The organism is Achromobacter sp. RW408 (assembly GCF_003184165.1).
In the GTDB taxonomy this organism is placed as follows: Bacteria; Pseudomonadota; Gammaproteobacteria; order Burkholderiales; family Burkholderiaceae_B; genus Achromobacter; species Achromobacter xylosoxidans.
Genome location: NZ_QHHO01000040.1, coordinates 173,434 through 228,714, shown reverse-complemented (window position 1 = coordinate 228,714; position 55,281 = coordinate 173,434). Strand labels below are relative to the sequence as shown.

51 protein-coding genes are annotated in these 55,281 nt (G+C 67.5%); 20 read left to right on the top strand and 31 right to left on the bottom strand.

Annotated features, from left to right (window positions below):
• Positions 1 to 1,161 (top strand): alpha-hydroxy acid oxidase (locus tag DK459_RS08640; protein ID WP_110134673.1); only part of this gene is annotated, 1,161 nt, incomplete at its 5' end.
• Between the two features lie 113 nt (positions 1,162 to 1,274).
• Complete coding sequence (locus DK459_RS08635; RefSeq protein ID WP_024068783.1) at positions 1,275 to 2,441, top strand: metallophosphoesterase; 1,167 nt, start codon at positions 1,275 to 1,277, stop codon at positions 2,439 to 2,441.
• Positions 2,442 to 2,498: 57 nt separating this feature from the next.
• Here DK459_RS08635 and DK459_RS08630 read toward each other — a convergent pair whose 3' ends face one another.
• On the bottom strand, positions 2,499 to 2,954 hold the full coding sequence (locus DK459_RS08630) for an Lrp/AsnC family transcriptional regulator (RefSeq protein WP_006386078.1): 456 nt from the start codon (positions 2,952 to 2,954) through the stop codon (positions 2,499 to 2,501).
• Between the two features lie 92 nt (positions 2,955 to 3,046).
• Between DK459_RS08630 and DK459_RS08625 the strand changes: the two genes are divergently transcribed.
• Positions 3,047 to 4,258 carry an MFS transporter gene (locus DK459_RS08625; protein WP_024068782.1) on the top strand — a complete coding sequence of 404 codons (1,212 nt, stop codon included), beginning with the start codon at positions 3,047 to 3,049 and terminating at the stop codon, positions 4,256 to 4,258.
• A 9-nt stretch (positions 4,259 to 4,267) separates the two neighbouring features.
• Here the strand turns inward: DK459_RS08625 and DK459_RS08620 are convergent, their stop codons facing one another.
• Complete coding sequence (locus DK459_RS08620; protein ID WP_006386470.1) at positions 4,268 to 5,239, bottom strand: GGDEF domain-containing protein; 972 nt, start codon at positions 5,237 to 5,239, stop codon at positions 4,268 to 4,270.
• Between the two features lie 133 nt (positions 5,240 to 5,372).
• The gene (locus DK459_RS08615) at positions 5,373 to 6,194 is read right to left on the bottom strand and encodes a MetQ/NlpA family ABC transporter substrate-binding protein (RefSeq protein ID WP_006386469.1); all 822 of its coding nucleotides are present in this window, start codon (positions 6,192 to 6,194) and stop codon (positions 5,373 to 5,375) included.
• On the opposite strand from DK459_RS08615, the gene DK459_RS30595 reads away from it, so the two are divergent.
• A complete protein-coding gene (locus DK459_RS30595) occupies positions 6,193 to 6,345 on the top strand; it encodes a hypothetical protein (RefSeq protein WP_153228619.1) in 153 nt (50 codons plus the stop codon). The genes DK459_RS08615 and DK459_RS30595 overlap by 2 nt on opposite strands.
• 2 nt (positions 6,346 to 6,347) lie before the next feature.
• The gene (rocF, locus tag DK459_RS08610; protein ID WP_054443422.1) at positions 6,348 to 7,286 is read left to right on the top strand and encodes an arginase; all 939 of its coding nucleotides are present in this window, start codon (positions 6,348 to 6,350) and stop codon (positions 7,284 to 7,286) included.
• Positions 7,287 to 7,290: 4 nt separating this feature from the next.
• Here the strand turns inward: rocF and DK459_RS08605 are convergent, their stop codons facing one another.
• Entirely contained in the window at positions 7,291 to 8,031 is a 741-nt protein-coding gene (locus tag DK459_RS08605; protein ID WP_054517373.1) for an IclR family transcriptional regulator, read from the bottom strand.
• 185 nt (positions 8,032 to 8,216) lie between these two features.
• Between DK459_RS08605 and DK459_RS08600 the strand changes: the two genes are divergently transcribed.
• The 4 genes from DK459_RS08600 to DK459_RS08585 all read left to right on the top strand — a co-directional run bounded on the left by DK459_RS08600 (position 8,217) and on the right by DK459_RS08585 (position 12,055).
• Positions 8,217 to 9,452 (top strand): ABC transporter substrate-binding protein, encoded by a 1,236-nt coding sequence (locus DK459_RS08600; RefSeq protein WP_054443423.1) that lies wholly within the window; start codon positions 8,217 to 8,219, stop codon positions 9,450 to 9,452.
• Between the two features lie 25 nt (positions 9,453 to 9,477).
• Positions 9,478 to 10,539 (top strand): alcohol dehydrogenase, encoded by a 1,062-nt coding sequence (locus DK459_RS08595; RefSeq protein WP_006386465.1) that lies wholly within the window; start codon positions 9,478 to 9,480, stop codon positions 10,537 to 10,539.
• 152 nt (positions 10,540 to 10,691) lie between these two features.
• Entirely contained in the window at positions 10,692 to 11,069 is a 378-nt protein-coding gene (locus tag DK459_RS08590) for a DUF423 domain-containing protein (protein WP_006386464.1), read from the top strand.
• A gap of 77 nt (positions 11,070 to 11,146) precedes the next feature.
• Positions 11,147 to 12,055: a DMT family transporter gene (locus DK459_RS08585; protein WP_006386463.1), complete on the top strand. Its 909-nt coding sequence runs from the start codon at positions 11,147 to 11,149 to the stop codon at positions 12,053 to 12,055.
• A gap of 51 nt (positions 12,056 to 12,106) precedes the next feature.
• Here DK459_RS08585 and DK459_RS08580 read toward each other — a convergent pair whose 3' ends face one another.
• A complete protein-coding gene (locus tag DK459_RS08580; RefSeq protein ID WP_026383493.1) occupies positions 12,107 to 12,745 on the bottom strand; it encodes a glutathione S-transferase family protein in 639 nt (212 codons plus the stop codon).
• An 8-nt stretch (positions 12,746 to 12,753) separates the two neighbouring features.
• Complete coding sequence (locus DK459_RS08575; RefSeq protein WP_050807734.1) at positions 12,754 to 13,926, bottom strand: PQQ-dependent sugar dehydrogenase; 1,173 nt, start codon at positions 13,924 to 13,926, stop codon at positions 12,754 to 12,756.
• A 119-nt stretch (positions 13,927 to 14,045) separates the two neighbouring features.
• On the opposite strand from DK459_RS08575, the gene DK459_RS08570 reads away from it, so the two are divergent.
• Complete coding sequence (locus DK459_RS08570; protein WP_006386460.1) at positions 14,046 to 14,660, top strand: glutathione S-transferase family protein; 615 nt, start codon at positions 14,046 to 14,048, stop codon at positions 14,658 to 14,660.
• Between the two features lie 90 nt (positions 14,661 to 14,750).
• Here DK459_RS08570 and DK459_RS08565 read toward each other — a convergent pair whose 3' ends face one another.
• Positions 14,751 to 15,704, bottom strand: a complete 954-nt coding sequence (locus DK459_RS08565) for a LysR family transcriptional regulator (protein WP_054438470.1) — start codon at positions 15,702 to 15,704, stop codon at positions 14,751 to 14,753.
• A gap of 119 nt (positions 15,705 to 15,823) precedes the next feature.
• On the opposite strand from DK459_RS08565, the gene DK459_RS08560 reads away from it, so the two are divergent.
• The 4 genes from DK459_RS08560 to DK459_RS08545 all read left to right on the top strand — a co-directional run bounded on the left by DK459_RS08560 (position 15,824) and on the right by DK459_RS08545 (position 19,590).
• On the top strand, positions 15,824 to 16,804 hold the full coding sequence (locus DK459_RS08560) for a tripartite tricarboxylate transporter substrate binding protein (protein ID WP_024068776.1): 981 nt from the start codon (positions 15,824 to 15,826) through the stop codon (positions 16,802 to 16,804).
• An 8-nt stretch (positions 16,805 to 16,812) separates the two neighbouring features.
• Positions 16,813 to 18,309 carry an amidohydrolase family protein gene (locus DK459_RS08555; protein WP_054470162.1) on the top strand — a complete coding sequence of 499 codons (1,497 nt, stop codon included), beginning with the start codon at positions 16,813 to 16,815 and terminating at the stop codon, positions 18,307 to 18,309.
• A complete protein-coding gene (locus tag DK459_RS08550) occupies positions 18,302 to 19,045 on the top strand; it encodes an aspartate/glutamate racemase family protein (RefSeq protein ID WP_024068774.1) in 744 nt (247 codons plus the stop codon). Before DK459_RS08555 ends, DK459_RS08550 begins: the two co-directional genes overlap by 8 nt.
• Positions 19,046 to 19,140: 95 nt before the next feature.
• Complete coding sequence (locus DK459_RS08545) at positions 19,141 to 19,590, top strand: lysozyme inhibitor LprI family protein (RefSeq protein WP_233256782.1); 450 nt, start codon at positions 19,141 to 19,143, stop codon at positions 19,588 to 19,590.
• A gap of 572 nt (positions 19,591 to 20,162) precedes the next feature.
• Here the strand turns inward: DK459_RS08545 and DK459_RS08540 are convergent.
• From DK459_RS08540 to DK459_RS08520, 5 genes are all read right to left on the bottom strand, one after another.
• Complete coding sequence (locus DK459_RS08540) at positions 20,163 to 20,864, bottom strand: ABC transporter ATP-binding protein (protein ID WP_006386454.1); 702 nt, start codon at positions 20,862 to 20,864, stop codon at positions 20,163 to 20,165.
• Positions 20,865 to 21,632 (bottom strand): high-affinity branched-chain amino acid ABC transporter ATP-binding protein LivG, encoded by a 768-nt coding sequence (gene livG / locus DK459_RS08535; protein WP_006386453.1) that lies wholly within the window; start codon positions 21,630 to 21,632, stop codon positions 20,865 to 20,867. It abuts the gene before it with no gap.
• Positions 21,629 to 22,864 (bottom strand): high-affinity branched-chain amino acid ABC transporter permease LivM, encoded by a 1,236-nt coding sequence (locus DK459_RS08530; protein ID WP_006386452.1) that lies wholly within the window; start codon positions 22,862 to 22,864, stop codon positions 21,629 to 21,631. The genes livG and DK459_RS08530 overlap by 4 nt, the downstream gene beginning before the upstream one ends.
• Positions 22,864 to 23,790 carry a high-affinity branched-chain amino acid ABC transporter permease LivH gene (gene livH, locus DK459_RS08525; RefSeq protein WP_020927547.1) on the bottom strand — a complete coding sequence of 309 codons (927 nt, stop codon included), beginning with the start codon at positions 23,788 to 23,790 and terminating at the stop codon, positions 22,864 to 22,866. Before livH ends, DK459_RS08530 begins: the two co-directional genes overlap by 1 nt.
• A 190-nt stretch (positions 23,791 to 23,980) precedes the next feature.
• Positions 23,981 to 25,096: a branched-chain amino acid ABC transporter substrate-binding protein gene (locus DK459_RS08520; protein WP_006386450.1), complete on the bottom strand. Its 1,116-nt coding sequence runs from the start codon at positions 25,094 to 25,096 to the stop codon at positions 23,981 to 23,983.
• A gap of 52 nt (positions 25,097 to 25,148) precedes the next feature.
• Here DK459_RS08520 and DK459_RS30370 point away from each other — a divergent pair, with 52 nt between their 5' ends.
• Complete coding sequence (locus DK459_RS30370) at positions 25,149 to 25,391, top strand: hypothetical protein (protein ID WP_146221883.1); 243 nt, start codon at positions 25,149 to 25,151, stop codon at positions 25,389 to 25,391.
• Positions 25,392 to 25,491: 100 nt separating this feature from the next.
• On the opposite strand, the gene DK459_RS08515 is transcribed toward DK459_RS30370, so the two are convergent.
• Positions 25,492 to 26,016, bottom strand: coding sequence for a queuosine precursor transporter (locus DK459_RS08515; protein ID WP_047993491.1), 525 nt, complete (start codon positions 26,014 to 26,016; stop codon positions 25,492 to 25,494).
• A 26-nt stretch (positions 26,017 to 26,042) separates the two neighbouring features.
• Entirely contained in the window at positions 26,043 to 26,876 is an 834-nt protein-coding gene (proC, locus tag DK459_RS08510) for a pyrroline-5-carboxylate reductase (RefSeq protein ID WP_006386448.1), read from the bottom strand.
• A 194-nt stretch (positions 26,877 to 27,070) separates the two neighbouring features.
• On the opposite strand from proC, the gene ugpB reads away from it, so the two are divergent.
• From ugpB to DK459_RS08490, 4 genes are all read left to right on the top strand, one after another.
• A complete protein-coding gene (ugpB, locus tag DK459_RS08505; RefSeq protein ID WP_006386447.1) occupies positions 27,071 to 28,384 on the top strand; it encodes a sn-glycerol-3-phosphate ABC transporter substrate-binding protein UgpB in 1,314 nt (437 codons plus the stop codon).
• A 234-nt stretch (positions 28,385 to 28,618) separates the two neighbouring features.
• Positions 28,619 to 29,500, top strand: coding sequence for a sn-glycerol-3-phosphate ABC transporter permease UgpA (gene ugpA / locus DK459_RS08500; RefSeq protein WP_006386446.1), 882 nt, complete (start codon positions 28,619 to 28,621; stop codon positions 29,498 to 29,500).
• A gap of 18 nt (positions 29,501 to 29,518) precedes the next feature.
• The gene (ugpE, locus tag DK459_RS08495) at positions 29,519 to 30,370 is read left to right on the top strand and encodes a sn-glycerol-3-phosphate ABC transporter permease UgpE (protein ID WP_006386445.1); all 852 of its coding nucleotides are present in this window, start codon (positions 29,519 to 29,521) and stop codon (positions 30,368 to 30,370) included.
• Between the two features lie 62 nt (positions 30,371 to 30,432).
• A complete protein-coding gene (locus DK459_RS08490) occupies positions 30,433 to 31,521 on the top strand; it encodes a sn-glycerol-3-phosphate import ATP-binding protein UgpC (protein ID WP_020927546.1) in 1,089 nt (362 codons plus the stop codon).
• Positions 31,522 to 31,600: 79 nt separating this feature from the next.
• Here DK459_RS08490 and DK459_RS08485 read toward each other — a convergent pair whose 3' ends face one another.
• The 5 genes from DK459_RS08485 to DK459_RS08465 all read right to left on the bottom strand — a co-directional run bounded on the left by DK459_RS08485 (position 31,601) and on the right by DK459_RS08465 (position 37,147).
• The gene (locus DK459_RS08485) at positions 31,601 to 32,485 is read right to left on the bottom strand and encodes a MipA/OmpV family protein (protein ID WP_024068771.1); all 885 of its coding nucleotides are present in this window, start codon (positions 32,483 to 32,485) and stop codon (positions 31,601 to 31,603) included.
• A gap of 83 nt (positions 32,486 to 32,568) precedes the next feature.
• Complete coding sequence (locus tag DK459_RS08480; protein WP_024068770.1) at positions 32,569 to 33,672, bottom strand: serine hydrolase; 1,104 nt, start codon at positions 33,670 to 33,672, stop codon at positions 32,569 to 32,571.
• A gap of 148 nt (positions 33,673 to 33,820) precedes the next feature.
• On the bottom strand, positions 33,821 to 35,113 hold the full coding sequence (locus DK459_RS08475) for an ATP-binding protein (protein ID WP_054470155.1): 1,293 nt from the start codon (positions 35,111 to 35,113) through the stop codon (positions 33,821 to 33,823).
• Positions 35,106 to 35,807, bottom strand: a complete 702-nt coding sequence (locus DK459_RS08470) for a response regulator (RefSeq protein WP_006386440.1) — start codon at positions 35,805 to 35,807, stop codon at positions 35,106 to 35,108. The genes DK459_RS08475 and DK459_RS08470 overlap by 8 nt, the downstream gene beginning before the upstream one ends.
• Before the next feature lie 212 nt (positions 35,808 to 36,019).
• Positions 36,020 to 37,147, bottom strand: a complete 1,128-nt coding sequence (locus DK459_RS08465) for a branched-chain amino acid ABC transporter substrate-binding protein (protein WP_006386439.1) — start codon at positions 37,145 to 37,147, stop codon at positions 36,020 to 36,022.
• 293 nt (positions 37,148 to 37,440) lie between these two features.
• On the opposite strand from DK459_RS08465, the gene DK459_RS08460 reads away from it, so the two are divergent.
• Positions 37,441 to 38,046, top strand: a complete 606-nt coding sequence (locus tag DK459_RS08460) for an alpha/beta hydrolase (RefSeq protein WP_045953516.1) — start codon at positions 37,441 to 37,443, stop codon at positions 38,044 to 38,046.
• A 68-nt stretch (positions 38,047 to 38,114) separates the two neighbouring features.
• Here the strand turns inward: DK459_RS08460 and DK459_RS08455 are convergent, their stop codons facing one another.
• The 12 genes from DK459_RS08455 to DK459_RS08400 form a co-directional block, all read right to left on the bottom strand.
• A complete protein-coding gene (locus DK459_RS08455) occupies positions 38,115 to 39,359 on the bottom strand; it encodes a polysaccharide lyase family 1 protein (protein WP_054447608.1) in 1,245 nt (414 codons plus the stop codon).
• A 26-nt stretch (positions 39,360 to 39,385) separates the two neighbouring features.
• Positions 39,386 to 41,368 carry a Vi polysaccharide transport protein VexE gene (locus DK459_RS08450; protein ID WP_109421471.1) on the bottom strand — a complete coding sequence of 661 codons (1,983 nt, stop codon included), beginning with the start codon at positions 41,366 to 41,368 and terminating at the stop codon, positions 39,386 to 39,388.
• Positions 41,361 to 42,392, bottom strand: coding sequence for a sugar ABC transporter (locus tag DK459_RS08445; RefSeq protein ID WP_006386435.1), 1,032 nt, complete (start codon positions 42,390 to 42,392; stop codon positions 41,361 to 41,363). Before DK459_RS08445 ends, DK459_RS08450 begins: the two co-directional genes overlap by 8 nt.
• Positions 42,393 to 42,513: 121 nt before the next feature.
• On the bottom strand, positions 42,514 to 43,227 hold the full coding sequence (locus DK459_RS08440; protein ID WP_006386434.1) for an ATPase: 714 nt from the start codon (positions 43,225 to 43,227) through the stop codon (positions 42,514 to 42,516).
• Positions 43,228 to 43,236: 9 nt separating this feature from the next.
• Positions 43,237 to 44,577, bottom strand: coding sequence for an ABC transporter permease (locus DK459_RS08435; RefSeq protein WP_054499497.1), 1,341 nt, complete (start codon positions 44,575 to 44,577; stop codon positions 43,237 to 43,239).
• 7 nt (positions 44,578 to 44,584) lie between these two features.
• A complete protein-coding gene (locus tag DK459_RS08430) occupies positions 44,585 to 45,745 on the bottom strand; it encodes a polysaccharide biosynthesis/export family protein (RefSeq protein WP_026383511.1) in 1,161 nt (386 codons plus the stop codon).
• Positions 45,746 to 45,802: 57 nt separating this feature from the next.
• Positions 45,803 to 47,863, bottom strand: a complete 2,061-nt coding sequence (locus DK459_RS08425; protein WP_006386431.1) for a glycosyltransferase — start codon at positions 47,861 to 47,863, stop codon at positions 45,803 to 45,805.
• Positions 47,860 to 50,340 (bottom strand): hypothetical protein, encoded by a 2,481-nt coding sequence (locus DK459_RS08420; protein WP_070541339.1) that lies wholly within the window; start codon positions 50,338 to 50,340, stop codon positions 47,860 to 47,862. The genes DK459_RS08425 and DK459_RS08420 overlap by 4 nt, the downstream gene beginning before the upstream one ends.
• Positions 50,341 to 50,383: 43 nt before the next feature.
• Positions 50,384 to 51,643, bottom strand: a complete 1,260-nt coding sequence (locus DK459_RS08415; protein WP_006386429.1) for a nucleotide sugar dehydrogenase — start codon at positions 51,641 to 51,643, stop codon at positions 50,384 to 50,386.
• A 799-nt stretch (positions 51,644 to 52,442) separates the two neighbouring features.
• Entirely contained in the window at positions 52,443 to 52,943 is a 501-nt protein-coding gene (locus tag DK459_RS08410) for a Dps family protein (protein ID WP_006386428.1), read from the bottom strand.
• Positions 52,944 to 53,060: 117 nt separating this feature from the next.
• A complete protein-coding gene (locus tag DK459_RS08405; RefSeq protein ID WP_006386427.1) occupies positions 53,061 to 54,011 on the bottom strand; it encodes a LysR substrate-binding domain-containing protein in 951 nt (316 codons plus the stop codon).
• 88 nt (positions 54,012 to 54,099) lie between these two features.
• Positions 54,100 to 55,281 (bottom strand): ATP-dependent DNA helicase RecG (locus DK459_RS08400; RefSeq protein ID WP_146221887.1); only part of this gene is annotated, 1,182 nt, incomplete at its 5' end.

Sequence of the window (55,281 nt, the reverse complement as noted above, 5' to 3'; positions counted from 1 at the left end):
CCCCGTCCCGCCCGCGCCCTGGCGCGCATGCTGTCCCTGGACGATTTCGAGGCCGCCGCGCGCCGGCGACGTAGCCGAATATCGGGCGTGGCAGGCGCCGGCGCCGCCGAGGACAACCAGTCGCTGCAAGCCAATCGCGACGCCTTCGGCCGCTACGCGTTCCAGCCGCGGGTGCTGGTCGACGTGTCGGGCCGCAGCCAGCACACGGAACTGTTCGGCCAGCGCTACGAATCGCCATTCGGCATCGCGCCCATGGGCATCAGCGCACTGTCGGCCTATCGCGGCGATATCGTGCTGGCGCGCGCCGCCCGCGAACAGGGCATTCCCGCCATTCTCAGCGGCACCGCGCTGATCCCCCTGGAAGAAGTCATCGAGCAGGCGCCCGGCACCTGGTTCCAGGCCTACCTGCCCGGCGATCCCGCGCGCATCGACGCGCTGGTGGCGCGCGCGGCCCGCGCCGGCTATGAAACGCTGGTGCTGACGGTGGACATCCCCGTCTCCGCCAACCGCGAGAACAACGTGCGCACCGGATTCTCGACGCCCCTCAAGCCCAGCCTGCGACTGGCCTGGGACGGCCTGACCCGGCCGCGCTGGCTGGCCGGCACCTTCCTGCGCACGCTGCTGGCTCACGGCATGCCGCATTTCGAGAATTCGTTCGCCACTCGCGGCGCGCCCATCGTATCGGCGTCGGTGCTGCGCGACTTCAGCGCGCGCGACCATCTCAGCTGGGAACACGTGGCGCGCATCCGCCGCCAATGGCCAGGCACCCTCATCATCAAGGGCATCCTGCATCCCCAGGACGCGCGGCTGGCGCGCGAACACGGCGCGGACGGCATCATCGTCTCGAACCACGGCGGCCGCCAGCTCGACGGCGCGATCTCGCCGCTGCGCGCCCTGCCCGGCGTGGTGGCCGAGGCAGGCGCCATGCCGGTGATGATGGACAGCGGCGTGCGCCGCGGCGGCGACGTGCTCAAGGCGCTGGCCCTGGGCGCGCGCTTCGTGTTCGTCGGCCGCCCCTTCAACTATGCCGCCGCGGTCGGCGGCCAGGCCGGCGTGGCCCACGCCATCGGCCTGCTGCGCGCCGAAGTGGACCGCAACATGGCCATGCTCGGCATCAATCACCTGGAAGAGATGAACGCCGGCCTGCTGGCGCCGGCATGAACCGGGAGGCCGGGCGCGGCCGCGGCGCGCCGGCCCGCGGGCGCACGGCATAGAATGGCGGTTCCCCCGCTATCGCCGGGCGGGCCTGCGCGCCCGCCCTCGCCCCGCCGCCCGTGTCCCTACGCCAATCCTCGTTTTTCCTGCGCTTCCTGACCCTGGGCGCGCTGGCCCACGTCTATGTGGGCGCCCGCCTCATCCCCGATGCCGGTTTCGACGGCCCCGGCGCCGCCGCCGCCATCCTGCTGCTGATCCTGTCGTGCGTGCTGATTCCGTTGGGGATGCTGGGCCGTTCCTCGGTGCATCCGCCCTGGGGCGACCGCATCGCCTGGGTGGGCCTGATCGCCATGGGCCTGTTTTCGTCGCTGTTCGTGCTGACGGTGCTGCGCGACGCCGCATTGCTGGTGACATGGCTGGCCGGCCTGGCCATCAGCGCGGACCTGCCCTGGCCCGCGCTGCGGCGCGCCAGCGCGCTGGCGGTGGCGGCGCTGGCGCTGGCCGCCACGCTGCTGGGCTTCTACAACGCCCGCCGGCGGGCGCGCGTGGTGACGGTGGATGTGCCCGTCCGCGGCCTGCCGGCCGACCTGGACGGATTCACCATTGCCCAGATCAGCGATATCCACGTCGGCCCGACCATCAAGCGACGCTATGTGCAGGCCATCGTCGACGCCGTCAACGAACTGGCGCCGGACATGATCGCGATCACCGGCGACGTGGTGGATGGCAGTGTCGAGCAACTGGCGGCCCAGGCCAGCCCGCTGGGCCAGTTGCGCGCGCCCTTCGGCGCCTACCTGGTGACCGGCAACCATGAATATTATTCAGGCGCCGCGCCCTGGGTGGCGGAGTTCCGCCGCCTGGGCCTGCGGGTGCTGATGAACGAGCATGCCGTGATCCACCCGGCCGGCCTGCCGGTGGTGGTGGCCGGGGTCACCGACTACAACGCGGGCGCATTCGACCCGCAGCAGCGCAGCAATCCGGCCGCCGCCCTGGCCGGCGCGCCGCCCGACGCCCAGGCCAGGATCCTGCTGGCGCACCAGCCGCGCAGCGCGGCCGCCGCCGCGCCGCTGGGCTACACCTTGCAGCTGTCGGGCCACACGCACGGCGGCCAGTTCTTTCCGTGGGGCTTTTTCGTGCGGTTCCAGCAGCCCTACACGGCCGGCCTGCACCGGCTCGGCGGGATGTGGATCTACATCAGCCGCGGCACCGGCTACTGGGGCCCGCCCAAGCGCCTGGGCGCGCCTTCCGAGATCACCCGCCTGCGGCTGCGGCCGGCCACGCCTTGACGGCACGTCTGCGGCGCTCCCGCGCCCGGCCGGCGCCGACGCCAGGCGGGCCGCGCCTCAGGCATCCTCCGGCAACGGCCCGCGCTCCAGATAGCTGGTGAGCGCGATATCGCTGGTGGTGTTGGTGATGCCCTCGATCTGGTGGATGCGCGCCAGCAGTGCCTCGAGCGCCTGGGTGTCGCGCACCCTCACCTTGAGCAGCATGGCGCTCTTGCCGGTAATGGTGTGGATCTCCTCGACTTCGGTCAGCTCCGCCAGGCCCAGCACCTGCTGGGTGATGCTCCAGTTGTTGGTGTCGACGTGGATGAATGCCAACAGCGGACGGCCGATGCGCGCGCCATCCAGCTTGGCGGCGATGCCCTTGATCAGGCCGTCACGCTTGAGGCGCTTGACCCGTTCGTGTACGGCGGGCGCCGACAGGTTCAGCAATTTGCCCAATTCGGCGTAGCTCGGCGAGGCGTCATCCGCCAGCAGCGTTAATAGTTTTCGGTCGCGGTCGTCGAGATCTGGCATTGGAATCTGGTTCTGCCTAACGGCATTCGAACTTTTACGGGATAAGGGAATATCGGTATTAACCCTTATTTTATTCCAATAAAATCCTCGCAATGCAGAACCGCAACACCGCTCGCGAGCCCGCGCGCCGCCAGCCGCTTCCCCCCGCCATTCCCGCCTTGATGTTCGCCGTCAGCGTAGTCGGCTCCAATGGCCTGGCCCTCAGTCCGATCCTTGCCGATGTGGCGCGCTCGTTCGCCAGCACGCCGCTCACCGTCAGCACGGCGATTTCGGCCTATGGCGCGGCCACCGCCGCCAGCGCCTTTCTACTGGCGGCCCGGATCGACCGCTGGGGCATCCGCCGCTCGCTGCTGATCGCGATGGCCGTGCTGATCGGCGCCCTGCTGCTGTCGGCCGGCGCGCCGCACTGGATCGTCCTGACCCTGGCCCAGGCAGTGGCCGGCGCCGCCGCCGGCGTGATCCTGCCCGCCGCCTATGGTTCGGCGTCGCTGGTGGCCGCCGCCGGACAGGAAACGCGGGCGTTGGGCCGCGTGATCTCGGGCTGGTCGGTGTCGCTGGTGGCCGGCGTGCCGCTGTCGGCGCTGATCTCCGACGCCATCGGCTGGCGCGCCACCTACGGCGTGCTGGCCCTTTGCGCGGCGGTGGCCCTGGCCGGCCTGCGCAAGCTGCCCGAACGCCGCGGCGCCCATGCCGCGCCGCCGCGCCTGTCGCGCCTGCTGGCGCCGCTGTCCTGCCGCGACGTGCCAGTGCTGCTGCTGGGCTGCCTGGCATTCTCGTCCGCATTCTATGGCGTCTATGCCTTCCTGGCCGACCACGTGCGGACCCTGTTGGCCTTGTCCGCGGGCCAGGTCGGCTTCATTGCGTTCGCCTATGGCGCCGGCTTCCTGCTGGCCGGCCTGGCCGGCGCGCCCCTGATCGAACGGCTTGGCCCGCGCCGCGCATTGCCATTGGCGCTGGCCGCCCTCAGCGCGGTCTATCTGGCGTTGTTGCCCGCGGCGCATGCGCTGGCCGCGGTATTGGCCCTGGCCGTGCTGTGGGGCGCCGCTTCGCAACTGAGCCTGAACCTGCTGGTGCTGCTGTTGTCGCGCGCCCGCCCGGAGGAACGCGGCGCGGTGCTGGGTCTCAATACCTGCACGACTTATCTGGGCGCCAGCGTCGGCACGGCCGTGGCCGGCACGCTCTATACCCACGCGGGTTTCGAAAGCCTGGGGCTGGTCGCCGCGGCCGCCTTGGCCCTGGCCGCGATCGGCCTGCACTGGCGCCTGAACGGCCGCCGCACGCGTGAAGGCCGCGTCACCGCCTGACGCCCGGCCTCAGGAAGGCAGCACCACCGCGCAATCACGTCCGGCGCGCTTGGCCTGGTAGAGCGCCAGATCGGCGCGCCGCAACACATCCGACATGCTGGCGTCGGTTTCCAGGAAACCGGTCACGCCGCCGCTGGCCGACAGCACCAGCGCCTGGCCATCGATATTGGCGGGATGCTGGCGCAGGCTGAGGCGCAATCGATCGCAGACCGCCAGCGCCACGTCCTTGTCGGCGTCGGCCAGCAACACCACGAATTCCTCGCCGCCCAGGCGGCCCACCGAATCGCCTTCGCGCAGGCAGGCCCGCAACTGGTCGCAGAAATGGCGCAGGGCCGCGTCGCCGCCCAGATGGCCATAGCGATCATTGACCTGCTTGAAATAATCCAGGTCCAGCATCAGCGCCGTATGGCGGGCGCCGCGCTTGGCGGCCTCCAGCATCGCTTTCATGCGCTGCAGGATTTCCGCGCGGCTCCAGCAACCGGTCAGGCCATCGACCTTGGCCAGGCGTGCCAGGGCGGCCTCGTTGCGACGGCTCTCGGTCATGTCCATGCCGATGTTGATCACGCTGCCGTCCGGCAGTCGCACATTGGACCACAGCACCGACAGGCGCTCGCCGTCGCGCGCCAGCGGGTGCCATTCACGGAACGAACGATGCGCCGCGAATCCGACGCTGTCGAGCACGCGCGCGCGGATGTCCGGGTCGGGATAGAACAGCGCCAGCGGCTCGGCGTGGCGGTTGATTTCCTCACGGGTCCAACCGAAGCGGCGTTCGCAGGCCTCGTTCCACAAGCTGCATTTGCCATGTTCGTCGAAGGCGTTGATCAACACCGGGGCCTCGTGGAACAGGGCCTCGTATTGCGCCACCACCTGGCGCAGGCGCGCCAGTTCCTGGTCGCGCGGGTCCCCGGCGTTGCCGCTGTCGGTCTCGGCGACGCGCGGCTGCGGCACAGTCAGGGCGTCATTCGAGGAAACGAGTCGCATGGGTTCGCTGGCAGGAAGAATCGTCGCGGCCCGGCGGCATTCGCCTGGGGCGTGAGAAGGCGCGGCCAGTATACGTGCTGGCCGCCGCCGTGACTGCCAAGAAACGTCAATTCGCCGTCATGCCCGGCGGCGTCTACCAGGGAAAGGCGATCAGGTCGCCATACAGGCTGCGCAGCCTGGCCTTGACCGCCTCCGAGTTCTGGTAGATGGCAATGAATTTCAGCAGCCGCGGGTCCTGCGCGTGATCGGGCCGGACGACCCAGCGGATCGCGTAGCGGCGCACATTGGCCGGATCGGTGTTGTCGAAGGCCAGGCCATCCTTCTCGTCCAGCCCGGCCTGCTTGGCGAAGGTGGTGTAGGTGACCGACGCGGTCACGTCGTCGAAGACGCGCGCCGATTGCGAACCTTCGATCTGCACGAATTTCAGGCGCTTGGGGTTGTCGGTCACGTCTTCGATCGTGGCCCGATGCGCCACGCCCGGCTTGAGCTTGATCAGCCCGATCGACTCCAGCAACAGCAAGGCGCGGCCGGTGTTGACCGGATCGTTGGGGACCGCGACCGTGGCGCCGTCCGGCAGGGGCTGCCCCTTCTTGAGCTTCTTCGAAAACAGGCCGATGGTGGTGGAATAGCCATAGGCGATGGGAACGAGGCCGGCGCCGCGCCGCGCGTTGAACAGTTGCAGGAACGGTTCATGCTGGAAGAAGTTGGCGTCGATCGAACCGTCGGCCACGGCGATATTGGGCAGCACCCAGTCGCTGAACTCCACCAGTTCGACTTCCAGCCCCGCCTTGCGCGCCTCGGCGACCGCCAGTTCGGTGGCGCCGTTGGCCACGGACGGAATCAGGCCGATGCGCAGCGGCTTGTCGGCGGCCAGCGCCGGGGCGGCGCAGGCCAGCCCCAGGGCGGCCGCGGCGGCGCCACGCGCCAGGATGAGGAACAGGGAGTGCAATGACATGGAATCGTCCGGAAAGAAATCGCTCGACCCGGGTATTGTGCCGCAGCGCCGCCGCGACGCGGCCAAAGGCCTTGGTCGCGCAATGGCGATGGCGTCGCGCCACGGCGCTACACTCGATGCCAGCATTGAAACCCCGCATGACGGAGCCTGATCTTGCAAAACACCGCCACCCTGCCCACCCAAGTCACCCTGATCGGTGCCCCGACCGACATCGGCGCGGGCGCGCGCGGCGCCTCGATGGGCCCCGAAGCGCTGCGCGTGGCCGGCATCGGCCCCGTCATCGAGGCGCAGGGCTTCCAGGTCACCGATCGCGGCAATCTCTACGGCCCGGCCAATCCGTGGCAACCGCCCGTCGACGGCTATCGTCACCTGGACGAAGTGACCGCCTGGAACCAGGCCGTGCACGATGCCATGTACCACGCCCTGACGCAGGGCGCGTTGCCCATTCTGCTGGGCGGCGACCATTGCCTGGGCATCGGCTCGATCAGCGCGGTGGCGCGCCATTGCCGCGCCGTGGGCAAGAAATTGCGCGTGCTGTGGCTGGACGCGCACACCGACTTCAACACCAACGCCCTGACGCCGACCGGCAACATCCACGGCATGCCGGTGGCCTGCCTGTGCGGCCATGGCCCGGCCCAGATCACCGGCATGTCGGGCCAGACGCCCGACATCGATCCGTCGTGGGTGCGCCAGATCGGCATCCGCAGCGTCGACGAGGGTGAAAAACGCCTGGTGCACCAGGCTGGCCTGGAGGTGTTCGACATGCGCTACCTGGACGAAATGGGCATGCGCGCAACGATGGAAGCGGCGTTGGCCGGGCTGGATGAAGACACCCATCTGCACGTGAGCTTCGACGTCGACTTCCTCGACCCCGAGATCGCGCCCGGCGTCGGCACCACCGTGATGGGCGGACCAACCTACCGCGAAGCGCAACTGTGCATGGAAATGATCGCCGACACCGGGCTGATGCGCTCGCTGGATGTGGTCGAACTGAACCCCGCCTTCGACGTGCGCAACAAGACCGCCGACCTGGCGGTGGACCTGATCGAAAGCCTGTTCGGCAAGTCGACGCTGGTGCGCCGCGGCGCCTGACGCTTCAGGTCTCGCCGTCGCGGCGCACCGCCTCGGCCGCCGCCGCCAGGCTTTGCACGTGGGCCTCGCGGCGCGCCCGTACCCGCGGCGTGGGCCCCGCCAGGCACAGCGCGTACCATTCCCCGGCCCGCTCCAGCGCCACCGCCAGGCCGGTCAGGTCCGCCACGCTTTCGCCGGCATTCTCGGCCCAGCCCTGGGCCTCGGCCCGGGCCACGTCCGCCAGCAGCGCGGCCCGCGTGGTGCGGGTGTGATCCGTGTAGCGGCGGAAATCCGCCGCCGCCAGCACCGCCTCTCGCTCGCCCGGCGCCAGGCGCGCCAGGATCGCCTTGGCCACCGCGCTCGTGTGCAGCGGCCGCCGTTCGCCGGGCCGGGTGGCGTAATGCACCGGCTGCGCCGATTCGGCCACCTCCAGGAACAACACCCCGCCGTCCTGGATCTTGCCCAGCATCACCGTCTCGTCGGTCCGGTCGCGCAGCGCCGCCAATTGCGGCCGCACCCGCTCCAGCCAGGGGTCGCCCGCCTGGATCAGGCCGCACAACGCCTGTAGCCGCGGCGTCGGGTAGTAACCGCCGCGCCGCCGCACCTCGTAAAGATAGCCGCGCCCCACCAGCGTGCGCACCAGGGCCAGGCAGCTGGACATCGGCGCGCCCAGCCCTTGCGCCAGTTCGGTCAGCGGCAGCGGGCGGCGCGCCTGCGCATACAGCTCGATCAGTTCCAGCGTCCGGACGACCAGTTTGACTTCCATGGCGATGGCCCCGCGATGATGTGTTGACTTTTCATATATGGGAAAATAAATTCTTGCACAGGAATTTTTATTCACCAATAAGAATAAATTTTCAGCCGGATGGAGAACCGGCGCCCCGGCCCAGCATTCGCGTCACCCAAGAAAACCGATATTCGGCTCGCCCGACGGGCCGTGGAGACAAACCGATGCGTATCAATCCCTTGTGCGCGGCCGTGGCCGCCACGCTGGCCGCCTGTGCCATGCATGTTCCGGCCGTCCAGGCCCAAGCCGCCGCCGGCGCCGACATCGTGCGCCTGGGCGTTTCCAACGACCGCTCCGGCATCTATTCGGACCTGGGCGGGCTGGGCTCCGAAGTGGCCGTGCGCATGGCCGTGGAGGACTTCGGCGGCAAGGTCGCCGGCAAGACGGTCGAGGTGGTCGGCGCCGACAACCAGAACAAGGCCGACGTGGCCTCGGCCCTGGTGCGGCGCTGGTTCGATACCCAGGGGCTGGTGGCGGTGGTCGATGGCGGCGCCAGCTCCGCCGGCCTGGCGGCCCAGGGCGTGGCGCGCGAGAAAGGCGGCACCGCGCTCATCAGCGGCGGCTTCGCCGGCGATTTCAGCGGCAAGCAATGCAGCCCGCTCAGCACCCAGTGGGCGCCCGACACCTACGCACTGGCCAATGCGGTGGTCAAGAGCGTGGTCGAAAGCGGCGGCAAGTCCTGGTACTTCATCACCACCGATTACGTCTTCGGCAAGTCGCTGGAGGCCAACGCCAGCCGCTTCGTGCAAGGCGCCGGCGGCAAGGTGCTGGACAGCACGCGGCACCCGCTGGGCGCCATGGACTTCGCCTCGTTCCTGGTGCAGGCGCAGGCCTCCAAGGCCGACGTGGTCGGCCTGGCCAGCGCCGGCGGCGACCTGGTCAACCTGATCAAGCAGGCCCAGGAGTTCGGCCTGACGGGCGGCAAGCAGCGTTTGCTGACCTTCCTGACCTTCATCAACGACGTGCAGGCCATGGGCCTGCCGGTGGCGCAGGGCCTGACCTTTCCCACCGGCTTCTACTGGGACGCCGACGACGACACGCGCGCCTGGACCCGCCGCTGGCAGCAGAAGATGGGCGTGACGCGTCCGCCTTCGATCGTGCAGGCCCTGAGCTACGTCGCCACCACGCATTACCTGCAGGCCGCGCAGGCCGCGGGCAGCTTCGAAGGCGCCGTTGTCAACCGGAAGATGCGCGAGTTGCCCATCACCACCAAACTGATCAAGAATGCCCGCATACGCCCCGAAGATGGGCGAGTCATCATGGACCTGTATCTGGTGGAAGTGAAAAAACCCGCGGAATCCAAGTACCCCGGCGACTTCTACCGCATCCTGTCCACGGTGCCCGGCGAGAAGGTATTCGTCTCGCTGGCCGACAGCGAGTGCCCCTTGATCAAGAAATAAAGCCAATTCCCCGAGGAGACATCCCATGAAGTGCTATTGCGTCGTCAACTTCCGCGAACCGCTGCAGCAGATGGACCAGGCCACGCCCGCGCCGCAAGGATCGCAGGTGCTGCTGAAGGTGCGCGCCGCGGGCGTCTGCCACAGCGATATCCACTTGTGGGAAGGCGGCTATGACCTCGGCCAGGGCCGCACGCTGTCGCTCAAGGACCGCGGCGTATCGCTGCCGCTGACGATGGGCCACGAGACCGTGGGCAGCGTGGTGGCGGCCGGTCCCGACGCGCGGGGCGTGGAATCCGGCCGCAACTACCTGGTCTATCCATGGATCGGCTGCGGCGCCTGCCCGACCTGCCTGTCGGGCCAGGAGAACCACTGCACCGCGCCGGCCTGCCTGGGCGTGCATCGCGCCGGCGGCTACGCCGACCACATCCTGGTGCCGCACCCGCGCTACCTGATCGACATCGGCGACCTGGACCCGGCCCGCATCGCGCCCTACGCCTGCTCCGGCCTGACCACCTATTCGGCGCTCCGGAAGATCGGCGAGGCCGTCTACCGCGAGCATCCGGTGGTCATCTTCGGCGCCGGCGGCCTGGGCCTGATGAGCCTGACGCTGATCAAGGCGCTCGGCGGCAAGGGCGGCATCGTGGTCGATATCGACCCGGCCAAGCGCCAGGCCGCGCTGGAGGCCGGCGCGCTGGCCGCCATCGACGGCGCCGCGCCGGACGCCGCGCAGCAGATCATCAAGGCGGCGGGCGGCAAGCCGCTGCAGGCCGCCATCGACCTGGTCGGCGCGCCGTCCACCACCGCCCTCGCCTTCGACTTCCTGACCAAGGGCGGCAAGCTCATCATCGTCGGCCTCTTTGGCGGCGCCTCGTCCTGGCCGATCGCGCTGATTCCCATGAAGGCCATGTCCATCATCGGCAGCTACGTCGGCAACCTGGCCGAACTGCGCGAGCTGATGGACCTGGTGCGCGCCGGCAAGGTGCCGCCGATGCCGGTGCACCGCTATCCGCTGGACGAGGCCGACAGCGTGCTGGCGTCGCTGCGCGCCGGCAAGGTGCTGGGCCGCGCGGTATTGACGGTGGATTGAAGTTGGCTTGAAGTTGGCTTGAAGTTGGCTTGAAGTTGGCTTGAAGTTGGATTGAAGGCGGCGCCCCTCGCCAGGGCCCGCCCGGACGGTCGCGGCGAATGGGCCTATCATGTCATCTGCACACCCGCCCATCTTCCAGCAAAGGACCTCGCATGACCGACCGCCAGCTCACCATCCTCGCGGCCATCAATCTGCTGATCGCCGTCGGCGCCGGTGCCTTCGGCGCGCACGGCCTCAAGCGCCTGGTGACGCCCGAGCTGCTGTCGGTCTGGCAGACCGGCGTCATGTACCATCTGGTGCATGGCCTGGGCCTGTTCATCATCGCGCTGCTGGGGGCGCGCTACGGTTCGCCGTTGCTGTCGGCCGCCGGCCTGGTGATGTTCATCGGCATCGTGCTGTTTTCAGGTAGCCTGTACGTCCTGACCCTGACCGGCACCCATTGGCTGGGCGCCATCACGCCCGTGGGCGGCGCCGCGTTCCTGGCCGCCTGGGCCATGGTGGCGCTGGCCGCCTACCGCGCCCAGGGCTGAATCCACGCCGGGCCGGCGCCCGGCAACCCCGCATTACCCCTTCTGGCGGCCTCGGCCGCCTTTTCCGCTGAACCCCGATGTCGTCCCCTACCGTTTTTCCCGCCGCGCGTGACCACTCCGCCTTCGCAGGCATCGCCTGTGTCGCCGGCGGCATTTTCTTCCTGACGCTCAGCGATGCCAACGCCAAATGGCTGGGCACCACCTACAACCCCCTGCAGATCCTGTTCCTGCGCGCGCTGATCGCGCTGCCGTTCGTGACCGCGCTGGCCATCTGGCTGGGCGGGCGCCGGGTGCTGCGCACCGACCATCCCGGACTGCACCTGACGCGCGGCGCCATCAACGTCGTGTCGGCCTGTTGCTTCTACCTGGGGCTGCGCGCGCTGCCGCTGGCCGAAGCCACCGCCATCGCCTTTGCCGCGCCGCTGTTCGTGACGGCGCTGTCGGTGCTGATCCTGAAGGAACGGGTCGATGGCCGGCGCTGGCTGGCGGTGCTGGCCGGCTTCGCGGGCGTGCTGATCATCGTGCGGCCGGGCACCGACGCCTTCCAGGCGGCCACGCTGCTGCCGCTGACCACCGCGTTCCTGTATGCCGTCATGATGATCACCGCGCGCGGCATCAGCCGCGGCGAAGGGATGCTGACCACCACCTTCTACATCGTCGCCGGCCAACTGGTGTGCAGCGCCGTGGCGCTGCCCTGGGTCTGGCATACGCCGGCCGTGGCGGACCTGCCCTATTTCGCCGCGGTGGCGCTGTTCAGCACGCTGGGCCTGGCGCTGATCACGCAGGGTTTTCGCATCGCGCCGGCCTCGGTGGTGGCGCCGTTCGACTACACCGGCCTGATCTGGGCCACGCTGCTGGGCTGGATCTTCTGGCGCGAGGCGCCCGACGCCTACGCCTACCTGGGCGCCTTGTTCATCGCCGGCAGCGGCGTCTACATCGCGCTGCGCGAGGCGCGCGGTTCGCACAAGCGACGCGCCAGGGCGTAGGCGTCCGGGACGCATTGGCCGCGGCGGCATCGCCGTGGCCAGGCGTGCCGGCTACTCGGTCGGCGGCGGGAAATTGCGCTTGAGCACGCGCGCCACGTTCGGTTCCTGCGCCGCCTGGCGCGCCACCGCCGTCAAGGCCGGACAGTTGGCCTCGAACCAGGCCGGGCCGGGCCGCCAATGCGTCATCACCGTCACGTACAGGTCCAGCGCCGAAAAGCGGCGGCCCAGCATGTGCGGGGTGCCGGCCTGGCGCTCCAGTTCCAGCCACACTTCGGCGCGGCGGCCGTGTATGCGTTCACGCAGCAGCTCGGCCGGCGCGCCCGGCGTGGTCCATTGCGGCGGGTCGTCGCCATAGGTGAAGGTCGGATAGACCGCCGCCACCAGCCGCACCAGCAGGTTCAGGAAGCGCGCGCGCTCGGGCCGCGAGGCTTCCGGCGCCAGGCCCGCCTGGGGCGCCACGTCATGCAGATGCAGCACCATGGCCGCGCTTTCGGTCATCACCTCGCCGTCCGGCGTGATCAGCGTCGGCACCTGCCCCAGCGGGTTCAGGCGCAACAGCCGCTCGCGCTCGGGCCCGGGCTTCAGGTACGGCACGTCGGTCAGCGTGTGCGGCACGTTGGCCAGCGCCAGCGCCATCTCGACGATGGCCGAACCGCAGCCCTGCGAGCCGATCAATTCGTAGGTTTTCATCATCGTGGTCATCCTCCGGTTTGCGCCGGCGCGAGCCGCAGCAGTTCGCCGGGCGACGCGTCGGTCAACACATAGACATAGCCATCCGGGCCTTGCCGCACGTCGCGGATGCGCGCCTTGCGTTCACCCAGCAGGCGCTCCTCGGCCACCACCCTGTCGCCGTCCAGCGTCAGCCGGATCAGGTCCTGGTCGGCCAGCGCGCCGATGAACAGGGAACGGCGCCACGCCGGGAAACGGTCGGCGTCGTAGAACGCCATGCCGCTGATGGCCGGCGACCTGGCCCACCAGTACAGCGGCGGCTCCATGCCGGCCAGCGTCTCGCCCTTGGCTTCCGGTATCGGCTGGCCCGAATAATTGATGCCATAGGTCGCCAGCGGCCAGCCATAGTTCCTGCCGGCCTGCACCAGGTTGATTTCGTCGCCGCCGCGCGGACCATGCTCGTGCTCCCACAGCGCGCCGGTCCACGGATTGAGTGCCATGCCCTGCGGATTGCGATGGCCGTACGACCAGATCTCGGGACGCGCGCCGGCCTTGCCGACGAAGGGATTGTCGGGCGGCACCGAGCCATCGGGCGCGAGGCGCACCACTTTGCCCTGGAGCTTGTCCAGATCCTGCGCGGTGGGTCGCTGGTTGTTCTCGCCGAGCGAAATGAAGAGGTGGCCCTTGCCGTCGAACACCAGGCGCGACCCGAAGTGCTGCCCTTGCGACAACTTGGGCGCCTGGCGGAACAGCACCTGGAAATCCTCCAGCGCGCCGGCGTCGGCCGACAGGCGGCCGCGGCCCACGGCGGTGCCGCTGCGCGAGCCGTCCGATTCGGCATACGAAAGGTAGACGTAGCGATCCCGCGCGAAGTCCGGCGACAGCGCCACGTCCAGCAAACCGCCCTGCCCCTGCGCCGCCACCTTCGGCACGCCCGCCAGCGGCTTGGACAAGCCGCCGGGCGTGCGCAGCAGGCGCAGGTGGCCGGGCCTTTCCGTGATCAGCACGCCGCCCCCGGGCAGGAATGCCATCGACCACGGGTGGTCCAGGCCGCCCACGACCACCGTCACCTGCGCGCGCGCGGCGGGCGGCTGGCCGGGGCTTTTCTGTGGCGTGGCCCAGGCCGCGGCCGTCCATAGCGCGGCGCCGGCGAAAGCAATCAGGGACGAGACGCGACGGATCGCGGGCGGGCGTGACGGCATGGACATCTCCGGCGGCTGGGTGAGGCGCGGCGGTGCTCGGCGGCGCCTTGCGGGTGGCGTACCATAGGAGCCTGTGACGGGCGGCCTCCCCGTCCTTTCCTTTCAGGAGACTCCCTTACATGAAACTGTACTACATGCCCGGCGCGTGCTCGCTCGCTTCCCACATCGTGCTGGAATGGATCGGCAAGCCGTACGAAACCCGCAAGCTCAGCCGTGACGAACTCAAGGGCCCCGAGTTCCTCAAGGTCAATCCGCTCGGCGCCGTGCCCGCGCTGGACGACGACGGTTTCACGCTGACCCAGAACGTCGCGATCCTCGAATACCTGGCCGAACAGGCGCCGCAAGCCAACCTGCTGGGCGACGGCTCGGCCCGTTCGCGCGCCGACGTGCGCCGCTGGCTCGGTTTCATCAATTCCGACATCCACAAGACGTTCTCGATGATCTTCGGCGCCGGCCGTTTCCTCAGCGAGGAAGCGCCGCAGCAGGAACTGGCGGCGTCCGCCTCCAAGCTGCTGACGCGCCTGTTCGCGCTGCTCGACGCCCAACTGATCAACCAGCCCTACCTGGGCGGCGAGGCGCCGTCGATCGCCGACGCCTATCTGTACGTGGTGCTGCGCTGGGCCCACGCCAAGCAGGTCGACCTGTCGGGCCAGGACCACCTGGCCGCGTTCTTCAAGCGCATGCAGGACAACGCCGGCGTCAAGGCCGCGCTCAAGGCCGAAGGCCTGGAATAAGCCCGCCAGGCCGGCATGACCGGCCGGCGCGAACGCCCCGCCGCCCTTGCGCGCCGGGGCGTTTTCTCTTGCGCGCCGGCCTGATTTCCTTCAGCCGCCGACCAGCGCCGGGGCCGCGCTGTCCAGCGTCTTCCTGACCGCCGCCAGGAAGCGCCGCGCCAGCAACGGCGGCGCGCTCAGGTTCGAATGCGTGGCCCAGATCTCCACGCTGGCGCCCGGCGCGATGGGCCGCAGCACCATGCTTTCGGTCTGGTCGGGCGACACGCACCAGGCATCCACCAGCGCCAGACCGAGCCCCTGCTGCACGAACGAACAGGCTGTCACCGGCGAATGCACTTCCACCGCCGCCGGACAGGCCGGCGCGCCGCCGAAGAACGATTGCAGCGCGCGCCCCAGTGGGGTGTCGCGCGGGTAGCCGATCCAGGCCGCCGAGGCGAAATCCTCCGGATGCACCACCTCGTGCGCCGCCAGCGGATGCCCCTTGGGCAGGACGCAGATCACCGGCACCGTCGCCAGCCTGACCGAGGTCAGGTTGGGATGGTCGGGCGGCCGCATCGAGATGCCGATATCGGCCTGGCCCGACAGGAAATACGCCGCCAGTTCGTCGAACGTGACGCTGCGGTAGTCGACCCGCGCGGCGCCATTGCGGTCGCGCAAACGCCGCAGCGCCATCGGCACCAGCCGCTGGCCGTAGCTGGCGCTGGCCACCACCTTGAGCATGCCCGCGCCCGACTGCCCCAACGCGGCCGCCAGGTCGTTGACGCGCTGGATCCCGCCGTAGACCTGTTCGACTTCGGCATACAGCCGGCGCGCCTCGGCGGTGGGCGACAGGCGGCTCTTGACGCGTTCGAACAGCCGGTAACCCAGGCGGCTTTCGGTCAGCGCCAGCACCCGGCTCACCGCCGGTTGCGAGACGTGCAGCATGCGGCCCGCGCCGCTGATCGAGCCGGCCATCATGATGGCGCGGAACACCTCGATCTGGCGCAGGTTCAGCGCGCGGCCGGCGCTGGGCGCGAGCGCGTCGGCATCGTCGTGCGCATCCATTTCGTTCCCCTTGGTCAATAACGGCGGATTATAGGTTTTCGACATTTTTCGATGACGCGGTGCCGCAACCCCGGTGCTAATCTGCCCGCCTCCACACAACAAAACAAGGGGAATCCAGCATGCAACGCACCATTTTCCGCAGTCTCGCCGCCCTGGCCCTGGCCGCCGCCTTCAGCGCCGGCGCACAGGCCGCCGGCGCCTATCCCGACAAGCCCATCACCTTCATCGTGCCCTCCGCGGCAGGCGGTTCGCCCGACGTGCTGTCGCGCCTGATCACCACGCAACTGGCCAAGGACACCGGCGCCACGCTGGTGGTGGAAAACCGCCCCGGCGCCGCCGGCAACATCGGCATCGCGCTGGTCAAGCGCGCCGCGCCCGACGGCTACACCGTGGGCTACGGCAACATCAACACGCTGGCGGTGAACCGCTCGCTGTTCAAGCGCCTGCCCTACGACGTCGACCAGGACCTGACGCCCGTGGCCCACATGTTCGACCTGTACAACGCGCTGATCGTGCCGGCCGATTCGCCCGTCAAGAGCGTGCAGGACCTGATCGACCGCGCTCGCAAGGAACCCGGCCGCCTGTCGTACGGGGCTTCCGGCGTCGGCACCACCGGCCACATGGGCGGCGAACTGTTCAAGGGCATGGCCAAGGTCGATGTCATGTTCATCCCGTACAACGGCGGCCCGGCCGCCATCCAGGACCTGCTCGGCGGACGCCTGGACTACCTGTTCGTCAACACTTCCGAAGCCACCCCGCTGGTCAAGAGCGGCAAGGTGCGCGCCATCGGCGTCAGCAGCTTGAAGCGCCTGGCGCTGATGCCCGACGTGCCGACGCTGGACGAAGCCGGCCTGAAGGGCTATGAGACCGTGGCCTGGGGCGGCGTGGTGGCGCCCAAGGGCACCCCGCCCGAGGTCGTGGCGCAGCTCAACGCCGCCATCCAGAAAGCCTTGCAGGCGCCCGAGGTCCGCACCGGCCTGGAAACGCTTGGCGCCGAACCCGCCAGCGGCAGCCCGGCCGAATTCAAGCAGCTGATCGATCGCGAAACCGCCAAGTGGAAGCACATCATCGAAACCGCCGGCATCGAGAAACTGGACTGAACCTGGCCATGACGGACCGCAGCACCCTGGACGACGCTCCCGCGCAAGCCGACTTCATCATCGCCGGCGCCACCCTCATCGACGGCGGCGGCGGCCCCGCCCGCCAGGGCGACCTGGCGGTGCGCGGCGGGCGCATCGTGGCGCTGGGCGACTTCGCCCATGCGCCCGGCGTGCCGGTGATCGATGCCCGCGGCCTGGCGCTGGCGCCCGGCTTCATCGACTCGCACACGCACGACGACGGCTACCTGCTGGCGCATCCCGAGATGCTGCCCAAGGTTTCGCAAGGCATCACCACGGTCGTCACCGGCAACTGCGGCATCAGCCTGGCGCCGCTGTCGCGGCGGCAGATCCCGCAGCCGCTCGACCTGCTGGGCCCGCCCGAGCTGTTCCGTTTCGCCACCTTCCGCGACTGGCTGCGGGCCCTTGCCGAAACGCCCGCCGCCGTCAACGTGATCCCGCTGGTCGGCCACACCACGCTGCGCGTGGCCGTCATGGACGACACCGGCCGCGCCGCCACCGACGCCGAACGCGCGGCCATGCGCGCCCTGCTGGACGAAGCGCTGCAGGCCGGCGCCTTCGGCGTCTCCACCGGCACCTTCTACCCGCCCGCCAGCGCCGCGCCCACCGACGAGATCATCGACGTCTGCCAGCCGCTGCGCGGCCGCGCCGGCGCGATCTACGCCACCCACCTGCGCGACGAGGCCGACCACATCGCGCCGGCCATGGAAGAGGCCCTGCTGATCGGCCGCGAACTGGACTGCCGCGTGGTGTTCTCGCACCACAAGCTGGCCGGCGAACGCAACCACGGCCGCAGCCGCGAAACGCTGGACATGATCAGCCGCGCCGCCGCCACGCAGCGCGTCTGCCTCGACTGCCACCCCTACCCGGCCACCTCGACCATGCTGCGGCTGGATCGCGCCCGCCTGGCCAGCCGCACCCTGATCACCTGGTCCAAGGGCTACCCCGAGGCCACCGGCCGCGACTTCGCCGAGATCATGGCCGAGCTGGGCCTGGACGACGAAGCCGCCCTTGCCCGCCTGGCGCCCGCCGGCGCCATCTACTTCCTGATGGATCCGGCCGACGTCAACCGCATCTTCAGCCATCCGCTCACCATGGTCGGCTCGGACGGCCTGCCGTTCGACCCGCACCCGCACCCGCGCCAGTGGGGCACCTTCACCAACGTGCTGCGCACCATGGTGCGCGAACAACGGCTGCTGTCGCTGGAAACCGCCATCCACAAGATGACCGGCCTGGCGGCGGCCCAATACGGTCTGACCGAGCGCGGCCTGCTGCGGCAGGGGTATCATGCTGACCTGGTGCTGTTCGATCCCGCCAACGTCACAGACACGGCCACTTTTTCAGCTCCCATTCAGGTCAGCCAGGGCATCCACGCCGTGTGGGTCAATGGCAGGCAGGTCTGGGATGGGGAACGGACCGGCGCCGAACGCCCGGGCCAGGTACTGGCACCCGGTGATGCAATACCTTGGAGTCAACAAAGTGAATAGCTATTCCCAGGGCTGTTACCTGGGTGTTCTGGGCGGCATGGGCCCCATGGCCGGCGCCGCCTTCGCGCTCCGCCTGGCGGCGCTCACGCCCGCCGACGCGGACCAGCAACACATCCCCACCCTGCTGCGCAACGACCCGCGCATCCCCGATCGTTCCAGCGCCTACATGGCCGGCGGCGAGAATCCCCTGCCCTACATGGTCGAAGGCGTGCGCTTCCTGGAACGCGCCGGCGCCCAGCTCATCGCCATCCCCTGCAACACCGCGCACCTCTGGTACGACGACATCGCCGCCGCCACCCAGCGCCCCGTGCTGCACATCATCCAGGCCGTCATCGACGACCTGCGCCGCCTCGGCCTGCAGCAGGGCCGCATCGGCCTCATGGGCACCGCCGCCACGCTCAAGCTCGGCCTCTACCAGCGCCACCTCGAAGCCCAGGGCTACGAATGCATCGTTCCCGACGACGATGAAGTCGAACGCTATTGCATGGCCTCGATCCGCGCCGTCAAGGGCAACCAGCTCGAAGCCGCCTTCGCCCCCGCCGCCGACTGCATCGCCCGCCTCAAGGCCCGCGGCGCCGACGCCGTCGTCCTCGGCTGCACCGAACTGCCGCTGGCCGTGCCCCACGCCCTGCGTCCCAGCCTCGGCATCACCCTGACCGACTCCATCGACGCCCTGGCCCGCGCCGCCATCGCCCACTACCTGGCCGACCAGCCCGAGCAACGCATCGCGGCGTAGGCAAGGCCCGCGAGTTGCACAACCGCGCGACAACCGGGAGAATCGATCCGTGGGCCACCCTGTCGGTGGCCCCGGACCATTCAGGAGTCAAGGACGTGCGCAACCCCGTTCTCGCGGCAGTACCGGCCAGCGCCATGAAAGGCCGGCGCCGGCAAAGCGCCCAAGGCAGACACGCGATTGTGCACGCCGTGGTCTGCGCCGTCCTCGCCAGCGCCCCGTTCCTGCCAGTCAAAGTCGCCCACGCCGCCGGCTTCGACTGCAAGGCCGCGAAAACCCATGTCGAACATCTCATCTGCGCCGACCCATCGCTGTCCAGGCTGGATGATCAGGTGAAGGATCTCTACGACAAGATCCAAGCCGAAACCGCCGGCCGCGACGGTGAAACCGGTGAACGGCGCGATCCCGTGGCGAACGAGCAGACGCAATGGCGCACCACCGTGCGCGACCGTTGCCCCGACGCCGCCTGCCTGAAATCCGCCTACGAGGACCGCATCGCCGCCATGAAAAAGAACTGGGCAGAAGCGCTGGGCCCCGCGGGCAAGTAATACGCGACGCGCTCCGGGGTGGTCGAGTTTTGCTATTTGAAAGCTCAGGCGCCCCGATCCCAGTGCCGGAGATTGAAGGCTGCTAACCGTTGAATTCGATATCGTCCGGGCTCCATGTTTGATGCAGTTCGGCATATCCCTCTCTCTCCCCTCCCCGGCGGGTCACCCCCTCCCCAAGCGCACAGCGTCATCCTCCCGACGCAAAATCAGCGCGTATGCAAAGATCGGCCGCCCGCGCGGCCGATCTTTGCGGGCCCCGCAAACGTCGCCCCTTACCCCACGCTCCAGCAACGCGACAAGCCTCGCAATCCGCAGCCCGAGGTGGGTGGCCGGTGGGCGCGGCGGGCCGTCGATGCGCCCGAGGGAAACCGAAGGGAGCCGAAGGCGTACGAGGTTGACGCAGGGGAAGTCCGGCGCCCGCGCGCCGGACCGCAATCGTTGGCCTGCCGTGCCCACCGGCCACCCGCCTCGGGCGACCTACGAAGCACCATCCGCGCCGACAAGACAAAAAAAGGGCGCCCCTTTCAGCAGCGCCCAAATTTCCCTTCGCGGGGAATAAACCGTAATTCGAATCACCCGCCCAGATACGCCTTCCGAACCTGGTCATTGACCAGCAGATTCGCCCCCGTATCCTGCAGCACGACCCGCCCGTTCTCCAGCACGTAGCCGCGATCCGCCACCTGCAGTGCCTTGTTGGCATTCTGCTCGACCAGGAACACCGTCACGCCCTGTTCCCGGATCTCGCGGATGATGTCGAAGATCTGCGCGATCACCAATGGCGCCAGCCCCAGCGTCGGCTCGTCCAGCAGCAGCAGGCGCGGCCGCGTCATCAACGCCCGCCCGATCGCCAGCATCTGCTGCTCGCCGCCCGACATCAACCCGGCGCGCTGGCTGGCCCGTTCCTTCAGGCGCGGGAACAATCCATAGACGTGGTCAATCCCCGCCTGGATCTCCTCGCGCTTGGAGAAAAAGCCCCCCATCTTCAGGTTCTCGGCCACCGTCAGGTCCTTGAACACGCGCCGCCCTTCCGGCGAAATGGCGATGCCATTGCGCATGATGTGGTGGGTGTCCTTGTTGGTGATGTCCTCGCCCTCGAAGGTGATTTTGCCTTCCTTGGCTCGCGGATTGCCGCAGACCGTCATCAGCAGCGTGGTCTTGCCGGCGCCGTTGGCGCCGATCAGGGTCACGATCTCGCCCTTGTTGACGTCCACCGACACGCCGTTCAGCGCCTGGATGGCGCCGTAGTAGGTGTGGATGTTTTCCAGCTTCAGCATTTATTCCTCCCCCAGGTACGCCTTGATGACGCGCTCGTCGTTGCGCACCTGCTCGGGGGTGCCGGTAGTGATGGGCTTGCCGTGTTCCATGACCAGGATGCGGTCCGAAATGCCCATGATCAGGCTCATGTCGTGCTCGATCAGCAGCACCGCCACGCCGAACTCGCGGCGCAGCTGGTCGATCAGCGATTGCAGATCGCGCTTTTCCTGCGGGTTCAGGCCGGCGGCCGGCTCGTCCAGCATCAACAGGCGCGGCTTGGTGATCATGCAGCGCGCGATCTCCAGGCGGCGCTGGTGGCCGTAGGCCAGGTTGCCGGCCTCGCGGTTGGCGTACTCGCGCAGTCCCATGAAATCCAGCCACTGGGCCGCGCGCGACAACGCATCGGCCTCCGCCTGGCGGTAGGCCTTGGTCTTGAGCAGGCCGGGCAGCAGGCGCGCCTCCACCTGCGTATGCTGCGCCACCAGCAGGTTCTCCAGCACCGTCAGCTGCTTGAACAGCCGCACGTTCTGGAACGTGCGCACCAGGCCATGGCGCGCCACCTTGTGGCTGGGCAGGCCGGTGATGGACTTGCCGTCCATCACGATATCGCCGGCCGTCGGCGCGTAGAAGCCGCCCACGCAGTTGAACACGGTGGTCTTGCCGGCCCCGTTGGGGCCGATGATGGCGAACACCTCGTCGGATTTGACTTCGAACGCCACGCTGTCGACGGCCAGCAGGCCGCCGAAGCGCATGGTCAGTCCGGATACTTTCAGCAATGCCTCGCTCATTTAGCCAGCTCCACGTGGGGACGCTTCATGGGCAACAACCCCTGCGGACGCCACATCATCATCAATACCATCACCAGGCCGAACATCAGCATCCGGTACTCGGCGAACTCGCGCGCCAGCTCGGGCAGCACCGTCAGCAGGATCGCCGCCAGGATCACCCCGACCTGCGAACCCATGCCGCCGAGCACCACGATGGCCAGGATCAGCGCCGACTCGATGAAGGTGAAGGATTCCGGATTGACCATGCCCTGGCGCGCCGCGAAGAACGCGCCACCGAAACCGGCGAAGGTCGCGCCCAGCGTGAAGGCCGACAGCTTGATGCGGGTCGGGTTCAGGCCCAGCGAACGGCAGGCGATCTCGTCCTCGCGCAGCGCCTCCCAGGCGCGGCCGACCGGCATGCGGATCAGGCGCGTGGAGACAAACAGCGTGACCAGCGCCAGCAGCAGCGCCATCATGTACAGGTAGATCACCATGTGCTGGTTCTGGAACGTCAGGCCGAAGAAGTCGTGGAACGTGGTCGCGCCCTCCTCGCTTGCCCGGCGCGTCATTTCCAGGCCGAACACCGACGGCTTGGGAATGCCCGAGATGCCGTCCGGACCGCCCGTGAGCGTGTTCAGGTTGATCAGCAGCAGGCGGATCATTTCCCCGAAGCCCAGCGTCACGATGGCCAGGTAGTCGCCGCGCAGGCGCAGCACCGGAAAGCCCAGCACGAAGCCGAACAAGGCGGCCATGGCGCCCGAGAACGGCAGCGCTTCCCAGAAGCTCCAGCCGCCCCAGTGGTACAGCAAGGCATAGGTGTAGGCCCCCACGGCATAGAACCCGACGAAGCCCAGGTCCAGCAGCCCGGCGAAACCGACCACGATGTTCAGGCCCAGGCCCAGCATCACGTAGATCAGCACCAGCGTGGCGATGTCGACCGAGCTGCGGCCGGCGAAAAATGGCCAGGTGACGGCCACCGCCAGGATCAGCAGCATCAGCAGCTTGTTGTTCTTGGCCGGGGCCGACGGCAGCGTCGGCAGGCCCACCTTGAGCTTCTGGAACGGCTTGGCGATCCAGGGCCGCAGCAGCTGGAACACGAACACGACCGCGGCGGCGATGGCCACCAGCGACCAGTGCGACTCCATCGAGGTGCGCGCGCCCTGGCGGATCAGTTGCAGGCCGAAGACGGGGGTGACGATGACGGCGGTCAGCACCGCCGCCATGGTGGCGTTTTTCAGGTTGTTGTTCGACATCAGACTTTTTCCACCTCAGGTTTGCCCAACAGCCCGGTGGGACGGAACAGCAGGATCAGGACCAGCAGCGAGAACGCCACGATGTCCTTGTACTGCGACGAGATATAGGCTGCCGCGAACGTTTCGGCCAGGCCCAGCAGCACGCCGCCCAGCATGGCGCCGGGAATGCTGCCGATGCCGCCCAGCACCGCCGCCGTGAAGGCCTTGATGCCGGCCAGGAAGCCGATGAAGGGATTGAGCTTGCCGATGGTGATGGCGATCAGCACGCCGCCCACCGCCGCCAGGATCGCGCCCATCACGAAGGTGAACGAGATCACGCGGTTGGTGTCGATGCCCAGCAGGTTGGCCATGTGCATGTCCTGCGAGCAGGCGCGCGAGGCGCGGCCCATGCGGGAATACTTGATGAACAGCGTCAGGCCGACCATCAGGGCGACGGTCACCAGGATGATCATGATGCGCGAATACGGCACCGTCACATCGAAGTCGGAACCCATGTGGAACTGCACCGCGCCGGACACCAGCGAAGGCACCGCCATGTCGCGCGCGCCCTGGCCCAGGGCGACCCAGTTCTGCAGGAAGATCGACATGCCGATGGCCGAGATCAGCGCCACCAGGCGGGGGCTGCCCCGCACCGGGCGGTACGCGACCCGCTCGACGCTGAAACCGTAGATGCCGGTGACGACGATGGCCACCAGCAGCATCGCGGCGATGATGAACGGTACCGGCAGGCCGCTATTGGTGCCGATGGCCGTCAGGGTGACCAGGCCGACATAGGCGCCGATCATGTAGATTTCGCCGTGAGCGAAGTTGATCATACCGATGATGCCGTAGACCATTGTGTAGCCGATGGCAATCAACGCGTAGATCGCGCCCAGAGACAATCCGTTGAAGAATTGCTGGGTAAGTTGGGGTATGAGGTCGGACATTATTTCTCTTGCTCCAAATAGTTCCGGCTCCGGTAGAGAGACCCGGAGCCGGAAACCTGGGCGTATTTTAAGGGCCTGTGATCACCGCCTGCCGGCCGCACAGCGCTTTTGGCGCATCGCTACGCGGATTACGGCACAACGACGACGACAGGCCCTCGCGCCGGCACCACGCCGGCGGAATCGCGGGAGTTTACAGCTGGGTCTTCTTGCCGTTCTTGTCCCACTTGTAGACGGCGAACTCGAAGTTCTTCAGGTCGCCCTTGGCGTCGTACTCGACCTTGCCGATACCGGTGTTGAAGGTGGTCTTGTGCATGTAGTCGGCCACCTTGGCGGGGTCCTCGCCCACCGCGGTGATGCTGTCGGCCAGGATCTGGACCGCGGCGTAGGCCGGCATCTGGAAGGCGCCGTCCGGATCGCGCTTGGCATCCTTGAAAGCCTTGACGATGCTTTCGTTGGCCGGCAGCTTGGTGAAGTCGGCGGGCAGCGTGACCAGCAGGCCGTCGATGGCCGGGCCGGCGATCGCCACCAGGTCCTGGTTGGCGGTGCCTTCCGGACCCATGAACTGGACCTTCAGGCCCTGTTCACGCGACTGGCGCAGCAGCAGGCCCAGTTCGGGGTGGTAGCCGCCGAAATAGACCAGGTCGACGCCGGCCGACTTGAGCTTGGTGATGATGGCCGAGTAATCGCTGTCGCCGACGTTAATGCCTTCGAACAGCGCCACGTTCACGCCTTCCTTGGCCAGGGTGTCCTTGACCTGGGTGGCCACGCCCGAGCCGTAGGTCTGCTTGTCGTGCAGCACGGCGACCTTCTTGGGCTTGAGGGTGTTGGCGATGTAGCGCGCGGCGTACGGACCCTGCTGGTCGTCGCGGCCGATGGTGCGGAAGAAGAAGTGCGGCTTGATGGTGTCGGTGACCAGGGGCGAGGTGGCGCCCGGGGTGATGCCGACGATGCCTTCCTGTTCGTAGACGTTGACGGCGGCCACGGTCACCCCCGAGCACGCATGGGCCACGGCGAACTTGGCGCCGGAATTGACCACGCGGTTGGCGGCCGGCACGGCCTGCTTCGGTTCGCAACCGTCGTCGATGAGGATCGGTTCGAGCTTCTTGCCCTTCACGCCGCCCTTGGCGTTGATGGTCTCGATGGCAGTCAGCGCGCCAGCCTGGATCTGGTCGCCGTACTGGGTGTTGGGGCCCGTCATGGGCTGCGGGATGCCGATCTTGATCGTATCGGCGGCGTGCACGGAACCTGCCAGGGCAAGCGCCCCGAATGCCATAGCTACCGGGGTAAGGCGATGCAGAAACTTCATGCGGAGTTCTCCAGCGAGGTTTTGAGCGGCTCTGTTCGATCCGGTTTATCGGGTGGATACCCCTAAACCCGCATCGCCCGTCGCCGGCTTCTTGGGCAAAAACACGGTGTGGGCGGTATTCTGGAAGCAAGCAGACATACTGTCACTGCGTGTAATCCCCAATATTTCAGGAGAAACCTTTAATCGTGACGGATTAGTACGACAAGTGCGTGAAATCGCAGGGGAAATCCGCGCCGCGCCTTGGATTGCCCATGGCGTGGCGCGCGAATCGATGGCAGGTGATTTATATGAATAATCATTAATACGCCGTTTGACCGCGCATTTTCATACAGTACTTACGCGAGTCTTACGGATAATGATTATCCCGTTAATTAATACCGACTGATTTTCGACAATCACACGCTGGCCGGCTTGGCCAGGTTCCACATCAGCGCGCGGAACGGCGCCAGCATGCTGATATTGACCGCCAGCTTGATCGCCAGGTCGCCCATCATCCAGGTGACCCACGGCGCGCCGCTGGCGGCGAAGGCCACGCTGAAGAACACCGCGGTGTCGAGGATCGCGCCCAGCACGCCGGAAACCAGCGGCGCGCGCCACCAGCGCTGGTCGCGCAGGCGATCGAACACCTGGATGTCGACCAGTTGCGCGCAGATATAGGCCAGCCCCGAGGCCAGCGCGATGCGCGGCGACGCCACCCACACCGACACCACCAGCGCCGCTGCGAAACCGAACCACACCACGCGGCGCGCGGCCGCGGGGCCGAAACGGCGATTGAGCACGTCGGTCACCAGGAACGCCACCGGATACGACAGGCCGCCCCAGGTCAGCCAGTCGTTCAGCGGCACCTGCACCAGGATGTTCGAGCCCACCACCACCACCAGCATGCACAGCACGGCGATGCCGAACTGCGCCCGGCTCATGGGGGCAAAGCGCGCAACGGCGTGACTCACTTGCCGAACTCCTCGGCCAGCTCGCGCGAACGCCGCGCGGCCGCGGCCATGGCGTCCTCGACGATGCCGGCAAAGCCGGCGGCGTTGAACGCGGCCAGCGCCGCGGCGGTGGTGCCGCCCTTGGAGGTGACGCGCTCGCGCAGCACCGAGGGCGGTTCGGAGGATTCCGCCGCCAGCCTGGTGGCGCCCGCGAAGGTGCCCAGCGCCAGCTGGCGCGCCTGCTCGGCCGTCAGGCCGACCTTCTGGCCGCCGGCGATCAGGGCTTCCAGGAACAGGAAGACATAGGCCGGGCCGCTGCCCGACAGCGCCGTCACGGCGTCCAGCGCGGCATCGTCAGCCACCCAGACCACTTCGCCGACGCTGGCCAGCATGGTGGCGGCCAGGTCGCGGTCGGCCTGCCCCACGCCATCCAGCGCCGCCAGGCCGGTGATGCCGGCGCCGACCAGCGCCGGCGTGTTGGGCATGCAGCGCACCAGGCGGCGCCACGGCGCCTCGGGCGTGCCCAGCCAGCCGGCCAGGGTGTCGGCGCGGATCCCGGCCGCCACGCTTATCACCAAAGTGTCGTCGCGCAACCACTGACGCGTGGAAGCCACAACGTCTTTCATGTTCTGTGGCTTGACCGCGAACACCCATACGCGGCAGCGCGCCAGGGCCTCGTCCGGGGCGGTCGCGGTGGTCATGCCGCGAGCCTGCCAGGCAGCGTGCGAATCCTGGTTAATGTCAATGACATGAATGCTGCCGGCGGGGCATACTTTGCCCGCAAGACCCGAGGCCAGCGCGGCGGCCATATTGCCGCCGCCGATGAACGCAATCGAAAGTTCGTTTTTCATAGGATGCGATTGTAAACCGGGCCGCCCCGGCGGGAAAAAAAAGAAAATGTTCGTTCGCGCCTGAAACGCGCAATTTGACAGGCGTTTTAACTGATGTGAAAGTCACGGTTTTGTCACAAACAATTCATAAGGTGACGTGTTTTCCGCGCCGGGACAACCCCGGTCGCGACACGACCAACTGGAGGAAACCTCTCATGCGATCCCACCGAATTGCCCTTACCTTCGCCGCCGTGATGGCGGCCTTTGCCGGCGCCTCCGCGCACGCGGCCACCGAAATCACGTTCTGGCACTCGATGGAAGGCGCGCTGGGCGACCGCGTCAACGGTCTGGTCGACGAGTTCAACAAGAAGAACCCCGACTACCAGGTCAAGGCCGTCTACAAGGGCAACTACGGCGAATCGATGAACGCCGGCATCGCCGCGTTCCGCGCCGGCAACGCCCCGGACATCCTCCAGGTGTTCGAAGTCGGCACCGCCACCATGATGTACGCCAAGGGCGCCATCAAGCCGGTGCAGCAGATGTCGGAAGAAGCCGGCAACCCGATCGACCCGAAGGAATTCATCGGCGCCGTGGCCGGCTACTACTCGTCGGCCGACGGCAAGCTGGTGTCGATGCCCTTCAACAGCTCGACCGTGGTGTTCTACTACAACAAGGACGCCTTCAAGAAGGCCGGCCTGGACGCCGACAAGCCGCCCAAGACCTGGGAAGAACTGGCCGCCGCCGGCCAGAAGCTCAAGGCCGCCGGCCAGGAATGCGGCTACACCACCTCGTGGCCGTCGTGGGTCCAGCTGGAAACGTTCTCGGCCTGGCACAACGTGCCGTACGCCACCAAGGATAACGGTTTCGGCGGCCTGGACGCCCGCATCGCCATCAACACCCCGCTGCACGTGCGCCACCTGGAAAACCTGGCCAAGCTGGGCAAGGAAGGCATCTTCATGTACGGCGGCCGCGGCGACGAGCCGAACTCGCTGTTCATCAGCGGCAAGTGCGCCATGATCACCGGTTCGTCGGGCCTGCGCGCCAACATCGCCAAGAACGCCAAGTTCGAGTTCGGCACCTCGACCCTGCCCTACTACGGCGACGTGCAGGGCGCGCCGCAGAACACCATCATCGGCGGCGCTTCGCTGTGGGTCTTCGCCAACAAGAAGCCGGAAACCTACAAGGGCGTGACCGCGTTCTTCAAGTTCCTGGCCAGCCCGGAAATCGCCGCCCGCTGGCACCAGCAGACCGGCTACGTGCCCGTCACCAAGGCCGCCTACGAGCTGACCAAGAAGGAAGGCTTCTACGACAAGAACCCGGGCACCGAAGTCGGCGTCAAGCAGCTGAACGTCGAAACCACCGCGCAATCGCGCGGCCTGCGCCTGGGCTTCCTGCCGCAGATCCGTGAAATCGAGGACGCTGAAATCGAACGTATCGTGTCGGGCAAGGTCTCGGCCAAGGACGGCGCCGAGAACATCGTCAAGCGCGGCAACGAACTGCTGGAAAAGTTCGAGAAGAGTGTAAAGTAACGCCCGTTCCGTGGCTTGCCGGCAAGTCCCGCGATGCACGATTCCCGTTGTGCAACAAGGACTTGCCCCTGGCGAACAAGGCTTAAAGCCCTGGTTTTTTTAGGGCTTTAAGCCTATCGTGTTTTATGAGTACCGGCGCATCCCCGCGCCGCAGGCCGGCCGGCCCACCCCGGCGGCTGTTTCACCAGGCGGCGGTTAATCCAACCGCCGCTTTTCGTACCTTGGGTTCCCCCTATGGAAAAACGTGTCGTCTTCGGGCATAAGACCCTGCCCTATCTGCTGCTCCTGCCGCAGATCGTCATTACCGTGGTCTTCTTCTTCCTTCCCGCCGGCCAGGCCATGTGGCAGTCGATGCGGCTGGAAGATGCGTTCGGCCTGTCCTCCGAGTTCGTCGGCCTCGACAACTTCATGGAACTGTTCTCGCAGCAGGCCTACCTCGATTCCTTCCGTGTCACGGCGGTGTTCTCGATCCTGGTCGCGGTGGTCGGCCTGGGCGTGTCGCTGCTGCTGGCCGTCATGGCCGACCGCGTGATCCGCGGCGCCGGCCTCTACAAGACCCTGCTGATCTGGCCCTACGCCGTCGCGCCCGCCGTGGTCGGCGTGCTGTGGCTGTTCCTGTTCTCGCCCTCGGTCGGCATCCTGGCCGTGGCCCTGCGCCAGGCCGGCGTCGACTGGAACCCGCGCCTGGACGGCAACCAGGCCATGATCCTGGTGCTGATCGCCGCCGTCTGGAAGCAGGTCTCGTACAACTTCCTGTTCTTCCTGGCCGGCCTGCAATCGATCCCGCGCTCGCTCATCGAAGCCGCCGCCATCGACGGCGCCAGCCCGTCGCGCCGCTTCTGGAGCATCGTGTTCCCGCTGCTCTCGCCCACCACCTTCTTCCTGCTGGTGGTCAACATCATCTATGCCTTCTTCGACACCTTCGCGGTGGTGGACACCACCACGCAGGGCGGTCCGGGCACGTCGACCTCGATCCTGGTCTACAAGGTGTACAGCGATGGCTTCCGCGGCCTGGACCTCGGCTCGTCCGCGGCCCAGTCGGTGGTGCTGATGTTCATTGTGATTGCCCTGACGGTCGTGCAGTTCCGCTACGTCGACCGCAAAGTGCAGTATTGATTCTCGAGGCAGATAACAATGGTTGAACGCCGTCCCTGGCTGGATATTCTGGCCCACGTCATCCTGCTGTGCGGGGTGGCCATGGTGGCCTTTCCGCTCTACGTCACTTTCGTCGCGTCGACCCAGACCGCGCAGGAAGTGGCTTCCGCGCCGATGTCGCTGATCCCCGGTCCGCACTTCGTCGACAACTACATGCAGGCGCTCTTTGGCGGCTCCTCCGGCGGCTCGTCCGGCGCGCCGGTGGGCCGCATGATGTACGTCAGCCTGATCATGGCGCTGGCGATTTCCATCGGCAAGATCGCCATCTCGCTGCTGTCGGCCTTCGCGGTGGTGTATTTCCGCTTCCCCGGCCGTATGTTCTTTTTCTGGATGATCTTCGTCACCCTGATGCTGCCGGTCGAAGTGCGCATCGCGCCCACCTACAAGGTGGTGGCCGACCTGGGCCTGCTCAACAGCTACGCCGGCCTGACGCTGCCGCTGATCGCCTCGGCCACGGCCACGTTCCTGTTCCGCCAGTTCTTCCTGACGGTGCCGGACGAGCTGATCGAGGCCGCCCGCATCGACGGCGCGGGTCCGGTGCGCTTCTTCCGCGACGTGCTGCTGCCCCTGTCCAAGACCAGCATCGCCGCGCTGTTCGTGATCCAGTTCATCTACGGCTGGAACCAATACCTGTGGCCGCTGCTGGTGACCACGCAGGAAGACATGTACCCCGTCGTCATCGGCATCAAGCGCATGATCAGCGGCGGCGACAGCGTGACCGAATGGAACATCACCATGGCCACCGCCATGCTGGCGATGATCCCGCCGGCGCTGGTCGTCATCCTGATGCAGAAATGGTTCGTCAAGGGGCTGGTCGACACTGAAAAATGAGGCCCCCACGCCGCGCCTTCGGCCTGCTGCCCCCACGACAACGACTCCGATACGAATAACTCATGGCTACTCTCAGCTTTCGCAACGTAAAGAAAACCTACGCCGGCAACGTGCCGGTCATCCATGGCATCGACATGGATGTGAAGGACGGTGAATTCATCGTCATCGTCGGCCCCTCGGGCTGCGGCAAGTCCACGCTGATGCGCATGGTCGCCGGCCTGGAAACCGTGACCAGCGGCGAGATCGTGATCGACGACAAGGTCGTCAACAACCTCGAGCCGGCCGAACGCGACATCGCGATGGTGTTCCAGAACTACGCGCTCTATCCGCACATGACCGTGTTCGAGAACATGGCGTACGGCCTGAAGATCCGCAAGTTCTCCAAGGACGAGATCAAGAAGCGCGTCGACGTCGCCGCCCAGATCCTGGAGCTGACCCACCTGCTGGACCGCCGCCCGCGCGCCCTGTCGGGCGGCCAGCGCCAGCGCGTGGCCATGGGCCGCGCCATCGTGCGCGAACCCAAGGTGTTCCTGTTCGACGAACCGCTGTCGAACCTGGATGCCAAGCTGCGCGTGGCGATGCGCCTGGAAATCATGAAGCTGCACCGCCGCCTGGGCACCACCAGCCTGTACGTGACGCACGACCAGGTCGAGGCCATGACGCTGGCGCACCGCATGATCGTCATGTACCAAGGCGTGCCCGAGCAGATCGGCACGCCGATGGAAGTGTTCGAAAAACCCGCCTCGACCTTCGTCGCCGGCTTCATCGGCTCGCCGCCGATGAACCTGATGGAAGTCAACGTGGCCGGCGACGGCACGGTGCAGACCGTCGACGGCCTGGCGCTGGAAATCTCGCCGCTGCAGGTGCCGTCGCAGGTGCGTGGCCGCAAGGTGATCATGGGCATGCGCCCCGAGCACATGCTGCTGAACACGCAGGGCGTGCCGGCCGAAGTCGAGATGGTCGAAACGCTGGGTTCCGAACAGCTGGTCCACTGCCGCTGCGGCAAGTCGACGCTGGTGGTGCGCTGCACGACGCGCCAGTTGTCCGAGTCCTCGGCCAAGGTCGGCGACCGCGTCAACGTCGGCCCCGACGGCCGCCATCCGCTGCACTGGTTCGAGGCCGACACCGGCCGCCGCGTGCAGGGCCTGTAAGGCTCCTCAATGCGCGGGGCCGGCGGCAATCCGCCCGGCCGGCCCCGCCGCCACCCTACCCGTCCGGGAAGGGACAAGCTCAATACGTGTACGTCACCATGGTGCCGATGGAGTACTGGTTGCGCTCCTTGACGATGGGGCTGTCGGCCGCATCGCCATACAGGCGGCGCGCCTCGGCGGCCACGGTCCACGACCACTCCTTGCTCAGCGGCAGCACCCAGCTCGCGCCCAGGCCCACGCTTTCCAGTCCGCCTTTGGGGTTGTAGCGGCGATAGCCCGAATTGGCCGACTGCCTGTCGCTCACGCCGTACCAGGTGCGCATGTAGTTGCCGTCGCCGAAGGTGCCGTTCAGCGACAGCGAGATCGCGCCCGCGGAACCCTCGTACACGGTGGTGCTGGCGCCCAGGTCGAACAGGGTGTAGCCACTGCCCACGTCGCTGTGTTCACTGCTTTTCTTGAAGGCGTGCGCCACGGTGGCCGACAGGGTCACTGGACCCAGCGTGGTCTCGGCGTCCATGCCGATCTGCGCGCGGCTCTTGATCTCGCCCATGCCGCGCAGCTTGTTGGAGCCTTCGAAGCCCTTCTTGCGGTCCTTGCGCGAGGCGCTGGCGCCCAGGTAGAAGCGGAAGGTGCTGTCCAGCGCCTGGGTCTCCCAGCCCAGGCCGCGATCGGTATTCAGGAAAAAGCCGCCCGGGCTGCGGATGCCCAGGCCGACGATGGGCAGCGCCGAGCTTTCGTCGCTGCCGCTGTAGCGCGGCGCGTAGCCGACGCCCAGCGTGCCGTAGAACTTCCATTCATCGGCCGGCTTTTCGGTTCCGGTCGACACCTCGATGCCGCGCGAGCTGGCGCCGCGCGAACCATAGACCGAGTTGTCGGCGACCTGCTGGCCGCCCGCGGCGAACGACAACGCTGGCAGGCTCGCCAGCAGACACGCCGCGCCGGCGCGGCGCTGCATCAGGGACATAGAGGGATATCGCTTCATAAGTACATCCGGGAAACGAGGTTGTGGGGAAATCGAACACGCGCCGCGGCCATCGCGGCGCGGACCTACTCTTGCGCCACGCCCTTGGCCTGGCGCATCAGGTTCATCGCCAGGCTGGAGACCGAGGTCACCAGCGGTTCGGCGCTATCGGCATTGCTCATCACCAGCACCGCCAGCTTTTCGCGCGGCGCCAGCACCCAGCGCGCATGGAAGGCCTCGGTCGCGCCGCTGTGTTGGCGCAGGGCATCGCCGGCGATGTAGTCGCGGTCGCACGGCGCCGCCAGCCACGACAGCGCCAGGCGGCATTCCAGTTCCATGCCGCTGGCCACGGTCTCCAGATTCAGCAGGGCCAGCGCGGATTCGTCCTTGAGGATGCGGCGGCCCTGGTAGGTGCCGCCCGCGAACAGCATGCTGGAGAACCGCGCCATCTCGGCCGAGCTGGCCCACAGGCCTTCGGCAGCCTCGTTGGACTGCGGTTGCTCGGTCCACGGCATGCCGCGGCGGTAGCCGGCGGCGCGCAATTCGCGCACCTCGTCGCCTTCGGCCGCAAGCCGGAAACCGGCGCGGGAGATGTTCAACGGCCGCAGCAGCGTGCGCCGCACGTAGGCGTCGAACGGCTCGTCGGCCACGTGCGCGACCATGTCGCCGAGCAAGGCGTAGCCCATGTCGGCGCGGGCCCGGCCCATGGTGTCTTCCAGCGTATCGGGCCGCAGCGCCAGCAGGCGGCGCGCGGTGAACGGATAGGTGCCCATCCAGTGCATGGCGACCCGCCGCGGCTCGGCTTCCCAGTGCGGCAGCGCCTGGGCCGCGGGCACGTCGAGCGACAGGCGGCCGTCGTCGGCGGCACGCAGCACGCCGGCGGCGGTGACGATCTTGGAAATGGCGCCTACGCGGTACAGCGTGTCGCCGGTGGCATTGCGGTGGCGCGCCGCATCGGCGTAGCCGAAGCCGCCGCTCCAGACCGTGCGCTGGTCATCGACGATCGCGATCGACAGGCCCGGCACCCGCTGCGCATCCATGTCGTAGGCGATGCGCTGCTTCAGGTACGCCACCACCGCCGGATAGTCGCCCTTGGCGATGGCGGGCGGCGCGGCCGGGGCGACGCCCTGGCAACCGCCCGCGACGATCAGGAGCATGGCAACGGCGGCCAGGCGGGTAAGCGTGAACATGACGAGCGGACGACCCTCTTTGGAGAACTGCCGTCATGCTAGTCAGGGATGCCGCGCCGATCTTTCCCGCTTTGTATGGAGTTTGTGAAGAATGCCGGGGCAGATTGTGAAGTTTGTTAAAGGCGTGCCGGATGCCCCGCGGGGCCGCTCAGGCCGCCTTCCAGCTCACGATGAAACGGGCCCCGCCGAGCGGGCTATCGGCCACCTCGGCGCTGCCGTTGTGCCAGCGCGCCACCCGGCTGACGATGGCCAGCCCCAGGCCGGTGCCGCCGGTGCCGCGGTCGCGGCTTTCGTCCAGGCGGATGAACGGTTCGAAGATCCGCTTGCGATCCGCGGCCGGAATGCCGGGGCCGTCGTCGTCGACCATCAGCACATACTCGCGCGGGGCCGGCGACACCAGGCTGACCTGCACCCGGCCGCTGGCATAGCGGATGGCGTTCTGCAGCAGGTTCAGCAACGCCCGTGTCATGTAGCGCTGATGCAGGTGCACCTCGCGCACCTGGCACAGCACCACTTCGCAACGCACGCCGGACTGCTCGGCCTGGAACGCGGCGTGCTGCACAACCGAATCGAGCCAGCTGCGGGCGTCCTGCGGCTGCAGGGTGACGCCGTCGCCCTTGTGCTCCAGGCGGGCGTACATCAGCAGTTCGGAAGCCATGCTGTCCAGTTCGGCGACGTCGCTTTTCATGTCGTCGATCAGGCGCTTGCGCTCGAGCGGCTCTTCCGCCCGGCCGATCATGTCCAGTTCGAACGACAGGCGCGCGATCGGCGTGCGCAGCTCGTGCGAGACCGCGTTGGTCAGTTCGCGCTGGTTGTTGATCAGCGCGCCGATGCGCTCGGACATCTGGTTGAAAGTGTCCCCCAGGTTGCCGATGCTGGAATGTCGCGACAGGCGGGCCCGGGCCTGCAGGTCGCCCTGCCCCATGCGCAACGCCGCCGTCTTGAGGGCTTCCAGGTCGCGCCAGATCGGCAGCGCCCACACCAGCATGAAGGCGCACAGCAGCAGGCCCAGCGCCGAATACACCGCGGCCACCACCCACGGGCCGAATGACGGCTCGGGCGGCAGCTTGACCTCCAGCCATTGGTTGCCCGGCCCCGGAATGGCGGCCACGAAGGTCTGCATCTTGTCGCGGATGAAGAAGTCGCCCTTGGCGGCGATGCGGCGTTCCTTGTCGCTGGCGTTGTAGTCCGCGGCGTTGAACACCCGCAGCCCCAGGCCGTAGTACGGCGCCAGCTGTTGCTCGATGTGGGCCGCGCGGGCGCCCGGCTCGACCTTCGACAGTTCCTGCACCAGGCTGTGGATCTGCCCGCGCACCGATTCGCGGGTGTAAGCGTCGCTGACCGGCTCGAACAGGTAGTTGGCGGAGCGGTCCACGACTTCGTTGGAAATCACGAAACCGATCGCCAGCACCACGAAGAGCCGCAGGACGAATTTAATCATCGCCGTCCTCGTGCGCCTTGGGCGAGAACAGATAGCCCTTGCCCCACACGGTCTTGATGCGCGCCGGATCGCGCGGGTCGTCGTCCAGCTTGCGGCGCAGCTTGCTGACGCAGACGTCGACGCTGCGGTCCAGGCCGTTGAACTCGATGCCGCGCACCGCATTGAGCAGGTCGTCGCGCGTGAGCACCTGGCCGGCCTGGCTGGCCAGGGCCCACAGCATTTCGAATTCCATGGTGGTCAGGTCGACCTCGACCCCGCCGTGCACCACCGCCCGGGTGCGCCGGTCGATGACCAGCGGCCCGAACTCCAGGCGCTCCGGCGGTTCCTCCAGCTGGCTGTGGCGCCGCAGCAGCGCGCGGATGCGGGCCAGCAGCACGCGCGGCTCGACCGGCTTGATGACGTAGTCGTCCGCGCCCGACTCCAGGCCCAGGATCTGGTCCAGGTCGTCCTCGCGGGCGGTCAGCATCAGGATCGGCGCCGACGAAAACGCGCGCAGGTCGCGGCAGACCTGCAGGCCGTCGCGGCCGGGCAGCATGAGGTCGAGGATGGTGATGGCCGGGTCATGGCGGCGGAAAGCCTCCACCGCGTGGTCGCCGCGGTAGGCCTGGGCGACATTGAACCCGTGTTGCTCCAGGAACTGCGCGATCAGGCGCGACAGCTTCGGATCGTCTTCGACTAGCAAGGCCTTGGTCATGGGGTGTCCGGACAGGAAAAGAGAGTTCGATTTGGCCGCATTCTACGCAAAACCGCGCAAGCGGCGTTCGACCGGGGGACCGGCCGATCGGTTCCCGAAGGCAGCCGCCCACGCAAAAGCCGGGCGGGAAGACGCTGCTTCCGGCCCGGCCGAAGGGTCTGGCGCCTGGCGCGCGTCCGGGGCGGCAAGGCCGCCCGGCGCACGCCAGGTGCTTACTTGTAGACGGACTTGGAGCCGTCCTTGTGCCACACGAACACGTCGAACTGGAAGTTCGTCAGGTCGCCCTGCTTGTTCCAGCTGACCTTGCCGATCGGCGTGTCGAACGAATTGGCGTGCAGGTACTTGGCGACCTTGGTCGGGTCTTCGCTGCCGGCGCCCTTGATGCCGTCGGCGATGACCTGGGTGGCGGTGTAGGCCGTCATCTGGAACGCGCCGGCCGCATTGCGCTTCTTGGCGGCGAAGGCCTTGACGATCTCCGCGTTGGCAGCGTTCTGGGTGAAGTCGGCCGGCAGCGTCAGCAGCATGCCTTCGACGGCGTCGCCCGCAATGGCGTTGATGTCCGGGTTGCCCGTGCCTTCCGGCCCCATCCACTTGGCCTTCACGCCCTGCTCGGCCGCCTGGCGCAGCAGCAGGCCCATTTCGGGGTGGTAGCCGCCGTAGTAGACGAAGTCCACGCCCTGGCTCTTGAGCTTGGTGATGACGGCCGAGTAGTCGCTGTCGCCGGCGTTGATGCCTTCGAAGATCGCGACCGGCACGCCGCCCTTTTCGAGGTCGTTCTTGACCGCGGTGGCGATGCCCTGGCCATACGACTGCTTGTCGTGCAGCACGGCGGCCTTCTTGGGCTTGAGCTTTTCCAGGATGAACTTGGCGGCGGCGGGGCCTTGCTGGTCGTCGCGGCCGATGGTGCGGAAGATGAACTCGTAGTTCTTGCCGTCGGTCAGGGCCGGCGACGTGGCCGAGGGCGTGACCATGACCACGCCTTCGTTGTTGTAGACGTCGGCGGCGGCGATGGTGGCGCCCGAGCAGACGTGGCCCACGACGAAGCCGATCTTGCTGTTGACCACGCGGTTGGCGGCGACCGGACCCTGCTTGGGTTCGCAGCCGTCGTCGATGACCACGGTTTCCAGCTTCTTGCCATTGATGCCGCCGGCGGCGTTGATGCGCTCGACCGCCGTGTCGACGCCTTCACGCACCATGTCGCCGTACTGGGTGACCGCGCCGGTGGTGGGGCCCACCACGCCGATCTTGATGGTCTGCGCCTGCGCGCCGGCGCTGAACGCCAACCCCGCGGCGACGCCCAGCGCCGCGATGACCGGGGTCAGACGAAATGCTTGCTTCATGAGTGGACTCCTTTAATGGCTTGTAATCGTTGGTTTTCGCACCGGGCGGACAGCCGGAAATGTGTTGGTCACGCCCCGTTACGTTGCATTAGCACGGCAAGCATACACTGAAAAATACCGGCATTTGCAGGGGGTTCCGGCCCGACTTGGGCGAGGTTTCGATATTGCGGTGCCGCATCGGCGACCCCGGCGCCGCCCCTCTCCCCGGCCGATTTCCTTTATGCCCACCACCGTATATGCAAAAGCGCATTTATTCGTTTGCGTTACTAAGACGGCGCGGCATCATGGCCGCCATGAGACTCCAACCGATCATCGTCCCCGGATGGAAAGACTCCGGACCCGACCACTGGCAATCGCGCTGGGCGGCCCTGCTGCCGCACGCGGTCAGGGTACGGCAACGCGACTGGGAAAATCCGGTCAGCGCGGAATGGATTTCCACGCTGGCGGCGCAGGTCGACCAGGCCCGCAGCCCGGTACTGCTGATCGCCCATAGCCTGGGCTGCCTGATCAGCGCGGCGCTGCCGGTGCCGCTGCGCGCCAAGGTCGCCGGCGCATTGCTGGTGGCGCCGGCCGACGTCGAGCGCGCCGACGCCCCGGAATGCCTGCGCGGCTTCGCGCCGATCCCGCGGCACTCGCTGCCGTTCCAGAGCGTGGTGGTGGCCAGCGACAACGATCCCTATTGCCGGCTGGAACGGGCCCGCGCCTTCGCCGAGCACTGGGGCAGCCGTGTGGTGGTGATTCCGGGCGCCGGCCACATCAACGCCGACAGCGGCCTGGAAGACTGGCCGCAAGGCCTCAAGCTGTTCGGCGCGCTGCGCCGCCGCGCCTCGTGGCGGGTATCGCCGCCGCCCGAGCGCATCGCGCCGATTCCCGAGCGTCCCCTGTCGCACCAGGCCTGAGGCCGCCGGCTCTCTTGCCCGCCACGCGCGCGTCGGCCCGCGGCAGGCGGGAAACCCATCGCCGCCCGTCACCCTGCGCAGTTCGTCCCGACCCGTGATGCGGGCAGCGGGGTATCGCCGCTGGTGTTCCCCGCGTGCTTGCGGATGCGCTCCGCCAGCTCGGCCGAGGGCTTCTCATACCCATAGCAATAGGGCGGCGTCGGCGCGGCTTCCGGGCGATAGTCCTGCAGCACCGGCTTGGCGTCCCCCAGGTAGAGGTTGTCTTTCAGGCGCAGGAATGCCTTGAAGTCGCGCGTATAGCCGTGCACGGCCTTCAATTGCTGGTAGGCGCCCTCGTCGGAGGCGCCGTTGTCCAGCGCGCTGCGCTTGGCGGCCATGGGAATGTAGCGGCAGTAATTCACCTTGACGCCTTCCACCGTGGGGAAGAATTCCGGCTCCACGCACTCGCGCTTCGAATCGTTGTTGAAGATATTGCCTTCGACCAGCGCCTTGGCCTCCAGGCTGAAACTCATGCCGTAGAAATCCCAATTCTCCAGCAGATTGTTGAACAGGTGGAAGGTGCCGAACTGGCCCCTGGGGTTGCGCTGCACCGTGTTGAAGAAGTAATTGTGGTGCAGCGTCACGCGCGCGATGGAATCACGTTCGTAGTTCGCGAACAGGTCCTTCGAGGTGATGTTGTTGAGCAGCATGACCTTGTTCGAGTTGTGGAACTTGGTCCAGGAAATCGTCACGTCGGTCGAGCCGTTCTTCACGTTGAGCAGGCGGTCGGACATGCGCGACAGATCCATGTGGTCCACCCAGACATCGCGGCTGTCGTTGGCGATGTTCACCGCCTGCGTCAGGCGGTTCAGGCGGCCATCGATGGTCAGGTGCGTCAGGATCACGTTCCGGCTGCCATACACGCCCAGCCCGTCGTCGATCAGGGCCACGTGCCTGCCGCGGCCATCGATGGTCGTGTTCGACGGCACGCGCAGTTGCGATTCCAGCACGATGGTCATGTCGGAGGCGAAACGGATCCAGGTGGGTCCCTTCTTGGCCTGCGCCAGCGCGGCGCGCAGCGTGCCCGGTCCGGCATCCTGGTCGGACGTGACCTCGATGAACCGGCCGCCCAGGCCGCCCGTGGCGCGGGCGCCGTAGCCCTCTCGCTGCTGCAGCAGCGCGGACACGAATGGACAACGCTCGTCCGGGCTGGCGCAGGACTCGTTGGCGGCCGCCGCGCCGCCGTACAGCACGGCCAGCGCCGCCAGCCAGGCCAGCGCGCGCGGCAACCGTTTGGACCAGCGCCTGGCCCATTGCGGCGCCCTGCTCCTCATACTCTCTCTCGAATTCGTTCGCGGAATCATCGAAACTCGCTCCCCAACACTGCGCCGGCGGGCCGCGCGGATCGATCCGCGGGCTGCACGTGGCGCCAGATGCCGCCGCTCAGGCGCAGGTTTTCCGGCGGACCGGCCACATGCGCCCTCAGGTGTTTGAAATACGCCTCTTGCCAGCGCTGCGCATACGCATCGGCGTCCTCGCCGGGTTCCACCGCGGGCAGCATCTCCAGCGTATAGGCGACGCGGCCGTTTTCCCAGCGCGGGGTGTAGAACACCGATGGCACGCCCTGGCGGTGCGCCAGGTGGGCGGCGAAACTGGAATAGGTCACCGCCTGCCCTTCGAACTGGGTGCGGGGCGCCGCCGGGTTGGCCGCGCCGTCCACCGCCAGGCACAGCACATTGCCCGCCGCCAGCGCGCGCATGCAGGCCTTGGCGACCTGCGCCTCGGTCTGGTCGGCGGTGGAGATCAGGGCGGCGGCATAGCTGCTCTGGGCGATGCTGGGCGCGGTGGCCAGCCAGCGGGAAGGAATGCCCAGCAGTTCCAGCGCCATCAGCCCGGCATACATGGGGCCGACGTGCGCCGTGGCCACCACCACGCCCCGGCCGGCCGCCAGCAGCGGCGCGAAGAAGCGTTCGCCGGTGTCCAGTTCACCCAGCATTTGCATGGCTTCCTCGACGCTGTCTTCGCGGCATTCGAGCCAATCGAACAGCAGGTGATCCACCAGGTGGCCCCAGCGCGCCCGCCGCTCCCATTGCGCGCGATCAGCCCCGGCATCGCCACGCAGCGACCAGGCCCAGTCCAGTCGCGCCTGCGGTATGGGCGCGGTATCCAGCTTCTGCTCCAGTTGTTCCAGCGCCTGCTGGAACGTTGGCGGCAGCGCCCGGCCGCGTTGCCCGACATAGCGCTCGAACAAGGCTTCGGCTTCCTGCTTGCGTCCCGCTTGCGAGAGCGCGCCGATGGCGGCGCGCTGCCAGAGTTGTTTGTCGGGCGATTTTTCGACCAGGTGCAGCAGTTGATCGGCGGCCTCCCCGTACTGCAGCGTGTAGCGCAGCGCGCGCGCATACAGGGCGCGTGTCTGCTCCAGTTCGGGGGCCAGTTCCATGGCCTGGCGCAGCGGCGCCACGGCGTCCTTGTAGCGGCCCGCGCGCAGCAGGGTTTCTCCGTGCAGCGTCAACAGCCGCACGTCGGTCGGGGCCGCTTCCAGGCCCGCCTCGAAGTGCGCCAGCGCATGCACTTTGCGGTCGTCGTCCGTGGCGCGCCGCAGGTGCGCCAGCCCCAGCGATGCGCGCAACGCCGGGGCATCGTGCCCCGCGTCCAGCGCCGCATTGCCCAGCAGGATCGCCGCCTCGACCCGGTCGTCGTCGAGCAGCACGCGCACCGCCACCGTCGCCACGCGCGCATTCGGCAGGTCATCGGCCTGCAAGGCCATGGCAATGCCGGCCGCCTCGACCGCGTCGCCGTTGCGCGAAAACGCCAGCATCCACCAATGCGCGTCGCCCGGCGCGGCCGCCGCCAGGGCGGCGGTCTGGCGCGCGACGTCGGCCGCCTGCGCGATATGCCCGGCCTGCACCCGCAGTTGAATCCGCGCGGCCTGCAGCGCCGAGGAATCCGGCGCGATGGCGGCGGCCGCATCCGCCTGGGCGATGGCGCGCTCCCACTGCTCGGTGCGGCCCAGCAGGCTGGCGAGCAGGCGGCGGTCGTCGGTGCGCGCCGGATAGGCCTGGACCAGCCGTTCCAGCGCGGCGATCGCCGGTTCCAGTCGCCCCACCCGCACGAACGGCGACACCAGCAGGCGGCGCGCATCGCGCCAGCCCTCTTCCACCCGCGCCAGCGCCGGCCCGAGCTCGGCCATGGCCTGCAAGGGGTCGTCCGCCTCCAGGATCCGCTTGATGACCGCGCGCAGGCGGCTGGTGGCATCGCTGGCGGCGGTGTTTGCGACGGCGGCGGGCGCCGCCGATGCCGGTGCCGCGGCGGTGCCGGGGCGTTCTATCGTCGTATCAACCATGGCGCAATCCTCTGAGCAAGGCCATCGCCGCGCGCAGGACGAACATGAGCACGAAGCCCAGCGCCAGCGCCTGCAACAGCAGCACGCCGGTGCGCGGACTGCTGGGCCGGTCCGTGGAGACCGGCTGCGCGATGATGGACAGGTAACGCTGCAGGCGCAGGGCGTCGGTCACGGCCTGCTGGTACGACTGCTGCGCCAGCGTCAGGTTCGAATCCGCAAAGGCCTGGGTGTTGCGCAGCGCCTCGTAGGATTTCAGTTGTTTCGCTTCCGTGTTGCCTTCGCCGCTCAGGCGCTGGCGCACGCTGGCGAGCCGTTTCTTCAGGGCCACGACCTGCGTTTCCGCGGGCTTGAGCATGAAGTGGTCCTTGTTGCCCAGCGCGCGGATCTTGTCCAGGTTGATCTGGGCGCTGCTCAGTTCCGCTTCGAGCTGGCTGGACAGGTTCAGCAGCATGGCCACCGTGGCGGTCGGGTCGATATTGCCGTGCGTGGTTCGCCACGAGGTCAGGGCTTCGCGCGCGGCCAGCGCCTTCTGCTCGGCCTGCCGGACCGATTCCTCGCTGACCTTCAGCTTGTCCGCCACGCCCTTTTCGTTCATGGAGCTGACGAAGTCCTCCGCCAGGCCGATCAAGGCCTTCGATAGCATTTCGGCGTCTTCGGGCGAATACGCGCGCACCCGCAGCACGTCGATCTGCTCCAGCGCATTGAAGGAAACCTGGACCGAGGCCCGGTAGGCGCGATACAGATCGTCCTCGCTCGAATCCTCGGACAGGTGGTTGGCCGGGTCCAGGCCGGCGTTGCGCAGGTACTGCCGCAACCCGACCTTCTTGTCCAGCTGCCGCATGCTGTCGCGCGACCGCAGGAAATCGCTGACGGCCCAGCCGTCGACGAAACCGCCGAGCATGCCGCCCGAATTCCCCGTGGTGAGCAGGCTGGCCGCCATGGCGCCGCCGCCCTGCTGGCCCGAGCCCGATTGCACGAAGAAGCGCGATTCCGCTTCGTAGCGCGGCGTGGCCACGAACAGCACGTAGACCAGCGCCAGGGCGACCGGGGCGACGACGATGAAGGCATTGACCCAGCGGCGCCGGCGACGTTCGTCCAGCGCGGCCTGCCGCTCGCGGCGCCGGCGCTCGATCTCGGAACCGCTCTCAGAAGCCGAGCTGGCCCTCGTCGAAGCCGCCGAAGACGTCGTCGCCTGTTCCGGATTCGCTGCGTGATCGTCGCGGGGGGAACTTACTGATGCACTGGTCGAGGTCGTCTTCGATGCGGAGTGCGCTTCGTTCATAAATCAGGCCCTTCAGGCAATAGTCCGCCAATTGATTCTGGCGGTAACTGGAAAGAATGAGCGTCCTGCCGACCAGGCGTTCTTCGAACAGCGCCAGCCAGAGACGGGTGAAACGGCAGGGTTCGAAGGGAATCGCCCCTTCGATCACGTAGATGTCGAACGCCGGCGCCAGCGCCAGCGCGAACGAAAACTCCTGCCTCGCATACAACGGCCAATGTTCCATCGGCCGGCTCAGGCTCCTGGGGTCGCTGATCAGGTCGGCCACCAGTTCGTACGTCGCATCGGCATCGATCTCGTACATCTGGCTCACCAGCTCGATCATGCTCAGGCCGTTGGCCTTGCCACGGATGAAGCCCTGCCGGCCGATGGCCCAGGACACGTTGCCCTCGTGCCGCACGAAGCCCTGGCGCGGCGGACGCAGGCCGCACAGCAGGTCGATGATCTGGCGATGCAGCTCCGGCGCGGGCGAAAGCAAGGCGTAGCGGCCGACGGGAATGTCGAGATGGGCGCCGGCCAGCAGCGCCTGCCGGCTGCCGAAGGCCAGGGGTTCATCCGTCACGCCATTGAGATGAATCATCGTCGTTCCTCACATGGGCTGGATATTGGGACGGGCCAGCCGCTCGGCCGCCAGGGCGACCACCATCAGGAAAACCAGGCTGGTCAGGAAATATCCCAGGCTCGCGTCCTGCGACGTGTAGGCGTCGAAATAGGCCGATCGCAACAGCTGCATGCCATGGGAGAAAGGCAGCCACAGCATCCAGGGCCGCAATTGCTCCGGCAGCTGCTCCGAGACGAAAAAGACGCCGGAGAAAATCTGCAGGAAGCGCTCGATCACCGGCGCCAGCCGCAGGAAGAAGTGCCAGAAGGTCGCGATCGCGCCGAACAGCAGGCCCATCGCGGCGGCGCAGCACGCCATCAGCACCACGTACAGCATGAAGCCCGGCCAGCTCTTGGGCAGCGTGATGAGGTCCAGCGCATGGCCGGCGCCGATCAGCACCACGAACACCACCAGGTACACCGACACGTACAGCAGCGCCTGCACCAGCGCGCACATCAAGGGCGAAACGCCCTGGAAATTCAACAGGCCGCGGGCCGATACGTACGCCGTGCTGCTCCTGAAGATGATCTGCCGGAACATGATCCAGGTGGTCGCGCCCAGCAGCGAGAAGGTCTGCACGTCCATCCCCAGGATGTAGTGCGTGCCCATCAGGATGTACAGCGACGAAATCAGCGTCAGCAGCACCACCGGGCCCACCAGCGCCCACAACAGGGCGATGCGGCTCTCGCCGTGCATCACGTGCAGCTGGTAGACGAACAGCGCCAGCAACGTGCGTCCGCCTGGCCAGCCGCGGCCGGCCAGGCGCGGATGATGCCCGGCATGCAACCCGCGCAGCCGCTCCCGCAGGATCTCCAGGTCGCCGGCCTCCCCCGGGGGCAGCTCCATTTCCAGCGCGACGTCGTTGCGCGACGCCTCGCGGCGCGCCTCCCGCGCCTCCTCCTGCCTGCGCCGCTCCTCGCGCCGCGCGTGCGCCTCGGCCAGGCGCCGGTCCTCGGCCACCAGCCGGGCCGGCATATAGCCCGGCGCGAACACGTCGACGCCCGCGCGGATGTCCTGCTCCAGCAGGCGCACGATGATGCGCAGGCGCCGCCGGGAGAAGTCCGCCAGCGTCTCGTCGACCTTGGCGCGCGCAATCTCCGCGTCCAGCTCCTCCTGCACCGCCTCGTACACCGCCCGCCGGGCGGCCACGGAGTCATGCGGCTCGCCCTGCAGGCGCGCCAGCAAAGGCCTGAACAGCACGGCCGGCTCGGCCTTCGCCTCGAACAGCGCGGCGGGATCCAGGCGCCACGCGGCGACGCCCGAACCCACCGCGTAGCTGCTGTCCTTTCTCCGCGCGCGCCAACCCTTGATCCGATCCTCGTTGCTCATCGACACGCTACTGGCTGACGCCGCTGGAGGAACTCGAGCCGGAGTCGGAGTCGATGGCGCGCGTCGCGCTGAAGCCGGCGCTCATGGTCACGCGGAACGCCGAAAGCACTTTCTGCACCTGCGTGAACGGCGCGTCGGAGATATAGATCGCCTGGCCCTCGTGCACGCTGAATTCGCGCGCCAGCGCCACCTGCTCGGCGCGCGTGAGATCGAACTGATACACCACCGGCAGCAAGTCCGGCTTGCCGTCCACGCCGGCCTGCGCGGGCGTGAACAGGAAGACCGAGCGCGGGTCCGCCGTCTTGTCGTCCAGGCCCCTGGCATCGGCCAGCGCGTCCAGCACGCTGTAGTTGCGCTTGCTGATCGCCACGCGGCCCTGGTTGCCGGCGGCGCCCAGCACCGTCAGGAACTCACGCGATTCATACGCGGTGATGACATCGCCCGGGCGCAGCAGGATGTCGTTGTTCTGGTTGCGGTAGATGTCCGAGAGGCGCACCGAGGCGACCTGATTGTCGCGTCGCAGGCTGACGACCAGTTGCTCCGGATTGGTCTGCACCGGCGCGGCCTGCGCCAGCGCGCTGCTCAGGCGCTGGGCGGTCTGCGTGATGGGATACATGCCCGGCTTGGTCAGGTTGCCCTGCACCGTCACCATCTGTCCGCGGGCGTCGGCCACGCGCGTCACGCTGACGTCGGCGCCGGCCACCAGCCGGCTCAGGCGCCCGACGATGGCGTCGTGCAGTTGCGCCAGCGTCATGCCGCCGGCCTGGAATTTGCCGAGAATGGGAAACGCGACATTGCCGTTGCGGTCCAGTTCCTGGTTGCCCAGGTCGCTCACGCCGGACGGGTCCGCCGTGAACACGCCCAGCCCGCCGCGCTCCCACACTTTCACGTTGACGCCGTCGCCCGGCACCAGGCGGTCGAAACCGGCCTGGGTCAGGTCGCGGTAGCGCACGGGAAAATCCGAGACCTCGGCAACCCGGCTCGCGCGCGCGAGCTCGCGCGAGGCCTGCATCACGACCACGTCCTTGGCGTCGTGGGCGCCTGTCACCTCACTGAGCATGGGGCCGGAACGCGGCAACTGGCAGCCGCTGAGCGTAAGCACGGTAATCAGCAGCAGGGCCGGCGCCGCGAGGCGGCGCGGGCCCGCGGCCGGGACGTTCATTTGCATAGTTTCCTTTGTCTTCGAAACCAGGGGACCTGGAGGGGACCTGGGTAAGGCGGGCGTTCAGGCCTGCATCAGGCGCATCGGCGGCATATCCATGCTCTCGTCGTTCTCCGACTCGGGCATGGCCGGCATGCACAGGCTCAGGAACTTGGCCAGCATGGCCTCCAGCGAGAACAGGGTCTGCGCCCGATGGCGGCTTTGCGCCCTCAGGCTCGCGTCGGCGCGCACCCGATCCACGATCGAGGCGACCTTGTCGCAGGCCTCGTGCAGGTCCGGATGTTCGACATCGCCCAGCAGGTGGCCGGTCTGGTCCTCCTCGAAACACTCGCCCGCCCCGCCGGCCGGCGTCGAGACCACCGGCACGCCGAGCAATTGGGCTTCGATCAGCACGTTGGGCAGGCCCTCGTAGCGCGACAGCAGCACCTTGGCATCCATCTGCGAATACCAGTAGCCCACGTGGTTCGACAAGCCGACCAGCAGCAACCGGTCCATCACGCACAATTCCTGCGCCAGCGCCACGATGTTCTCGTGCAGGCGGCCGTCGCCGACGATGACGAAGCGCGCCTGCGGACGCTGCTTCAGGTAGAGCGCCGCGAGCTTTATCCATAGTTGCGGCCGCTTGTCCGGCTCCAGGCGGAACACGCCGCCGATGGTCTCCGTCGCGTCGGCGGTGCTTTCCTGGAAGGCGCGCCACTTTTCCTGGTCCGTCGCCGCGGCATCGGTGGCCAGGTCCGGCACGCCGTTGTACAGCACGTGGAAGCGCACGATGGGAATGCCGAGCCACTCCGCGTAGGCCTCGGCGGCCTTGCGGCTGTTGCTGACGAAATGCACGCCGGGCACCTGCGCCAGCGCCTGGTACAGCTCAGGATACTCCTCGCGGAAGCGGTCCTTGCGGATGTTCGGCGGCAGGCCGCGGAACACCAGGTGGATGGTCGGCGCGCCGGCCAGCAGCGCCGCCAGGGCGCCGAACAGGCACGTGCCGTCCTGCCACAGGCTGACCACGTCGAAGGTGTTGGCGCGCAACACCGGCGCCAATCGCGTCACGCCGTAGTGGACCGGCGGCGGCAATTGTTCCAGCAGCCGGCTCAGGCTGCCGTCCGGCACCGACTGGTGGGCCACCGAGATCGCCGGCAGCTTGTTGATTTCCGTGACCGGAATCCGCGCCTTGACCAGCACCGACAGGAAGAAGTCCAGCCCCTGCTTTTTGGTGGAACCGGCCGGCTCGGTGTGCTGCTTGACCAGCACCTCGACTTTTTCGGGCTTCATCGGCACGTCGGCGGGCCGCGGGGCGGGCGTATCCGCCATGCGGGCCAGTTCCCCGGCCAGCCGCGTCAGCTGCCGCTCGGCGCCGCCGGGACCCAGGCTGCCGGTCACCAGCGCGACCGAGACGGGCTTGTCGGGCGAGTATTCCGGAATCTGCCGATTGCGGAAATGCAGGATCGCATGCTTCATCGAGACGATCCTGATGTCCTTGCCGGCCAGCGCGGCTTCGGGCTCCAGGCGCTGATAGAAGGCGTAGTCGCTGGCCAGGCCGTCGGCCAGTTCCGCCGCCTTGCTGCCCGGCGCAAGATGCTTGGCCACGGGCGCGATGACGTCGAAGGCGTCCGCCAGCAGGCCGCGCTTGCGCAGGCGCTTGGCGAACTCGACGCGGATGTTGCGGTCCGTATGCTGCAGGATCAGCCGGCGGAACAGCTCGTCGGACTGCTCATGCGCGCGGATATCGCTCAGCAGCTTGGCGCGGGCGAACAGCCGCGACGGATTGTCCGTGGACTCGGGCAGGTGCCGCTCGACCAGCGCCAGCGCGTCGTCGACGCGGCGCTCCTTGACCAGCCGGGTCGCGCAATAACGCACGATCTCCAGGTCGTCCGGGCATTCCCGCAGCAGCGTGGCCCATTGCTCGGCCATGCCCTCGTTCAGGCCAGCCGCTTCCTTCAGCCGGAGCAGCAGGAAGCGCACCTTGGAGTCGGCCATGTGGCCGCGCGCCAAGGCTTGCGCGTCGACCAGGTTCGCCTGCGCCACCTGGACCCGTCCCGACGCCGCCACGATTTCCTCCAGCCGCGTCTTGACCTCCTGCAGGTCGGACGCGGTGTTCTTGCGTTCGGTAGTCAGTGGCGGATTCATGCGGCCTTCCTGCGGTTGGCCTTGTCGATCCACACCAGGCAGCGCTGGATGTAGTGGTCGTACTGGGCCGGATTGTCGGAACGTTCCTGGAGCGCGCGCCAGTAGGGCAAGGCCTGTTCGAAGCGGTGCAGCCGCATGGCGCCGACCGCGGCCAGGCGCAGGCCGATGGGATCGTCCGGCACCAGCTGCAGGATGCGCTCACCCAGCGCCAGGCGCTCGGTGGTGCTGGACGAGTCCAGCGCGCGCGATTCGGCGTACAGCACGGCCAGGATTCGCCGCTTCTCGTGGTCGACTTCCGTCATCTGCGGCCACGACTGCGCCACGCGCTCGAGCAGGTTCCAGGCCGCCTTGGGATCGCCCGCCGACAGGATTTCGCGGGCGCCGCGGATGGCGCGCGGTCCCAGCCTTCCCAGCTGGCGTTCGGCTTCCTCCTTGGCGCTCTGGTCGGCCGAGCCATGGGCCAGCACCATCTTGTAGGCGTCGATGGCCTCGCCGAACCAGCCGCCGTTGAACGCGACCCGCGCGAAATGCAGCTGCGTGCTGAAAGGCGCGGATTCGTTGGCGGCGGCCTGCTCCAGGTGCCGCATGGCGGTCTGCTTGTCGCCCAGCGCGTCGGCCGCGCGGCCGCGCATCGCATGCAGTTCCGGGAACTCGACGCCGGTGTCCAGCGCGATGTCGGTCAGGTCGATCACTTCCTTGTGGTTGCCCGCCACCAGCGCCGCACGCACGCCCAGGCGCATGGCGCGCTCGAAGGCGCGCTGCGCGCGCACGCCGGCCAGGGCGTCGGGGTTGAGCAGGCGGTGCGCGCAGATGCGCTCGGCGGCATCGCGCAGGCGGCCTTCTTCCAGCGCCTGCGCGCCCTCTTCCGCCCAGGCTGTGGATTGCGCGCGCAGCCAGGCCGAAATGTCCTCCTGCTCGCTGTCGGCCAGTTTGCAGGACACGGCCAGCGCGGCGGCGGCCATGATGCATCCGCGCCAGGTCGCTTCCTTGACCAGTTCCAGCGCCTCCACGTCCTTGAGCGTGGGCGACTCGGACGCCAGCGCTCGCAGCCCCGTACGGTCCCCGGCGATCAACCGGTCGCGCCACAGCATGGCGAAGCTGCGGCCATGCGACGGAATCGCAGCGCGCACCTCATGGACCCAGCGCAGGGTGGCGTCCATATCGCTGCCGGCCTGCAGCAGCGAGAGCACGGTGTCGGCCGCCTCCGTGGCGGTCGCGTCCTGCGGCGCGGAAATGCGGAACAGCTGCTTCCAGTTGCCCAGGGCTTCGTCCACGAATCCCAGGTGACCGGCCGAAATCGCCGCGATGCGCACGATTTCCGGCGTCTCGATCTCGTCGCCCAGCAGGCCGGCGGCCAGCGAGTGCGCCAGGTCATAGCGACCCAGCTTGAAGTGGTTGCGCATCAGGATCTGCTCGGCCTTGCTGCCGGTGGCCAGCGTGCCGTCCGCGCCGCCCAGCAGCGCCAGCGATCCTTCGTAGTCGCCCAGCTCTTCCTGGATGCGCGCGAACAGCAGCGTGTGGTCGGGCAGGCCCGGATGGCGGCGCAGCACGTCGCGCAGGCGGCGCGAGGCTTCGCGCAGCTCGCCCGCGTCCCAGATCTTCTCGATGCGCTCCGCGCTTTCTTCGGCGCCCAGCTTGGGCACGCTCAACTGCGGGGTGGAGGCGCTCAGGCGCGGACGCACGAAGGTCTTGAACCACTCGGTGTACAGGCGTTCGGCGAACAGCGGGGTGTAGTGCGTCAGGTCCAGCCCGCCATCTTCCATCGCGTCGGCCTGCCCGATCTTGTTCATCAGCGGCGTCGGATCGTAGCAAGGCACGCCGATGCGCTGGGCGCTGGCGGTCACCGCGGCGATCAGCTGGGCGCGTTGTTCGATCGGCACGTTGTCGGGCGTCATGGCGTTGACGTGCGTGACGAACACCACCTTGTCCCGGCCCAGCAGGTCGACCAGTTGCTGCATCTGCTGCTCGATCTCGTCGTCCGTCTGCTCACGCTTGACGATGCGGGCAAGCAGGTCCCGATTGTCCGCCGACAGGCTCTTGAAGACGGGATCCTGGTCCAGCCATGCGCGCCGCTCGGCGAGCCGTTCGTCGCTGGCCTGCGTCCAGAACGCGCGGGTGCGCGCCCGGTCGGCGAAGAACTCGCTGAAGTAGCGCCCCAGGTAGTTGGACTGGATCGGATAGCCGCCGACGGTCAGCAGCTTGCGCGAGGACAGCTCGACCATATACAGGTCGGCCGGCTTGTGCACGCCGCGCCGGGCCTGCTCGCCGTTCGACGGACGGAAGATCACGCGCTGCACGTCGGTGGGAATCTCGGCCTGGCCGAACATGAAGCGGGCCTGCTGCAGCGCCTCGGCGCTGGTGTGCACGAAACCGTAGTTGCGCCCGAGCTGTTGCTTGATCGGGTAGCGCGCCACGGCATCGCGCAGCGGGGTATGGATGCGGCAGGTGCCGATCGGAGCGATGGTAAAGGCTGTCATTCCGGGCCTCTCCTGTGTTTGATGGGTTGCGGCGGGCCTGGACTCAGAGCGTCCAGTACAACAGGTCGGACTGAAGCCGGCGGCTGTCCAGCACCGACTTCAGGTCGCACACCATGCCGCCGGCCTTGACCAGGTGCGGCAGGTCTTCCCAGATGGTGTCCATGGTTTCGCGGTGCGGCACGGCCAGGATCAGCACGTCCATGTCGCGGAACTGGTCGCGCTCCACCAGGCTGATGCCGTACTCATGGCGCATCTGTTCCACGTCGACCATCGGGTCGCAGGCCACCGGCGTGATGCCGTAGTCGCCCAGCGCGCGATACAGATCGACCACCTTCGAATTGCGGATGTCCGGCACGTTTTCCTTGAACGTCATGCCGAGGATGCCGACCCGGGTCGAGGCGTTCAGGCGACCATTGCGCGCCAGGGTCTGCACCACGCGCGAGGCCACGTGGCCCGCCATGCCGTCGTTGATGCGGCGGCCCGACAGGATGACCTCGGGGTGGTAGCCCAGCTCCTGCGCCTTGGACGTCAGGTAGTAGGGATCCACGCCGATGCAGTGGCCGCCGACCAGGCCGGGCGTGAACTTGAGGAAGTTCCACTTGGTGCCCGCCGCTGCCAGCACCTCGGCGGTGCGGATGCCGACCAGGTCGCAGATCTTCGACATCTCGTTCATCAGCGCGATGTTGATGTCGCGCTGCGTGTTTTCGAGCACCTTGGCGGCCTCGGCCACCTTGATGGAAGAGGCGCGATGCACGCCCGCGTCGATGATCTGCTCGTAGACGCCCGCGATAATCTCCAGCGATTCCTCGTCCTGGCCGGACACGATCTTGACGATCTTCTCCAGCGGATGCTCGCGATCGCCCGGATTGATCCGTTCGGGGCTATAGCCGAGCTTGAAATCGACGCCGCAGCGCAGGCCCGATGCCTTTTCCAGCTCCGGACCGCAGATTTCCTCGGTCGCGCCGGGGTGCACGGTGGATTCGAAAACCACGATGCAGCCGGGACGCAGCACCGGGCCGATCGACCGGCAGGCGCGCACCAGCAGGGAAAAATCAGGATTGTTTTTCTCGTCGACCGGCGTCGGCACGGCCACGACGAAGAAATCGCACCCTTCCAATTCGCTCACCTGGTCGGTGAACTGCATGGGGGAAGCCAGCAATGCATCACGCTCGATCTCGCCGGTCCAGTCCTCACCCTCTTTCAGGCTCGTGATCCGCCGCTTGTCCACATCAAAGCCGACGACATCAAAACGCCTGGAAAATGCCACGGCCACGGGCAGGCCGACATATCCTAGACCGCACACTGCGATTCTCTTTACCACGGGGGACCTCACTGTTTTCGTCGTGTCGAAGACACTAGAAACCGACACCCGGGCATTACCGAATCGATGCGGAATCGCACCGCATTTGCCTGCCCGGGGTGGACGCGTTGCTCAAAATTGATTACATCTCGATACCCCGTCATACGGTCGGGTAGCGAGCCAACGAATCGTAGGCCGGGCAGACAGCAAATTTTTTTCTAAAAGTTTTCGATGCTATGGAAATAAGTCGCCGAGGTCGTAATAAACGTGGGGAAATCCCTGAAATAATCTCTTTTCCAACACAATTTGAAATGAATGAGATCGTTTGTCTTGTTAGCAAATATATAAAGTCGTTTTCTTATCTTGGCTTAATAAAACTGCAAGGAATGAGCATTCGTTCGGGAGCAGCAGTAAGCGCCCTGGGATAACTGTCTTTATTGCAACTTCAAGTCACGGATGGCGTCCGAATTTCCAAAAAATATCGTGCTAGAAGGGAATCGAAAATACTCACGCCGATTGACCATTTCCAAAGGCCGTGGCATATGCGCCCGCGAGTGGCGTACCCGGAAATCTGTCCTGATATTGAAATGACTTCCACCGATGACAGGCCGGTGGATTACACATTCGAACAAGTGCGCCAAAGGGTGGCCGCCGATCCGCGCATATACCCGCCCCGCCTTCCGGATAATGCGCCCGGCGTCCCGGCGGGAAACCGGAGCGCGGCCGCATGAAAAAGCCCCCGGGAACCGCAAGGTCCCCGGGGGCTTGGCATGCCGCTGGCGCCGGCCAGGCGCCGCCCGGCCTATTGCAGCAGGCTGCGCAGCATCCAGGCGTTCTTTTCGTGCACGTCCAGGCGCTGGGTCAGCAGGTCTGCGGTGGGCTGGTCATTGGCGGCATCGGCCTTCTCGAAGGCGGCGCGGGCCGTCTTGGCGACCGATTCGTTGGCGTTGACCAGCAGGCGCACCATCTCCAGGGCTTCCGGCACGGACTCGGGCTCGGCGATGGACGACAGCTTGGCGTATTCGCGATACGTGCCCGGGGCGTAGTGGCCCAGCGCGCGGATGCGTTCGGCGATGCTGTCCAGCGCGTTCCACGACTCGGTGTACTGGGTCATGAACATCAAGTGCAGCGTGTTGAACATGGGCCCCGTGACGTTCCAGTGGAAGTTGTGCGTCATCAGGTACAAGGTGTACGAGTCGGCCAGCAGCTTGGACAGTTCACCGGCGACGGCGGCGCGGTCCTTGTCCGAAATGCCGATGTTGATGCGCGGAACGCTGGGGGTCTTCTTGGAGGACTTTGCCATTGCTAGCTCCCTGTGGGGTTGGTAGACAAAACGAGGATAACACCGCGATTGCGACAATCCGGCCCAAAGGCCGGCCGGCGCGAGGCGGCTTGATCGAGCGCAAATGCGCTCGCAATTTCAATCCTGCACGGCCGCGGCTTCGTCCGACAGCATCCGCACGCCGGGCAGCTCGCATTCGTACACCGCCTGGGCCAGCGCCTCGATCGCCGCCAGCCTCGGGAAGCTGCGGCGCCAGGCCAGCACCACGCGGCGCTCGGGCACGTGGCCCTCGAACGGCAGGTAGCGCAGCAGGCTGTTGGACGGCGGCTGCTCCGGCACCGCCGTCACCGGCAGCACCGTCACGCCGATGCCCGCGGCCACCATGTGGCGGATCGTCTCCAGCGAAGAGCCCTCGAAGGTGCGCTGGATGCCGTCGCTGGCGGCCGAGAAGCGCGACAGTTCCGGACACACCTCCAGCACCTGGTCGCGGAAACAGTGGCCGCTGCCCAGCAGCAGCATGGTCTGCTGCTTCAGGTCCTGCGCGTCGATCGATTCGCGCTGCGCCAGCTCGTGGTCTTGCGGCACCGCCACCACGAATGGCTCGTCGTACAGCGGCTGCATCACCAGCCCCGCTTCCGGCAGCGGCAACGCCATGATGGCGCAATCGATCTCGCCCTGGCGCAGCAGCTCCACCAGCCGCACGGTGAAGTTCTCCTGCAGCAGCAGCGGCATCTGCGGGGTGCGGCCGATCTGCACCGGCACCAGGCGCGGCAGCAGGTACGGGCCGATGGTATGGATCACCCCGACCCGCAACGGGCCGGCCAGCGGGTCGTGCCCCTGGCGCGCGATCTCCTTGATGCTGGCGCTCTCTTCCAGCACCTTCTGGGCCTGGGCGACGATGCGCTGGCCGATGGGCGTGACGCCCACTTCGGCGCCGCCGCGCTCGAACAGCGTCACGCCCAGTTCGTCCTCGAGCTTGCGGATCGCCACCGACAGCGTGGGCTGGCTGACGAAACAGGCCTCGGCCGCCCGGCCGAAATGGCGCTCGCGCGCCACGGCCACGATGTATTTGAGTTCGGTGAGAGTCATGGTGGACTACGCCCCCGGGAGTTGAGCGCGCGCCCGGCGGGCGGCGCTGGAAAATGGGAAGGTCATGGTGGCATTCATCCGCTGGGGCCTAGGTGCGCAGGAAGTCTTCCCGGCCCCGCATCCAGCGGGCCAGGTGCGCCTCGACGGCGGCGGGATGTTCGGCGCGCAGCCAGACGGCGGCATCGCGCGCCTGTTCGGCGATCTCGGCGTCGGTTTCCAGATCGGCAAAGCGCAGCAGCGCCATGCCCGACTGGCGCGTGCCCAGGAATTCGCCGGGGCCGCGCTGCTCCAGGTCGCGGCGCGCAATCTCGAAACCGTCCGAGGTTTCGAACATGGCGCGCAGGCGTTCGCGCGCCACCTGCGACAGCGGCGTCTGGTAGAGCAGCACGCAGACCGATTCGGCGGTGCCCCGCCCCACCCGGCCGCGCAACTGGTGCAGTTGCGCCAGGCCGAAGCGTTCGGCGTGCTCGATGACCATCAGCGAGGCATTGGGCACGTCCACCCCGACCTCGATCACGGTGGTGGCCACCAGCAGGTCGATCTCGCCCTCGCGGAACGCCTGCATCACCGCCGCCTTCTCGGCCTGCGGCAGGCGGCCATGCACCAGGCCGATGCGCAGGTCCGGCAGGTCCACCCGCATGCCTTCGTAGGTATCGACGGCGGTCTGCAGTTCCAGCGCTTCGCTTTCCTCGACCAGCGGACAGACCCAATACGCCTGCTGTCCGCCGCGCGCGGCCTGCGCGATGTGGGCGATGACTTCCTCGCGGCGCGCGTCCGACACCAGCTTGGTCAGCACCGGCGTGCGCCCCGGCGGCAGTTCGTCGATCACCGACACGTCCAGGTCGGCAAAAAAGGTCATGGCCAGCGTGCGCGGGATCGGCGTGGCGCTCATGTTGAGCTGATGCGGCACGATGCGGCCGCGCACCGTCTCGCCCTTGCGCGTCAGCGCCAGTCGCTGGCCGACGCCAAAGCGGTGCTGCTCATCGACGATCGACAGGCCAAGGCGCTGGAATTCGACATGGTCCTGGATCAGCGCCTGCGTGCCCACCACCAGTTGCACGCTGCCGTCGGCCGCGGCGGCGGCGGCCTCGCGGCGCGCCTTGGCGGTCAGGCTGCCGCTGAGCCAGGCGACGTTCACGCCCAGCGGCTGCAGCCACGACACCAGCTTGCGGAAATGCTGTTCGGCCAGGATCTCGGTGGGCGCCATCAACGCCACCTGCGCGCCGCCGGCAATGGCCTGGGCCGCGGCGATGGCGGCGACCACGGTCTT

Excerpts from the sequence above, each read along its gene's own strand:
- DK459_RS08630 (WP_006386078.1), bottom strand. The coding sequence starts at position 2,954 with ATGCCAGATCTCGACGACCGCGACCGAAAACTATTAACGCTGCTGGCG.
- DK459_RS08625 (WP_024068782.1), top strand. The coding sequence starts at position 3,047 with ATGCAGAACCGCAACACCGCTCGCGAGCCCGCGCGCCGCCAGCCGCTT.
- DK459_RS08620 (WP_006386470.1), bottom strand. The coding sequence starts at position 5,239 with ATGCGACTCGTTTCCTCGAATGACGCCCTGACTGTGCCGCAGCCGCGC.
- DK459_RS30595 (WP_153228619.1), top strand. The coding sequence starts at position 6,193 with ATGGAATCGTCCGGAAAGAAATCGCTCGACCCGGGTATTGTGCCGCAG.
- DK459_RS08615 (WP_006386469.1), bottom strand. The coding sequence starts at position 6,194 with ATGTCATTGCACTCCCTGTTCCTCATCCTGGCGCGTGGCGCCGCCGCG.
- DK459_RS08605 (WP_054517373.1), bottom strand. The coding sequence starts at position 8,031 with ATGGAAGTCAAACTGGTCGTCCGGACGCTGGAACTGATCGAGCTGTAT.
- DK459_RS08600 (WP_054443423.1), top strand. The coding sequence starts at position 8,217 with ATGCGTATCAATCCCTTGTGCGCGGCCGTGGCCGCCACGCTGGCCGCC.
- DK459_RS08595 (WP_006386465.1), top strand. The coding sequence starts at position 9,478 with ATGAAGTGCTATTGCGTCGTCAACTTCCGCGAACCGCTGCAGCAGATG.
- DK459_RS08590 (WP_006386464.1), top strand. The coding sequence starts at position 10,692 with ATGACCGACCGCCAGCTCACCATCCTCGCGGCCATCAATCTGCTGATC.
- DK459_RS08585 (WP_006386463.1), top strand. The coding sequence starts at position 11,147 with ATGTCGTCCCCTACCGTTTTTCCCGCCGCGCGTGACCACTCCGCCTTC.
- DK459_RS08580 (WP_026383493.1), bottom strand. The coding sequence starts at position 12,745 with ATGAAAACCTACGAATTGATCGGCTCGCAGGGCTGCGGTTCGGCCATC.
- DK459_RS08575 (WP_050807734.1), bottom strand. The coding sequence starts at position 13,926 with ATGCCGTCACGCCCGCCCGCGATCCGTCGCGTCTCGTCCCTGATTGCT.
- DK459_RS08570 (WP_006386460.1), top strand. The coding sequence starts at position 14,046 with ATGAAACTGTACTACATGCCCGGCGCGTGCTCGCTCGCTTCCCACATC.
- DK459_RS08565 (WP_054438470.1), bottom strand. The coding sequence starts at position 15,704 with ATGGATGCGCACGACGATGCCGACGCGCTCGCGCCCAGCGCCGGCCGC.
- DK459_RS08560 (WP_024068776.1), top strand. The coding sequence starts at position 15,824 with ATGCAACGCACCATTTTCCGCAGTCTCGCCGCCCTGGCCCTGGCCGCC.
- DK459_RS08555 (WP_054470162.1), top strand. The coding sequence starts at position 16,813 with ATGACGGACCGCAGCACCCTGGACGACGCTCCCGCGCAAGCCGACTTC.
- DK459_RS08540 (WP_006386454.1), bottom strand. The coding sequence starts at position 20,864 with ATGCTGAAGCTGGAAAACATCCACACCTACTACGGCGCCATCCAGGCG.
- livG (WP_006386453.1), bottom strand. The coding sequence starts at position 21,632 with ATGAGCGAGGCATTGCTGAAAGTATCCGGACTGACCATGCGCTTCGGC.
- DK459_RS08530 (WP_006386452.1), bottom strand. The coding sequence starts at position 22,864 with ATGTCGAACAACAACCTGAAAAACGCCACCATGGCGGCGGTGCTGACC.
- livH (WP_020927547.1), bottom strand. The coding sequence starts at position 23,790 with ATGTCCGACCTCATACCCCAACTTACCCAGCAATTCTTCAACGGATTG.
- DK459_RS08520 (WP_006386450.1), bottom strand. The coding sequence starts at position 25,096 with ATGAAGTTTCTGCATCGCCTTACCCCGGTAGCTATGGCATTCGGGGCG.
- DK459_RS08515 (WP_047993491.1), bottom strand. The coding sequence starts at position 26,016 with ATGAGCCGGGCGCAGTTCGGCATCGCCGTGCTGTGCATGCTGGTGGTG.
- proC (WP_006386448.1), bottom strand. The coding sequence starts at position 26,876 with ATGAAAAACGAACTTTCGATTGCGTTCATCGGCGGCGGCAATATGGCC.
- ugpB (WP_006386447.1), top strand. The coding sequence starts at position 27,071 with ATGCGATCCCACCGAATTGCCCTTACCTTCGCCGCCGTGATGGCGGCC.
- ugpA (WP_006386446.1), top strand. The coding sequence starts at position 28,619 with ATGGAAAAACGTGTCGTCTTCGGGCATAAGACCCTGCCCTATCTGCTG.
- ugpE (WP_006386445.1), top strand. The coding sequence starts at position 29,519 with ATGGTTGAACGCCGTCCCTGGCTGGATATTCTGGCCCACGTCATCCTG.
- DK459_RS08490 (WP_020927546.1), top strand. The coding sequence starts at position 30,433 with ATGGCTACTCTCAGCTTTCGCAACGTAAAGAAAACCTACGCCGGCAAC.
- DK459_RS08485 (WP_024068771.1), bottom strand. The coding sequence starts at position 32,485 with ATGTCCCTGATGCAGCGCCGCGCCGGCGCGGCGTGTCTGCTGGCGAGC.
- DK459_RS08480 (WP_024068770.1), bottom strand. The coding sequence starts at position 33,672 with ATGTTCACGCTTACCCGCCTGGCCGCCGTTGCCATGCTCCTGATCGTC.
- DK459_RS08475 (WP_054470155.1), bottom strand. The coding sequence starts at position 35,113 with ATGATTAAATTCGTCCTGCGGCTCTTCGTGGTGCTGGCGATCGGTTTC.
- DK459_RS08470 (WP_006386440.1), bottom strand. The coding sequence starts at position 35,807 with ATGACCAAGGCCTTGCTAGTCGAAGACGATCCGAAGCTGTCGCGCCTG.
- DK459_RS08465 (WP_006386439.1), bottom strand. The coding sequence starts at position 37,147 with ATGAAGCAAGCATTTCGTCTGACCCCGGTCATCGCGGCGCTGGGCGTC.
- DK459_RS08460 (WP_045953516.1), top strand. The coding sequence starts at position 37,441 with ATGAGACTCCAACCGATCATCGTCCCCGGATGGAAAGACTCCGGACCC.
- DK459_RS08455 (WP_054447608.1), bottom strand. The coding sequence starts at position 39,359 with ATGAGGAGCAGGGCGCCGCAATGGGCCAGGCGCTGGTCCAAACGGTTG.
- DK459_RS08450 (WP_109421471.1), bottom strand. The coding sequence starts at position 41,368 with ATGGTTGATACGACGATAGAACGCCCCGGCACCGCCGCGGCACCGGCA.
- DK459_RS08440 (WP_006386434.1), bottom strand. The coding sequence starts at position 43,227 with ATGATTCATCTCAATGGCGTGACGGATGAACCCCTGGCCTTCGGCAGC.
- DK459_RS08435 (WP_054499497.1), bottom strand. The coding sequence starts at position 44,577 with ATGAGCAACGAGGATCGGATCAAGGGTTGGCGCGCGCGGAGAAAGGAC.
- DK459_RS08430 (WP_026383511.1), bottom strand. The coding sequence starts at position 45,745 with ATGCAAATGAACGTCCCGGCCGCGGGCCCGCGCCGCCTCGCGGCGCCG.
- DK459_RS08425 (WP_006386431.1), bottom strand. The coding sequence starts at position 47,863 with ATGAATCCGCCACTGACTACCGAACGCAAGAACACCGCGTCCGACCTG.
- DK459_RS08420 (WP_070541339.1), bottom strand. The coding sequence starts at position 50,340 with ATGACAGCCTTTACCATCGCTCCGATCGGCACCTGCCGCATCCATACC.
- DK459_RS08410 (WP_006386428.1), bottom strand. The coding sequence starts at position 52,943 with ATGGCAAAGTCCTCCAAGAAGACCCCCAGCGTTCCGCGCATCAACATC.
- DK459_RS08405 (WP_006386427.1), bottom strand. The coding sequence starts at position 54,011 with ATGACTCTCACCGAACTCAAATACATCGTGGCCGTGGCGCGCGAGCGC.